General features: G+C 40.0%; 48 protein-coding genes, 1 tRNA gene and 2 pseudogenes (1 of these 51 running past the window's edge). 29 read left to right on the top strand and 22 right to left on the bottom strand.

What is annotated here, in order from left to right:
* Positions 1-124: 124 nt before the first annotated feature.
* Positions 125-748 carry a hypothetical protein gene (locus FTU62_RS10055; RefSeq protein WP_180102580.1) on the bottom strand — a complete coding sequence of 208 codons (624 nt, stop codon included), beginning with the start codon at positions 746-748 and terminating at the stop codon, positions 125-127.
* A gap of 78 nt (positions 749-826) precedes the next feature.
* The gene (metH, locus tag FTU62_RS10060; protein WP_180102581.1) at positions 827-4,516 is read right to left on the bottom strand and encodes a methionine synthase; all 3,690 of its coding nucleotides are present in this window, start codon (positions 4,514-4,516) and stop codon (positions 827-829) included.
* Positions 4,517-4,996: 480 nt separating this feature from the next.
* On the opposite strand from metH, the gene FTU62_RS10065 reads away from it, so the two are divergent.
* Entirely contained in the window at positions 4,997-6,616 is a 1,620-nt protein-coding gene (locus tag FTU62_RS10065) for an inorganic phosphate transporter (protein ID WP_180102582.1), read from the top strand.
* Between the two features lie 164 nt (positions 6,617-6,780).
* Here FTU62_RS10065 and FTU62_RS10070 read toward each other — a convergent pair whose 3' ends face one another.
* The 3 genes from FTU62_RS10070 to FTU62_RS10080 form a co-directional block, all read right to left on the bottom strand.
* Positions 6,781-8,331, bottom strand: a complete 1,551-nt coding sequence (locus FTU62_RS10070; protein WP_180102583.1) for a hypothetical protein — start codon at positions 8,329-8,331, stop codon at positions 6,781-6,783.
* A 219-nt stretch (positions 8,332-8,550) separates the two neighbouring features.
* Positions 8,551-8,730: a hypothetical protein gene (locus tag FTU62_RS10075; protein WP_180102584.1), complete on the bottom strand. Its 180-nt coding sequence runs from the start codon at positions 8,728-8,730 to the stop codon at positions 8,551-8,553.
* A 245-nt stretch (positions 8,731-8,975) separates the two neighbouring features.
* Positions 8,976-9,593: a rhomboid family intramembrane serine protease gene (locus tag FTU62_RS10080; protein ID WP_111884441.1), complete on the bottom strand. Its 618-nt coding sequence runs from the start codon at positions 9,591-9,593 to the stop codon at positions 8,976-8,978.
* A gap of 158 nt (positions 9,594-9,751) precedes the next feature.
* On the opposite strand from FTU62_RS10080, the gene nfuA reads away from it, so the two are divergent.
* Positions 9,752-10,390, top strand: a complete 639-nt coding sequence (gene nfuA, locus FTU62_RS10085; protein ID WP_078189947.1) for a Fe-S biogenesis protein NfuA — start codon at positions 9,752-9,754, stop codon at positions 10,388-10,390.
* Positions 10,391-10,620: 230 nt separating this feature from the next.
* The gene (locus tag FTU62_RS10090) at positions 10,621-12,816 is read left to right on the top strand and encodes a TonB-dependent siderophore receptor (protein WP_180102585.1); all 2,196 of its coding nucleotides are present in this window, start codon (positions 10,621-10,623) and stop codon (positions 12,814-12,816) included.
* 37 nt (positions 12,817-12,853) lie between these two features.
* On the opposite strand, the gene FTU62_RS10095 is transcribed toward FTU62_RS10090, so the two are convergent.
* Positions 12,854-13,861, bottom strand: coding sequence for a hypothetical protein (locus tag FTU62_RS10095; protein WP_111884439.1), 1,008 nt, complete (start codon positions 13,859-13,861; stop codon positions 12,854-12,856).
* 46 nt (positions 13,862-13,907) lie between these two features.
* Complete coding sequence (locus FTU62_RS10100; RefSeq protein ID WP_373886359.1) at positions 13,908-14,948, bottom strand: alpha/beta fold hydrolase; 1,041 nt, start codon at positions 14,946-14,948, stop codon at positions 13,908-13,910.
* 334 nt (positions 14,949-15,282) lie between these two features.
* Here FTU62_RS10100 and FTU62_RS10105 point away from each other — a divergent pair, with 334 nt between their 5' ends.
* Positions 15,283-15,897, top strand: coding sequence for a carbonic anhydrase (locus FTU62_RS10105; protein WP_180102587.1), 615 nt, complete (start codon positions 15,283-15,285; stop codon positions 15,895-15,897).
* An 83-nt stretch (positions 15,898-15,980) separates the two neighbouring features.
* On the opposite strand, the gene FTU62_RS10110 is transcribed toward FTU62_RS10105, so the two are convergent.
* Positions 15,981-16,610 (bottom strand): arylesterase, encoded by a 630-nt coding sequence (locus FTU62_RS10110; protein WP_078189940.1) that lies wholly within the window; start codon positions 16,608-16,610, stop codon positions 15,981-15,983.
* A gap of 11 nt (positions 16,611-16,621) precedes the next feature.
* On the opposite strand from FTU62_RS10110, the gene FTU62_RS10115 reads away from it, so the two are divergent.
* From FTU62_RS10115 to FTU62_RS17610, 3 genes and pseudogenes are all read left to right on the top strand, one after another.
* Positions 16,622-17,353: an ABC transporter ATP-binding protein gene (locus tag FTU62_RS10115; protein ID WP_180102588.1), complete on the top strand. Its 732-nt coding sequence runs from the start codon at positions 16,622-16,624 to the stop codon at positions 17,351-17,353.
* Positions 17,350-19,413: pseudogene (locus FTU62_RS10120) on the top strand (ABC transporter permease); the annotation flags it as partial. The gene FTU62_RS10115 and the pseudogene FTU62_RS10120, both read left to right, overlap by 4 nt.
* Before the next feature lie 78 nt (positions 19,414-19,491).
* Positions 19,492-19,851 (top strand): annotated as a pseudogene (locus FTU62_RS17610) (FtsX-like permease family protein); the annotation flags it as partial.
* Positions 19,852-19,980: 129 nt separating this feature from the next.
* On the opposite strand, the gene FTU62_RS10125 reads toward FTU62_RS17610, so the two are convergent.
* Positions 19,981-20,805, bottom strand: a complete 825-nt coding sequence (locus FTU62_RS10125) for a rhomboid family intramembrane serine protease (protein WP_180102590.1) — start codon at positions 20,803-20,805, stop codon at positions 19,981-19,983.
* Positions 20,806-20,882: 77 nt separating this feature from the next.
* On the opposite strand from FTU62_RS10125, the gene mtgA reads away from it, so the two are divergent.
* Both mtgA and ppk1 read left to right on the top strand, forming a co-directional pair.
* Positions 20,883-21,560 carry a monofunctional biosynthetic peptidoglycan transglycosylase gene (gene mtgA / locus FTU62_RS10130; RefSeq protein ID WP_180102591.1) on the top strand — a complete coding sequence of 226 codons (678 nt, stop codon included), beginning with the start codon at positions 20,883-20,885 and terminating at the stop codon, positions 21,558-21,560.
* Positions 21,561-21,706: 146 nt separating this feature from the next.
* Positions 21,707-23,788 (top strand): polyphosphate kinase 1, encoded by a 2,082-nt coding sequence (gene ppk1 / locus FTU62_RS10135; protein WP_111884435.1) that lies wholly within the window; start codon positions 21,707-21,709, stop codon positions 23,786-23,788.
* Between the two features lie 84 nt (positions 23,789-23,872).
* Here the strand turns inward: ppk1 and FTU62_RS10140 are convergent, their stop codons facing one another.
* The 5 genes from FTU62_RS10140 to rubA all read right to left on the bottom strand — a co-directional run bounded on the left by FTU62_RS10140 (position 23,873) and on the right by rubA (position 28,576).
* Positions 23,873-24,484: a response regulator transcription factor gene (locus tag FTU62_RS10140; RefSeq protein ID WP_180102592.1), complete on the bottom strand. Its 612-nt coding sequence runs from the start codon at positions 24,482-24,484 to the stop codon at positions 23,873-23,875.
* 757 nt (positions 24,485-25,241) lie between these two features.
* The gene (oxyR, locus tag FTU62_RS10145) at positions 25,242-26,147 is read right to left on the bottom strand and encodes a LysR family transcriptional regulator OxyR (protein ID WP_180035348.1); all 906 of its coding nucleotides are present in this window, start codon (positions 26,145-26,147) and stop codon (positions 25,242-25,244) included.
* A gap of 11 nt (positions 26,148-26,158) precedes the next feature.
* Positions 26,159-27,097 carry an alpha/beta fold hydrolase gene (locus FTU62_RS10150; protein ID WP_218948613.1) on the bottom strand — a complete coding sequence of 313 codons (939 nt, stop codon included), beginning with the start codon at positions 27,095-27,097 and terminating at the stop codon, positions 26,159-26,161.
* Between the two features lie 58 nt (positions 27,098-27,155).
* Positions 27,156-28,334 (bottom strand): NAD(P)/FAD-dependent oxidoreductase, encoded by a 1,179-nt coding sequence (locus FTU62_RS10155; protein WP_180024096.1) that lies wholly within the window; start codon positions 28,332-28,334, stop codon positions 27,156-27,158.
* 77 nt (positions 28,335-28,411) lie between these two features.
* The gene (rubA, locus tag FTU62_RS10160; protein WP_005179369.1) at positions 28,412-28,576 is read right to left on the bottom strand and encodes a rubredoxin RubA; all 165 of its coding nucleotides are present in this window, start codon (positions 28,574-28,576) and stop codon (positions 28,412-28,414) included.
* Between the two features lie 527 nt (positions 28,577-29,103).
* On the opposite strand from rubA, the gene FTU62_RS10165 reads away from it, so the two are divergent.
* On the top strand, positions 29,104-29,649 hold the full coding sequence (locus tag FTU62_RS10165) for an adenine phosphoribosyltransferase (protein ID WP_078189930.1): 546 nt from the start codon (positions 29,104-29,106) through the stop codon (positions 29,647-29,649).
* An 81-nt stretch (positions 29,650-29,730) separates the two neighbouring features.
* Here FTU62_RS10165 and FTU62_RS10170 read toward each other — a convergent pair whose 3' ends face one another.
* The gene (locus FTU62_RS10170) at positions 29,731-30,237 is read right to left on the bottom strand and encodes a YqiA/YcfP family alpha/beta fold hydrolase (protein ID WP_078193013.1); all 507 of its coding nucleotides are present in this window, start codon (positions 30,235-30,237) and stop codon (positions 29,731-29,733) included.
* Positions 30,238-30,699: 462 nt separating this feature from the next.
* Here FTU62_RS10170 and lysS point away from each other — a divergent pair, with 462 nt between their 5' ends.
* Positions 30,700-32,226 (top strand): lysine--tRNA ligase, encoded by a 1,527-nt coding sequence (lysS, locus tag FTU62_RS10175; protein ID WP_180102593.1) that lies wholly within the window; start codon positions 30,700-30,702, stop codon positions 32,224-32,226.
* 169 nt (positions 32,227-32,395) lie between these two features.
* Positions 32,396-33,847, top strand: a complete 1,452-nt coding sequence (locus tag FTU62_RS10180; RefSeq protein ID WP_180102594.1) for a capsule assembly Wzi family protein — start codon at positions 32,396-32,398, stop codon at positions 33,845-33,847.
* Between the two features lie 353 nt (positions 33,848-34,200).
* Here FTU62_RS10180 and trpS read toward each other — a convergent pair whose 3' ends face one another.
* Positions 34,201-35,214: a tryptophan--tRNA ligase gene (gene trpS / locus FTU62_RS10185; RefSeq protein ID WP_180003897.1), complete on the bottom strand. Its 1,014-nt coding sequence runs from the start codon at positions 35,212-35,214 to the stop codon at positions 34,201-34,203.
* 202 nt (positions 35,215-35,416) lie between these two features.
* Here trpS and FTU62_RS10190 point away from each other — a divergent pair, with 202 nt between their 5' ends.
* Together FTU62_RS10190 and FTU62_RS10195 are read left to right on the top strand one after the other, a co-directional pair.
* Positions 35,417-36,343 carry a DUF808 domain-containing protein gene (locus FTU62_RS10190; RefSeq protein WP_111884427.1) on the top strand — a complete coding sequence of 309 codons (927 nt, stop codon included), beginning with the start codon at positions 35,417-35,419 and terminating at the stop codon, positions 36,341-36,343.
* Positions 36,344-36,389: 46 nt separating this feature from the next.
* Complete coding sequence (locus tag FTU62_RS10195; protein WP_180007459.1) at positions 36,390-37,295, top strand: neutral zinc metallopeptidase; 906 nt, start codon at positions 36,390-36,392, stop codon at positions 37,293-37,295.
* Between the two features lie 55 nt (positions 37,296-37,350).
* Here FTU62_RS10195 and FTU62_RS10200 read toward each other — a convergent pair whose 3' ends face one another.
* Positions 37,351-37,908 (bottom strand): hypothetical protein, encoded by a 558-nt coding sequence (locus FTU62_RS10200; RefSeq protein WP_180102595.1) that lies wholly within the window; start codon positions 37,906-37,908, stop codon positions 37,351-37,353.
* A gap of 219 nt (positions 37,909-38,127) precedes the next feature.
* Between FTU62_RS10200 and FTU62_RS10205 the strand changes: the two genes are divergently transcribed.
* The 6 genes from FTU62_RS10205 (at position 38,128) to FTU62_RS10230 (ending at position 41,407) form a co-directional block, all read left to right on the top strand.
* Entirely contained in the window at positions 38,128-39,627 is a 1,500-nt protein-coding gene (locus FTU62_RS10205; RefSeq protein ID WP_180024104.1) for a sodium:proton antiporter, read from the top strand.
* Between the two features lie 395 nt (positions 39,628-40,022).
* Positions 40,023-40,205 (top strand): BapA prefix-like domain-containing protein, encoded by a 183-nt coding sequence (locus FTU62_RS17615; protein ID WP_373886362.1) that lies wholly within the window; start codon positions 40,023-40,025, stop codon positions 40,203-40,205.
* Positions 40,180-40,377, top strand: coding sequence for a hypothetical protein (locus tag FTU62_RS10215; RefSeq protein ID WP_180102596.1), 198 nt, complete (start codon positions 40,180-40,182; stop codon positions 40,375-40,377). The genes FTU62_RS17615 and FTU62_RS10215 overlap by 26 nt, the downstream gene beginning before the upstream one ends.
* Before the next feature lie 27 nt (positions 40,378-40,404).
* Positions 40,405-40,626, top strand: a complete 222-nt coding sequence (locus tag FTU62_RS10220; protein ID WP_180102597.1) for an Ig-like domain-containing protein — start codon at positions 40,405-40,407, stop codon at positions 40,624-40,626.
* A 30-nt stretch (positions 40,627-40,656) separates the two neighbouring features.
* A complete protein-coding gene (locus tag FTU62_RS10225; RefSeq protein WP_180102598.1) occupies positions 40,657-41,016 on the top strand; it encodes a type I secretion C-terminal target domain-containing protein in 360 nt (119 codons plus the stop codon).
* A 73-nt stretch (positions 41,017-41,089) separates the two neighbouring features.
* Positions 41,090-41,407: an MGMT family protein gene (locus tag FTU62_RS10230; protein WP_180011029.1), complete on the top strand. Its 318-nt coding sequence runs from the start codon at positions 41,090-41,092 to the stop codon at positions 41,405-41,407.
* A 105-nt stretch (positions 41,408-41,512) separates the two neighbouring features.
* Here FTU62_RS10230 and FTU62_RS10235 read toward each other — a convergent pair whose 3' ends face one another.
* Both FTU62_RS10235 and FTU62_RS10240 read right to left on the bottom strand, forming a co-directional pair.
* Positions 41,513-41,953 (bottom strand): universal stress protein, encoded by a 441-nt coding sequence (locus tag FTU62_RS10235; RefSeq protein ID WP_180102599.1) that lies wholly within the window; start codon positions 41,951-41,953, stop codon positions 41,513-41,515.
* A gap of 293 nt (positions 41,954-42,246) precedes the next feature.
* A complete protein-coding gene (locus tag FTU62_RS10240; RefSeq protein ID WP_078193001.1) occupies positions 42,247-42,663 on the bottom strand; it encodes a hypothetical protein in 417 nt (138 codons plus the stop codon).
* Positions 42,664-42,830: 167 nt separating this feature from the next.
* On the opposite strand from FTU62_RS10240, the gene FTU62_RS10245 reads away from it, so the two are divergent.
* Positions 42,831-42,907 (top strand) — tRNA-Met (locus FTU62_RS10245).
* Between the two features lie 267 nt (positions 42,908-43,174).
* Here FTU62_RS10245 and FTU62_RS10250 read toward each other — a convergent pair.
* Both FTU62_RS10250 and FTU62_RS10255 read right to left on the bottom strand, forming a co-directional pair.
* A complete protein-coding gene (locus tag FTU62_RS10250; protein ID WP_180102600.1) occupies positions 43,175-44,800 on the bottom strand; it encodes an NAD+ synthase in 1,626 nt (541 codons plus the stop codon).
* A gap of 375 nt (positions 44,801-45,175) precedes the next feature.
* A complete protein-coding gene (locus FTU62_RS10255; protein WP_180063458.1) occupies positions 45,176-45,688 on the bottom strand; it encodes a hypothetical protein in 513 nt (170 codons plus the stop codon).
* A 30-nt stretch (positions 45,689-45,718) separates the two neighbouring features.
* On the opposite strand from FTU62_RS10255, the gene FTU62_RS10260 reads away from it, so the two are divergent.
* The 5 genes from FTU62_RS10260 (at position 45,719) to FTU62_RS10280 (ending at position 52,455) form a co-directional block, all read left to right on the top strand.
* Entirely contained in the window at positions 45,719-47,176 is a 1,458-nt protein-coding gene (locus tag FTU62_RS10260; RefSeq protein ID WP_373886360.1) for an AAA family ATPase, read from the top strand.
* 129 nt (positions 47,177-47,305) lie between these two features.
* Positions 47,306-48,745: a VWA domain-containing protein gene (locus FTU62_RS10265; RefSeq protein WP_180102601.1), complete on the top strand. Its 1,440-nt coding sequence runs from the start codon at positions 47,306-47,308 to the stop codon at positions 48,743-48,745.
* Between the two features lie 237 nt (positions 48,746-48,982).
* Entirely contained in the window at positions 48,983-49,939 is a 957-nt protein-coding gene (locus tag FTU62_RS10270) for a metal-dependent hydrolase (RefSeq protein ID WP_078192996.1), read from the top strand.
* 12 nt (positions 49,940-49,951) lie between these two features.
* Complete coding sequence (locus FTU62_RS10275) at positions 49,952-50,818, top strand: SDR family NAD(P)-dependent oxidoreductase (protein ID WP_180102602.1); 867 nt, start codon at positions 49,952-49,954, stop codon at positions 50,816-50,818.
* Positions 50,815-52,455 carry a flavin-containing monooxygenase gene (locus FTU62_RS10280; protein ID WP_373886361.1) on the top strand — a complete coding sequence of 547 codons (1,641 nt, stop codon included), beginning with the start codon at positions 50,815-50,817 and terminating at the stop codon, positions 52,453-52,455. The genes FTU62_RS10275 and FTU62_RS10280 overlap by 4 nt, the downstream gene beginning before the upstream one ends.
* 334 nt (positions 52,456-52,789) lie before the next feature.
* Here FTU62_RS10280 and gltA read toward each other — a convergent pair whose 3' ends face one another.
* The gene (gene gltA, locus FTU62_RS10285; RefSeq protein ID WP_078189909.1) at positions 52,790-54,067 is read right to left on the bottom strand and encodes a citrate synthase; all 1,278 of its coding nucleotides are present in this window, start codon (positions 54,065-54,067) and stop codon (positions 52,790-52,792) included.
* A gap of 1,027 nt (positions 54,068-55,094) precedes the next feature.
* On the opposite strand from gltA, the gene sdhC reads away from it, so the two are divergent.
* The 3 genes in view from sdhC to sdhA are tightly spaced (at most 12 nt apart) and all read left to right on the top strand, a layout consistent with a single transcriptional unit that may run on beyond the window.
* On the top strand, positions 55,095-55,493 hold the full coding sequence (gene sdhC / locus FTU62_RS10290) for a succinate dehydrogenase, cytochrome b556 subunit (RefSeq protein ID WP_078192993.1): 399 nt from the start codon (positions 55,095-55,097) through the stop codon (positions 55,491-55,493).
* Entirely contained in the window at positions 55,493-55,858 is a 366-nt protein-coding gene (gene sdhD / locus FTU62_RS10295) for a succinate dehydrogenase, hydrophobic membrane anchor protein (RefSeq protein ID WP_078192992.1), read from the top strand. The genes sdhC and sdhD overlap by 1 nt, the downstream gene beginning before the upstream one ends.
* A gap of 12 nt (positions 55,859-55,870) precedes the next feature.
* On the top strand, positions 55,871-57,671 hold the 5' portion of the coding sequence (gene sdhA, locus FTU62_RS10300) for a succinate dehydrogenase flavoprotein subunit (protein ID WP_078192991.1). 98 nt of this gene lie beyond the right edge of the window; 1,801 of the gene's 1,899 nt are visible here — the first part of the coding sequence; it begins with the start codon at positions 55,871-55,873; its stop codon lies beyond the right edge, outside the window.

Here is a 57,671-nt window from a genome sequence, read left to right on the forward strand (position 1 = left end):
ACTGTGTTTCAGAAAGCTTCTTTGAATCGATATATTTCATCCGCAGATTATGCATGAATATTTAAAATTCTTCGGTACAAATAATCAGCAAGAGACTGTTCGTTTTTTGATTTATGAAAGAGGCTTATTTTTTCAAATATTGTTCAGAAACTACTCCATTGCAATGTACGAAAAGATTTCGTCGTTCCGTGAGCTCTATAAAAACTGGCCATGATTCCAACCCTGTTGTGAGAGTTAAGTTATATTTACTTTCCATCCAATCAAATTGCTTTGAGTGACTTTCTCTTAATAAATTTTCAACTTCTTGATTTATAATTTTTTCACGGGCTTCTTCAATACTATTTAAAGTACTTAACTCTTCAAAAGAAATTGTTTTTTGTTCAGCCTTAAGTAGTTCAGGTTTATTTTTAAGAATAAAAGTATTTAATTGGCCTAAAAATGAATCATATTCAGAAACAAAAGTTACCAAAAATGATTGTGGTAATATTTCTAACGCTAATTGAGCTTGTTTTCTCTTTTTACTCATACGTCCTATTGAACGAGCATGTTTAAAGCTAATTTCGAAACCAGTATTTCCGTCTTCATGTGTGGTGGGTGTGCCATATTCTTCAATAATCTTATTTAGACTGTCATTTGCATTAATAAGACTTTCAAATGCTGATTTCATCTGAAAAGGGATAATTTCATTTAAAGCTACAATCTTATGTAGATAGTCCTCGAGTATTTTATGAAGATTTATATTTTCCATATTTTTTACGTTCAAATTGTAAGTCTTTAATATTATATAAAAAAATCCCCTCACACGAGGGGATTTTTTTCAAACTAACTATTGAACTGAATCATCCAAATTCGGCGCTAACCAGCGTTTCGCTTCATCCAAAGTCCAGCCTTTACGCTTTGCATAATCCTCAAGCTGATCGCCTGCGATTTTACCCACGTTAAAGTATTGGCTTTCAGGGTTTGCATAGTAGAAACCGCTGACTGATGAAGGTGGCCACATTGCAAAACTAGAAGTCAATTGCGTACCAATCTTATCGGTAGAACCTAACCAATCAAAGAGTGGCGCTTTTTCAGAATGCTCAGGGCAAGCAGGGTAGCCCGGCGCAGGACGGATGCCTACATACTTCTCTTTAATCAATTCTTCATTGCTTAAGGTCTCAGACGCTTGGTTGCCCCAGAACTCTTTACGGATGCGCTCATGCAAATGTTCTGCAAAAGCTTCCGCAAAACGGTCACCCAAAGATTGCGCCAAAATCGCTGAGTAGTCATCGCCTTTGGCTTTGTACTCATTGGCCATTTCTTCTGCACCAAAGATGGATACCGTGAAACCGCCCAAGTAGTCTTCTGCGACACCTTTAGGCGCAATAAAGTCCGCTAATGACAAGTTTGGTTTACCTGTCACTTTATCAGACTGTTGACGAATGTGATGGAAGGTATGCGTAACCGATTGACCATCTTCGCTATACACTTCAACCGAATCCGCTGCTGAACGGTTTGCAGGGTAAATACCAAACACAGCACGAGCATCAAAACGTTTGTTGTCGATGATGTCTTTTAGCATGGTCTGTGCTTGTTCATATAAGTCAGTTGCTGCTTCACCTACAACTTCATCAGTTAAGATAGCAGGGAATTTACCTGCCAAACTCCAAGAAATGAAGAACGGTGTCCAGTCAAAGTATTCAACCAAAGTTTCCAATGGATAATTGGTCAGCGTTTGCGTACCAATAAAGTTTGGCTTCACAGGCGCATTGGCAGCAAAGTCAATTTTTAAGCCATTTTCTACAGATTCAGCATACGTCAGTTTGGCCGCTTTTGGCTGTTTATTGGCAATACGCTCACGGACTTTTTCATATTCAGCACGGGTTTCTGCAACAAACTTCGGTTTCATTTCTTTAGAAAGTAAAGTTGTTGCTACACCCACCGCACGAGATGCATCGGCAACATAAATCACCGCATCATTTGAATATTGCGGATCAATTTTCACTGCCGTATGCGCTTTTGAAGTGGTTGCACCGCCAATCATCAATGGAACATTAAAGCCTTTGCGCTGCATTTCTTTCGCAACAAAAACCATTTCATCCAGTGACGGCGTAATCAGGCCAGATAGACCAATAATGTCGACTTTCTCATCAATGGCAGTTTGCAGAATCTTCTCGCAAGGCACCATCACGCCAAGGTCGATGATGTCATAACCATTACAGCCAAGTACTACGCCCACGATATTTTTACCGATGTCATGTACGTCACCTTTCACGGTTGCCATCAGGACTTTACCCTTAGATTGGCCAGCTGTTTTTTCCGCTTCAATGAATGGGTTGAGCCAAGCTACGGCTTGCTTCATGACACGTGCAGATTTCACGACTTGCGGCAGGAACATTTTGCCTGAACCGAACAAATCACCTACCACGTTCATGCCGTCCATAAGCGGACCTTCAATCACATCGAGTGGACGTTTAGCTTTCAGACGTGCTTCTTCAGTATCTTCATCAATAAAGGTGGTGATACCTTTCACTAAAGCATGCTCAAGGCGCTTTTCTACGGGAAGCTCACGCCATTCCAAGTTTTCCACTTGTTTTTGCGCAGCGCCTTGACCGCGGTATTTTTCAGCAACTTCAAGCAGCTTTTCTGTAGCTTCTTGATGGCTTTCACCTTGGTTTTGGTTCAAGATCACATCTTCAACCGCAGCTTTCAGTTCAGCATCAATATCATCATAAATCGCCATTTGACCTGCGTTGACGATACCCATAGTCATGCCTTGCTGAATGGCATGGTATAAGAACACTGAGTGAATCGCTTCACGTACAGGTTCATTACCACGGAAGGAGAACGATACGTTAGACACACCGCCTGAAATCATCGCATGTGGTAAGTTTTGCTTGATCCAGCCTGTTGCTTCAATAAAGTCCACAGCATAGTTGTTGTGTTCTTCGATACCTGTTGCCACTGCAAACACGTTCGGGTCAAAAATGATGTCTTCAGCAGGGAAGCCCACTTCATTCACCAATACATCATAAGAGCGTTTACAGATTTCTTTTTTACGTGCAGCAGTATCTGCCTGACCTTGTTCATCAAATGCCATCACAATCACAGCTGCACCGTACTGACGGCACAAACGTGCTTTGTGTACAAACTCGTCATAACCTTCTTTCAAAGAAATCGAGTTAACAACCGCTTTACCTTGTACACATTTTAAGCCTGCTTCAATGATTTCCCATTTAGATGAGTCAATCATGATCGGCACACGTGAAATTTCAGGTTCAGAGGCTACAAGATTCAGGAAATGCACCATTGCGCCTTCTGAATCCAGCATGCCTTCATCCATGTTGATATCGATAATCTGAGCACCGGCTTCAACTTGCTGCTGTGCAACTTCTAAAGCTTCGGCAAAGTTTTCTTCACGGATTAAACGTAGGAATTTTTTAGAACCTGTCACGTTGGTACGTTCACCGACGTTTACAAACAGCGAATCTTCTGTAATGTTGAACGGCTCTAAACCGCTGAGACGGCAAGCGGGTTTGGTTTCTGGCACTTGGCGCGGCGCAATGTCTTTTACGGCATTGGCAATAGCGCGGATATGATCCGGCGTTGTACCGCAGCAACCGCCCGTGATGTTAATCAGGCCGCTTTCTGCAAATTCTTTAATAAATGCAGCTGTTTGTTCGGGGGTTTCATCATAACCGCCGAAGGCATTTGGTAAGCCAGCGTTCGGATGGGCTGAAACAAAAGTATCGGCAACGTCAGCAATGGTTTTTACATGCGGACGCATGGCATCTGCACCTAGGGCACAGTTAAAGCCAATCGACAATAAGTCACCATGACGCACAGAGTTCCAGAACGCTTCAGCAGTTTGGCCAGTTAAAGTTCGGCCAGAGGCATCGGTAATGGTGCCTGAAATCATCAATGGCAATTCGTAGCCAATTTGGTTGAAGACTTCTTTCACTGCAAAAATGGCAGCTTTACAGTTTAAAGTATCGAATACAGTTTCGATGAGCAGAATGTCGGCACCGCCTTCAATCAGGGCATGCGCAGCTTGAATATAGTTTTCTTTAAGCTCATCAAAAGTAATATTACGAAATGCTGGGTCATTTACATTTGGCGAGATCGAGCAAGTACGTGAAGTCGGGCCAAGCACACCTGCTACAAAACGCGGTTTTTCAGGCGTTGAGTATTTTTCACAAGCTGCTTTGGCAATACGCGCTGCTTCACGGTTGATCTCTGATACCAAATCTTCCATGTGGTAGTCAGACATTGAAACTTTTGTGCCGTTAAAGCTGTTGGTTTCAATGATGTCTGCGCCAGCATCGAGGTAGGCTTCATGAATGCCTTGAATGATTTGCGGCTGAGTCAACACCAATAGGTCATTATTGCCTTTGAGGTCAGATGCCCAATCTGCAAAACGCTCACCACGGTAGTCAGCTTCTTCGAGTTTATGACGCTGAATCATGGTGCCCATTGCACCGTCGATAATCAGAATCCGTTGAGCGAGCAGCTCTTTTAGGGTGGCAAGCGTGGACATAAATAACCCCAATCCGATGGAATATAAAATCGGCAAATATATTAACAGAATTCATTGCAGTTTTATTGATATTCAATGATCTTCACAGCGCGCAATTATTAGCTTGTTGAATTAATGAGCAATATTGCAACTTGATAATTTCATATTCCAATTTCATATAAATGTATGGAAAGCTTCATGAATTTGTCATATTGCTCAGGCAAGATTAAAAAAACATCCATTAGGGCTATGCAAAATGACAAAAAAACATGACAGATGAAATATAAGTTGAAATATTGGGTTTCAAAGAAAATAAAGTTTAAATACGCAGATTAAATAACTGATTTACTTTATGAAAGTAGAGTAGGGAAGTCGGTTTTTAACACTTAAAAAAAACAAATAAAGCATGAAAAATTGCTTTATATGACACCGCTTTGTCATATAATTGTCATAATTAAATTGAACAATATGGGGATTTTAAAATCCTCTATTCCTGCCTGCATGAATTCTAAACAAACTCCCGTAGATTCAGCGCACACGTCGACTCCTCAAAAGTCCACGAATGTTCATGTGCCTACACCGAAATTCTTTATGCCGGTATTTTTAACGGTGATTATTTCAACGTTGATTTATATTGGTTTTCAGGTGACTGCCGATTTAGCGCATGTTCCGCCTTTAAGTCTTTATTCAATGATTTTATTGGGCACAGCCTTATTCATCGCACTTGGCTTTGAATTTGTAAATGGTTTCCATGACACTGCAAATGCAGTAGCAACAGTGATTTATACCAACGCCTTGTCAGCACCGGTTGCGGTAATGTGGGCGGGTTTCTGTAACTTCCTAGGCGTAATGGTTGCCAGTGGTGCAGTCGCTTACGGCATTATTGCTTTATTACCTGTTGAATTGATTATGAACGTTGGTTCAGGTGCAGGTTTTGCCATGGTTTTCGCAATGCTGATCGCAGCGATTTTGTGGAATTTAGGGACTTGGTTCTTAGGCATCCCAGCGTCTAGTTCGCATACTTTGATTGGTTCTATTCTTGGCGTTGGCATCATGAACTACCTGTTAAATGCAGGCGGTGGTGCGAGCGGTGTAGATATGGAGCAGGTGCTTAAAGTCGGTAAGGCGTTATTGTTCTCTCCACTGATTGGTTTCGCATTTGCAGCCCTAGTTTTCTTGTTGGTGAAGCGTATTTTCCGCAAACAGCTAGAATTGTTTCAGCCACCAGAAGGCAATAAGCCGCCACCACCACTGATTCGTGCAATTTTGATCTTTACCTGTACAGGTGTAAGTTTTGCGCACGGTTCAAATGATGGTCAAAAAGGTATGGGGTTGATCATGCTGATTTTGATCGGATGTGTGCCATTGGCTTATTCATTGAATAAGAACTTAGATAATCAACATATTCAATCTTTCCATCAGTTATCTGCTCAAACTGCGACTGCGATCTACGCAGAGCATAAGGATATTCCTGATGCAAAGGCACGTGATGTACTCACCAAATACATTCAAACCAAAGAAGTCAGCCCAGAAGTTGTGCCAGCTTTGGCAAGTTTGACCGATCATTTAGGTGAGCGTGTTGCACAGTATGGCGACTTAAAAGATATTCCTGAACAAGAAGTATCTTCGATTCGTAATGATATGTACCTCAGTACCACTGCTTTTAAACGTCTAGATAAAGCTGAACAACTACCAGCAATGGCAGAAGCTGAACAAAAAACTGTGAAGGAATATCGTAGTCACTTAGACTCCTTCTTACAGTACATTCCAACATGGGTAAAAGTCGCTGTTGCATTGGCACTGGGTCTTGGAACCATGGTGGGTTGGAAACGTATTGTCGTGACTGTAGGTGAGCGTATTGGTAAAAACCACATGACCTATGGTCAGGGTATGTCTGCCGAGCTTGTTGCTATGTCAACGATTGCTGCTGCGGATGGTTTTGGTATGCCAGTATCGACTACACACGTACTTAACTCTGCGGTTGCAGGTACCATGGTTGCGAATAAGTCAGGTTTGAACTTTGCAACAGTGAAGACCATTCTATCGGCTTGGGTCTTCACTTTACCTGCAACGATCTGTCTATCAGGTTGCTTGTACTGGTTATTCTTGAAAGTGTTCTAAGTAACTCAAATTCCAGATATAAAAAACGCTGCTTCGGCAGCGTTTTTTTTTGGCTTTATCTCAGACATCACCGATTTTAATGGGATGACTGAGAGCTGAATTAGAACAATCAAACTAGCGAGTTGAAGCTTTGCAAAGTTCAACACTTATTTGAACCAATGCCGTTACGCTTTTTTAAACAGTCCCAATACTTTTTTCACGGGTAATTTCTCTTCAGCAAAACCATATAGCGCTGCAAAAGGTAAGGCAGTACGCGCCAAATAAGCCACACGCCATAAGCCACCATGGTTGGCACCATGCATCATGAGTTCTAATGGATGGTCTAGCGCCGTTTCAGGGTTAGCAACCGATTGAGGGTTTCTCAAGTCGTGAATCCATAAAGCCGCCATGAGTGCATTGGTGGTTTCAGGTTGGAAGGATTCCACATCAAATAAACTCGCACCATTAAATGCGGCCTTTAATAATGGATTCTTCGTTACTGAGCGAGTCGTGGTGGATGGCGCAATATTGATACTAACCCGCTGACCATTTTGACGTGCGACAGTTGCGCGCCATTGTTGGATACGTTTTGCGAGTGCGTAGTTTGGACCTTGTTCCACCACCAAACAGTCAGCAATACCATAGGATTTTCCATTGTCTGCTGTGGTGGTTTGCTCATTATTTTGCTTAAAGAAATGCTGACCTGTGACTTTGGCAATGCTTTGCGTCAATAGCTTTTGTGCAGACGCACGGTTTTGGAATTTGGCTTGCGCTGCCGTAACAATCTCTTCTGGAACCGCATAGACATCGGTCGGAGTACACATAAACATCAAGCTGGTGTCGGCTTTTTGCTGGCTGACATAGGCCATGATGCTGTCCATGGCCATTGCAACACGAACATGCTTTTCACCATCTAAATAGGCAATTGCAGCTAGATCTAGTTGATGTTCACTTTGTGCAAGCCATTGTGCAATTTCAGGAATGTGTGTCAGTAAATTGGCACCCAATTTGTGTTTTAGTTCTTGAATGGGTGTGTCTTCATGCACAGCGTCGAGACTTGGTGCATATAAAGTGGCATTACCGGCTTGAACCGTACTTAAGATTCGATCCCAAACACGTTCATTATTCAGGTCAATTGCCACAATATTGGCTTTCCATTTTGCTAACCACGTCAGAGGGCCAGCTTCGGAGGCAGCACCCAAAAGCACCATTGTCCGATCTGACAAATCGAACCATTCTGGGTGTGCAATGGCTTCACGTAATGCGTCGGCATGACTTGCTTCAATAATGCCAGCATCTTGCCATTTTTGAATCTGAGCCTGTAAAGCCTCACCTTGAAGTTTTTGACCATGATAGGGCACATACCACTCAGGCGCTGCGTCACTTTCACCTTTTAATTTCACGGTATGCAGCGGATGTGCAGTCAAAGCTACTGCATCTTTGAGCGTATACTTTTCTTGATTACGATAAAACTCAAAGACGTGATGCGCTTTATTTAAACCTTGCTCAGCAATGTTGATCGCAGCTTCAGATGATTGAATTCCTTGTTCAACCAAGGCTTTAAAATATTCAGGATATTTTTTACGCCAGTTTTTTTCTTGTTTTGCACGTACAGAAGAGTGATGGTCAACTGCAGCTATGGCTTCAGCGATAATTTCACGACCAGTTTTAGATGTACTCGGCTTTTGGTTTGAAGCCGAAATGGGAAATTGAAGACCTTCAGTTGAACTCGACATGCAAAATATCTCAGCTAATTTTGTCATTAATATACAGATGTATACATTATCTATGCCAAATTAAAAAATAGGGTGGCATAAAGTGCCAGATTTATATGATTTGTCATGTGCTTTTGTGAACTTTCGTAGAATATACAGCTTCAAATTTTATTGCCGGAATTGAAAAAGCCTTCGGTTTGAAGGCTTGAAAGAAGAGGGCATTAAATCAGTAACGGCAAATCAACAACGGCCTTTTTTAGCCTGTCCGGGCGGGCAAAAGTCGCCATGTCGATCTGGGTACTTATAAGGATAGTGATTACGATCTGGGTCGACCACGATACTGCCTTCACGGGTGTGAACGTCACAAGCACTCAACACGCAGGTCAACAGCAAACTTGAGAACATCAGGACTATTTTCATTGGAATTTTCCCTTTTTTATTCTGTGTCATTTCAGTTTAAATCAGGGCAAGGATAGATAGCGTTTCAATCTGCTGTGAAATTGTATAGCTCGATATTCAAAGTGCGGTGTTGTAGATGTGGGAAATTGGCTAAAGAAAAGATCAAAGGACATGCGGCTTAACGCAGCACAATAAAAAAGCCTAAACTGAAACGGTTTAGGCTGTCATTTTACTGGTTACATCAGGCTGATTTTTTAAACTTAATGTTAGAAAGGAACGTTTAATAACTGACTTAAGAAATGTGGAATGAGCTTCGGTTCAAGAATAATCGTCATGATTACACCATACGCTGCGCCCCAAAGGTGTGCGCTGTGGTTAATGTTGCTGTTGCCACGTTTACCTGACCAGATACTGTAAGCAACATATAGCACGGCAAAAATAATCGCAGGAACAGGAATAAAGAATACAAAAATCAGTTTCCACGGTTCAAATAAAATATACGCAAAAAGTACCGCAGACACCGCCCCAGACGCCCCTAAACTTGCCCAATGGGTATCATGCTTATGTTTTAAATAACTCGGAATAATCGCAGCGATCAAACCGCCTAAATAAAACAATACAAAGCCCATGTCGAAGAAATATTGGCGATAAAAACTTTCAATCACGCTACCAAAGAAAAATAAGGTAATCATGTTGAACAATAGGTGCGCGCCATCTGCATGAATAAAACCATGGCTAATAAATCGGTCATATTCGCCACGACTGAGGGCTGGCGGCCAAAATAACAAACGATTCATCACTTTCTGATTTGAAAATGCAATCAGTGAAATCACCACCGTAATCAGGATAATGGTCACGGTGTGGTTAAAGGGTAGGCCCAACATATATGACTATTCTACTTGTTAAAATTTATGCTCAATAATGCCATTAAATCTGCCTAAAGCGTGAACTTTCAGAATAATTCCGACAATTTTAGTTGATTTTTTTCTAATGCCCCGCATCTTAAGTTAAAATAGCGACTTCAGCTTGAGGAAATATTGTAATGTCGACTGAGAACAACAGCACAGCAGTTGCTGAAGAAATTCCAAACCTATTGATCACTCCAAATGCCCAAGAGTATTTGAAAGATCTTTTGGATAAACAAAATACACCGGGCATTGGTGTACGTGTTTTTGTGGAAAATCCGGGTACGCCACGTGCTGAATGTTGTATGGCTTACAGTGCACCAGAAGAAGTTGTGCCTACAGACTATAAACAAGACTATCCAGATTTCCCTGCATTTATTGACACACCGTCTATTCCATATCTTTTGGATGCGGTGATTGACTATAACAAAGACCGTTTTGGTGGTCAGTTAACATTCCGTGCACCAAACTCAAAAGTGCCACGTGTGGGTCCAGATGCCTCTGTAGAAGAGCGTATCACTTATGTTCTACAGTCAGAAATTAACCCTGGCCTTGCAGGTCATGGTGGTAACTGTGCACTGGTAGAAGTGGTTGAAGATGCAGAACATGGTTTAACTGCAGTGCTTAAATTCGGTGGTGGTTGTCAAGGTTGTTCTTCAATCGATTTAACCTTGAAACAAGGTGTTGAAACAACATTGAAGCAGCATGTACCTGAGTTAATGCGTGTTGTTGACCAAACGGATCACAGTAATACTGAAGGTGCTTATTTCAAATAAGTTCAGTATTTTTATAAAAAAGCCGCAACCTTGCGGCTTTTTTATTGTCTAAATCAAAAAAACGAAGATTTTCAGATATTTCTAGGTTTTTTACATCAAAATGATAAGCTATATCACAAATATAAATGAGAATGATTATTAAAATTAATTGCAATATTGTTTGTGTTGGTTACAATGTGCAACACATTATTCTAGATTTCTCCATAAATACGTTTATTTGGAAGCACTCAATGACCAAACAACTATTAAAATCAACGCTTACACTTTCAATACTCTGTGCCTTGGTAAGTTTGACGCATGCAGAAGATGTGCACACTGAAGTACCAGATGAATCCGTAACGAAGATGGAAACCATTGTTGTTACTGCAGCAGAACAAGTTAAACAATCATTAGGTGCTTCAAAAATTACGGCAGAAGATTTAGAAAAAATGCCGGTTGTGAATGATATTTCAGAATATGTGCGCCGTATGCCGGGTGTAAATTTGACTGGTAACAGTGCCACAGGCCAGCGAGGGAATAACCGTCAGATTGATATCCGTGGAATGGGGCCTGAAAACACGTTGATCTTAATTGATGGCAAGCCTGTAAATTCGAGAAACTCAGTACGTTATGGCTGGCGCGGTGAGCGTGATACACGTGGCGATTCGAACTGGGTACCTGCAGATGCCATTGAATCGATTGAAGTGCTGCGTGGTCCAGCAGCAGCGCGTTATGGTTCAGGTGCGATGGGTGGTGTGGTCAATATTAAAACCAAGAAAGTGACCAATGAAGTGCATGGCTCTGTGGAAGTTTTTACCAATCAGCCCGAAGATGCTAAAGAGGGCGCAAGTCACCGTGAGAGCTTTAACTTAAGCGGGCCAATTCTTAAAGATGTTCTTTCATATCGTTTATACGGTAGTTATAACAAAACCGATTCAGATGCTGCGGATATTAATGCATTAATGGACAATGGCGCGCGTATGGCGGGTCGAGAAGGCGTTGAAAATAAAGATATCGCAGGGCGCTTGGCTTGGCAGTTGAATGATCAACAAATCTTAATGTTTGATGCAAGTGTTGGCCGCCAAGGCAACCGTTTTGCAGGCGACAGTCAAAACAGTGTATTTGATCCAGCCGATCCCAACAAAGCACCAATTTTATCGGCTTTAATCGGTGAAGAAACCAATACCATTTATCGTGATAGTTTTGCATTAACTCATGAAGGTACGTGGGGTTGGGGTGACAGTAAACTCATAGCGCAATATGACAAAACCAAAAATAAGCGCTTACCTGAAGGTACAGGCGGTAGTACAGAGGGTCAGATTAATAATCTTGAAAATAAACAAACGTCACATCTAGAAACCGTTCGTCTTAATGCAGAAGCCAATCTGCCGTTCCAATGGTATGTTCCACAGGTATTAACTTTAGGCACTGAGTGGGTCGAAGATGACTTTACCGATACGGTTAATACACAAGCTGGCGCAGGCGGTTTTGGTGATGCGCTGACTTCAGGTGACCGTTCACACATGGATTCACGGATTGCATCGGCTTATATTGAAAATAATATGAACTTGGGCGAAAGCACCGATGTCGTTTTGGCACTACGCTATGATAATCATAGTAAATCGGGTGATAGCTGGAGTCCAAGTCTCAATATTACGCAAAAGCTTGGCGACTATTGGACATTAAAAGGTGGTGTGGCTAAGGCGTATAAAGCACCTAATATGTACCAAAATGCGGAAGGTTATCTGTTAAGTACTCGCGGTAATGGCTGTCCGATTGGGCTGAGCCAATGTCTATTACAAGGTAATGGCGATCTCAAACCTGAAACTTCAGTGAATAAAGAATTAGGTGTACAGTTTGAAAAAGACATCGTAAATGCAAGCTTTGCATGGTTTCGTAATGATTATAAAAATAAGATCGTTGCTGGGGATACACGTCTAGAAGAACTAGAAGTAAATGGAACAACATATAATGTACTGCGTTGGATGAATACGCCAGAAGCCTTGGTTGAAGGTGTTGAAGGAAGTATTTCTTTGGACTGGGGTGATATCACGTGGACTAATAACGTCACCTATATGATCAACTCTGAAGATAAACGTACTGGCAATCCACTGTCAGTGATTCCAAATTACACAATAAACTCTATTTTGAACTACAACATCACGGATCGATTAGACAGTAACTTTGTCTATACCCAATATGGTCGTCAAAAACCACGTCAATATGCAGAAACCAGTCTTGAAAGCAAAAATGGCTTGGCGATGGATAGCGTGAAAAGTTATGGCATTGCAGGCATTAACTTTGGTTATAAATTTAATGCGGCTTTAAGTGCTCGTATCGGTGTGAATAACCTATTTGATGAGCAAAAACTGCGTGATAAAACGGTCAACCAAACATATAACGAGCCGGGTCGTGCTTACTATGCTAGTTTGAAATACCAATTCTAAGTAGTTCCAAAAGAAAAGCCGCTTAACGCGGCTTTTTTTATGTTGGGATATTTAAAATTTTCAGTGCTTCACTTGAGTAGTAGAATTGTTCTAAATAGAGACGTGAACGCTCACGCAAATAACCCGACTCAATCATTTGTTGAACGATAGGATTGAGTAAGTTTCGAAGTTCATGCTGAATCAGTGCTTCATCAATATTTAAATCACGCAGCAATAAATCAAAAGGGCGTTCTGCATTACGCACGTACCAAGCGTATACGCCATCATGCACTTGCTGTTTCATATACTCAGACTGTCGCATAAAGTCCCAAATTTCATGACCCATCGCAACCGTTTGCGGCAAGTCCTGAACTTCAACATAGTTCTTTAATACCGAAACTGGCAGCGCTTTAATTTTATGCCATAAATTGGCTTGAAAGTGGTACAGCTTATGATCATCAAAGTGCTGATTTAACACGGTTTCACTCATTTGACTGAGCTTTAAAATATTCTTTTGCAAGTATTTGCTGACAGCATTATCTAAATTGGTATCTGTGACATTTTCCAGTACCGATTTCCCCATTTTCATAAATCGTGAAACACCGGGTACCGATTTTGCAATCACTGAGTTGTCTAAATAATCTTGTATCGCATGTTGAATCAATTGACTGATCATGGCTGAAAATGCAGGATTGTTGACCATGGTATGAATTAAACGCTGACGATGTCCTTGTTTACTTGCCACATACTGCGCAATTTTATCGATGGTCAATACTGGGATGATTTCGGCAATCGTGGTGCTGTCATTTGCAGGGTGAATCAGTGCAAATTTGATATGTTCAGCAATTTGCTCAATTAGGAATTGACTTGCAGGGGTATTTAAAATTTGTTTCTGCAACAAGGCATTGATTTGATCAAAGCTCCAAATCTGCTGCAAAGATTGTTTACGAAACCATTGATAAAAATGGGTGAATTCAGTGGCTACGGTATCATTGTGTGAAAAGCTCTGATCTAAAAAGTTCAGTTGAGCGTCAATCAACTGCTCAATCATCGGGTTTTTCTGCATACTTTCCCTGAAGTCCCAGTCATGGGTATCTAAAAATGGCGAATGCTCAGTTTAACTGAATCAGTTTATCTACCAAAGGGTTTTTAAACTTTTGACTTTTCGCAAGGAAAGGTAAGTAATGGTCTGCAACTTGTTGTTGGGCTTCTAAGATTGGCATATGACCGACGTTATTTAAAATCACAGGGGTTTCTGCACGTTTCAGTAAAGACTTGAGTTCGCCAGCCACTTCCACATTAAAGATTTTATCTTGTTTGCCCCAAAGGATCAGGGTTGGTGCTTCCACCGTTCGTGTTAATCGGGCAAAAGTTTCAGGGGTGTAGATTCGATTGAGCGTGACGACTTGATCGATCATTTTACTGGTGAAGGGCGCACGCGCAATTAAGATATTCTCCTGCGCTTCTTTAAGCTGTGTCGGAACATTGGGCGGATTTTGCATGAGTTTATGCATGACATCATCTAAATCACCCGGTTTTGAAACGATTAAATTTTTAAGTTTATACGGGTCGCGGGTGTAACTGGTATTGGCCTGTTTATAAATGCCCGCGCTGTTGAGTAAAAATAAACTTTGGGTATCAAAAGGATATTGAGAGGCATATACCGTGGCAATGGAACCACCCAATGAGTGACCTGCAACATTCAGTTTATCTTCAATATGTATTTTAAGGACAAACTGGCGTAGTTGTTCCGTGACATTCGGCACTGAGACATCAAAATCGACCGGCACATGTGTATCGCCATTGGCCGGAAGGTCGGGGATGATCACGTGATAGTTCGGTGTTAAATAATGCGCAACACGATTCCAATTATCACGTGTGCCGCCTAAACCATGAATCAGCAAGATGGTCGGTTTAGAGCGTTGACCGCCTTCGCTATAACTCCAATTCACATTGCCGACTTGAACACTATGTGTGACTAAACCTGCCGCTTTACGCTCTTGGCTCAAATAATTTTGCACGATAGAGGGTACGGCAAAGTTTTTGCTGATGGGAGACGGATTTGCAGCCAAAGTGTTGTTGGCAGTAAACGTCATACAGCAAATTGTTGCTAGCTTGAAAAAGCCAAAAACGCGTGAATGATGTCCTTTCATTGACGTTTACCCCAGTTAAATCGAATCGATATATTTTTTAGATCATTTATATGACTATTATCAGAATGGGCTGAAATAGTAAAAGCGTATATTTATGAAATATATTGTAAATTAAAAATGACCTTTGTCATCCATTGCTTTTTTGACGTGGTTAAACTTGCGTTTTAATAATGTGAACCATTACAGAAAAAATAATTTTTTTTGATGAATGTGGAGTAGCATTTTCTATCAAGTTACATCGTCGTAGAAAAAATTCACAGCAATTGTTTTTGCAAGTGACAATCGATTCGACTGGGATTAAAATATTGCAACTTCGGATAAGGGTAATTAGAACATGCTAGCAGCAGCAGAAGCTTTAGATCGTTTAAAGAAAGGGAATCAACGTTTTGTAAACGGTGAAACGAATCACCCGAAGCTTTTGACGCATCAACAACGTGCTGAAATGGCCGAAAGCCAAGAACCTTTTGCGATTATTTTAGGGTGTTCAGACTCACGTGTTCCTGCTGAAATGGTATTTGACCAAGGCTTAGGCGATTTATTCGTGATTCGTGTTGCAGGTAATATTGTGGCACCGTCTCAAGTCGGTAGCGTGGAATTTGCAGCAGAAAGTTTTGGATGTCCTGTGGTCATTGTATTGGGTCATACACACTGTGGCGCGATTCATTCTACTATTGAAGCTTTAACTAACCCTGAGACACCGCCATCAGCAAATTTGATGTCGATTGTGAACCGCGTTCGTCCATCTGTAGAAATACTTATGCAAACTGAATTGAAAGATGACCTTGAAAAACTTTCAATGCATGCAGTACGTTCAAACGTTTTTGCCTCAGTAAATCAACTGCGTCATGGTTCAGCAGTCCTTGAAAACTTAATTGCGCAAGGCAAATTAAAAGTGGTGGGCGCTGAGTATTCACTCGAAACGGGTGAAGTAAGCTTCTACGATTTCTAAGCAAACTACAGTAAATACAAGATTTAAAAAAAGGCGCTCAAATGAAGCGCCTTTTTTAACGAATCCATTTTCACCCACTAAATTTATAAGCTTGCTTTGATCAATGGATATGCATTGTTCAGCAAAATCGGTTGCGCTTTGGCATTCGGGTGAATCTGATCTTGTTGCATTAAGTTTTTATGTCCCGCAACCCCTTGCATAAAGAAAGGCAATAATTTGACTTTGTACTGTTGGCTCAACACTTGATAGTTATTTTCAAAAGCTTGGCTATATGCCTTGCCATAATTCGGTGGAATTTTCATTCCAAATAAAATCACTTTCGATTTAGCCTGTTGGCTTTTTTGAATCAGCTGCGCTAAGTTTTTTTGAATTTGTGCAGGGGGCTGTCCGCGTAAACCATCATTACCACCTAACTCAATCACCACAAGGTCTGGACGATGGGTCTGCAATAGTTTGGGGAGTCGTGCCAAAGCACCACTGGTGGTTTCACCGCTGACACTTGCATTGACCACTTTATGTTGTTTCGGATACTGTTGGTCTAGACGTTTTTGTAATAAATGGACCCAACCTTGCTGCACTGAAACACCGTAACCTGCACTTAAGCTATCGCCCAAAATCATAATGGTTTTGGCAGAGAGCAGCATCGGGCAGAACATCAGTGCAATAGCCAGCAAGTAACTCAATAGACGATTATTTTGAATGCGATTTTGCATATAGGGAAGATATGACCCAACTCACGACAGATGTTGACATCATGCCACAGGCGATTATTTCTGCACAGCAATTGACACAAAAGATACAACTTCCACAAAAACAGTTATCGATCTTTGAACACCTCGATCTTGAAATCTTTGCCGGGGAACAAGTTGCGATTACCGGTCGCTCTGGTTCAGGTAAATCCACCTTGTTGGGGATTTTGGCGACCTTAGATCAAGCCAGTTCTGGACAGTTACAGGTCTGTGGTCAGGACATTCATTTATTAAATGAAGAACAGCGTGCTCAAGTCCGTTTGGCCCATATTGGTTTCGTCTTTCAGTCCTTCCAGTTGTTACCACACTTAACGGCACTGGAAAATGTCATGCTGCCACTCCGGTTACAAGCAAATTTTCAGGTCAAAGCTGCCGAAGAAAAAGCATTAAAACTGTTAGCAAAGGTCGGACTAGAACGACAAGCGCATCAAGCCCCTAAAGTTTTATCGGGTGGTGAGCAGCAACGGGTTGCGATTGCCCGTGCTTTGGTGAGTGAACCCGATCTGATCTTTGCAGATGAACCAACAGGTAATTTAGACAGTGCAACGGCACAGGAAATTGAACAACTGTTATTTCAGTTAAATCGTGAAATGGGAACCACTTTGGTATTGGTGACGCATGATGCCGATTTGGCCCGTCAATGTCAGCGCCACTTTGAATTGGTCAATGGTCAATTGATTGAGCATCGAACAGGAGATGCTGCATGAATCTTTTGGCATTGTTTCGACCACTCTTACAGCTGAGTTTTAAAACCACGGGTGTGTATTTATTATTGATCGCACTGACCTTGGCGATCAGTGCCACCACTGCTTTAAAGTTTAGCAATGTACAAATTCAAAATGCAGTAGCGCTACAAGCTGCTGAAATGTTGGCAGCAGACTTGGTGCTGACAGCCAATGAACCAATTCCACAAGAGTGGCAACAACAAGCCAAAGCACAGCAATTAAAACAATCGAATGTCACGCTATTTAGCAGCATGGCGCACACTGATCAGCAATTTGTCATGGTCAATGTCAAAGCCGTTGATGCTGCATTTCCATTACGAGGTGAACTCGAAACAGAACCGAAACTAAACCGTTCTATACAAGCAGGTGAGGTCTGGTTAAGTCCTCGTGCCATGGATTTATTGGGTGTAAAGGTTGGAGATCAGATCAATATTGCCGATGCTGCTTTTCAAGTCAGTGCCAAAATCATTCATGATACCAATCAAGAGCTTGGCTTCAGTGGTTTTTCACCGACAGTTATGATTGCGCAGTCTGAGGTGGCGAGAACCAATGCCATTCAAGTCGGGAGTCGGATTGAATATCGCCTGTTAATGGCAGGAGATGCACAAAATACCCAGCGCTTTGAAAAACTGTATAAGCAGAAATTTGGCGATCAAAGCGAAAGTGGTGCTGCTAACTCAGATCATACGCAGGTTCAAGATGCGGCTCAAAGCAGTTTGAAATTGAGAAATGCCAGTGAAGGCAATACTCGCTTAATGAAGCCGATTGCCAATCTTGAAACGTTTTTACAACTGGCGAATATTTTAACCATTCTACTTTGTGGTATCGCCATCGCATTAACCAGTCAGCGCTATGTCCAACAAAATCAGGATGCCATTGCACTGATGCGCTGTATTGGGTCGACCAAACAGCAAATATTAAGTGCTTATTTGGCTTTACTGTTGGTAGTACTCGGGCTTTCAATCCTGTTTGGAAGTTTGATTGGTCTGGGATTGGGTTATGGCTTATTGCAACTGATGCTACAGCTGATTCCAAATTTACAATTAGAGTTTTCAGCCCTGTCTATGCTGCTTGGCCCACTTCCCATTGCAATATTCACCAGTGCGATTGTGCTATTAGGATTTGTTCTTCCGAGTCTTTGGCAATTATTAGGGACGCCGCCAGCACGGGTGATACGACAACAAGAGCGTTCTGTACGTTCCATGCTTTGGATGCTCAGTTTCGGCACGCTCAGTTTGGTGGTGTTTTGTGTGGTTTTAACTGAAAATTTACAACTCACCCTGTGGCTGATTTGCGCCATCATCTTCCTGTGTATCGGCCTATATATGATGGTCTGGCTCAGTTTGAAAGCCTTGAAAAGTTGGGGGAGGAAAATCTCAGCATATATACGTACACCGTATCAAACGGCATTTCAAATTACTGCATTGGCATTAGGTCTAAGCCTGATTACGGTTTTAGCGGTATTACGTACAGATTTGCTGGAACGTTGGCAACAACAATTACCACAAGGGACACCTAACCAATTTGTCTATGGATTACCGCCATTTGAGTTGCAGGATTTTAATCAACAACTCAAGCAGCATGGTTGGCAAGGGACGCCGATGTACCCGAATATTCGTGGGCGTTTAGTTGCCAAAAATGATCTCCCTTTTTCGGATGCCTTAATTAAAAGCAATAATTCATTACGCCGTGAATTAAATCTTACGCAGGCTGCAACTTTTCCAAAAGATAATCAAATCATCGCGGGCAGTCAGCACTTTCAACAGGTTAACGAAGTATCGGTAGAGGTGAAAACCGCACAAGAACTGGGTATTCAAATTGGAGATCGACTGAGTTTTAGCCTTCCTGAAGGGATTTTACAAGCCAAGGTAATTAACCTTCGCAGTGTGGAGTGGGAAAGCTTTAGTCCAAACTTTTTCTTTATTTTTTCTCCCCAAACCATGGATGAAAATGCTGGCAGTTACTTGGGGAGCTTCTATGTTCCACCGCAAGATAAAAATCAGTTAATTGGTCTAATTCAGCAGTTTTCGAATACCGTGTTTATTGATGTCAGTCTAATTCTGGATGAGATCAAACGCATCGTCAGTGTATTGGTTCAGATTATTACTATCTTGGCGCTGTTGGTCAGTATTTCAGGTATTTTGGTCTTGGTTGCATGTTTGAACTTATTTATGGATGAACGTAAAAAAGAAGTGGCATTATTGCGTTCCTTCGGCAGTTCCAAGCAAAAGTTAAAGTCGATGCTCAGTTTGGAAGTCGGTTTGATGGGGCTAATTTCAGGTGTTGTGGCGTGTATTTTTGCCGAAGTGATCAGTGCGATTGTCAGTTATAAAATGGAACTGGTCATCCAGCTACATGCAGAAATGTGGTTGATCCTCCCACTGGTAATGACCTTAGTTTGTACTTTGATCGGACGTTATCGCTTAAGTTATCTTTGCGACATCCCACCCTTAGAAAGCTTGCGTGAATTAAATAGTTAAGGGGGGGAGATGGTTAACAGCCGAGCAAGTTAAGAGTGGAGCAAGAACCTAGTGCGTAGTTTGGATTTAGACAAGATTTGACGTGTTTTCAACATGTCTGTGTTATAGCCACAGGGTTCATTCCACTGTTTAACGTGCTGCGAGAGATTGCTTCATCAGCAGGATAAAGTGTTCCCAAAGCGGTAAAATCGGTTGGATTAATTGTTGGCAATGCAGATAAAACAGGTAGCATCCGACTGCTGCGGCGATTAGACCGATCATTTGAATGATTAGGGATTGATGTAATTTTTGTCCCACATACCAAATGAAAGCCAATGCAGCGCCCATCAACATACCGCCAATATGCGCGGCATTGTTAATCCCACTAATCATAAAGCCCATCGCGAGGTTAATGCCCATCACCATTAATAAAGTTTTTTTATCCAGATAAAATTGTTGGTTAGGTAACATGGGGAGCAGCGAAATAATCGTCAGCGCGGCACCCAGTCCCATCACTGCGCCCGATGCGCCTGCACCAATACTCGGAAAAAGCTGCTGATTGGCTGCACCTTCGGCCAATAATGCATAGCTGTCTTGAATGGTTAAATACCCACTCAACAAACTTCCCATCAGTCCGGCTAAAACATACAGGCCAAGGAAGTAGAAACGACCTAACATTTGCTCGGCAACACTGCCAAAAATATACAAAGCCCACATATTCAACATCAGGTGAATCAGGCCAAAATGAAAAAACATACTGCTGAATAAGCGGATGGGTTCCTCTAAAAAGGTTAAAGGTGCATAATCAGCACCCCAACGCAAAGCATCCAGTGTGTCGGGTTGGCTAACGTTCATTCCATGCAACACTTGCCAGCCAAAGAGTCCAACATTGATGGTAATTAAGAGTGCCGTGATCCACCACAGTTGGATTTGCAGCTTATGGGTTGATACAGCAGGAGGGCTGAGTTCAGACATGCTATTCTTGTACTGTGTCAAAATATTTAAAATAAGCTTAACATGAAAAAACAGAATTTCTGGAGTAACACACTGACATGAAAGCCTTTATTGTTCGTACATTGTTAATTCTTGTCAGTCTTGTGCTTTTGGTGCAGCTTTGGATCTTTGGTAGTCTGGTGTGGTGGCGTACACATCCTGTGGAATCGACAATGATGATGCGTTTAGATTATTGGTCTGAGCCATCAAAACCGATTAAACACGAATGGCGTGATTACGACCAAATCAGTGATTATGTCAAACATGCTGTTGTTGCCGCGGAAGATGGCAAGTTTTTACAACACAAAGGTTTTGATTGGGAAGGCATGCAAAATGCCTTAGAACGTAATAAAAATAAAGGCAAAGTAGTCGCAGGTGGGTCTACCATTTCTCAGCAATTGGCAAAAAACTTATTTTTATATAATAAGCGTTCATTTATCCGAAAAGGACAGGAAGCCGTTGCAACATGGATGATGGAACGCATGTGGACGAAGCAGCGCATTTTAGAGGTATATCTCAACTCGGTTGAGTTTGGGGACAACATTTACGGCGTAGAAGCTGCAACACAGCACTATTTTGGTAAAAGTTCACGGAGTTTGAGTCGAGAACAAGCAGCGTTTATTGCGGCTATTTTACCTAATCCAAAATATTATGATGAAAATCGACACGATCGTAAGCTAAATTATCGTAAGCGCATGATCCAAAAATATATGCGTTATAGCCATATCCCAGATTAATAACAATCGACACACCCGTCAAATGGCATGGTAGCGATTTGAATTACAACAAAAAGCTCATCTTTATGGGCTTTTTTTATGAAATTGTCACAAATTTGAAGCATACTAAACTGAGTACAGCACACATTTTTTAATATGGGTTTGAAATGAATACCGCAGCTGAAGTCGCGCAAGTACCTACTGAATATACTTATAATGATCGTTATATTAATCGAGAGTTATCGATTCTCGACTTTCATCTGCGTGTGCTCGAACAAGCGGTTGATCCGATACATCCATTACTTGAACGCATGAATTTCTTGCTGATCTTTTCACGTAACTTAGACGAATTTTTTGAAATTCGTGTTGCGGGAATGATGGAACAGCTAGACTTAGGCAATGAAAGCCGTAGTCCAGATGGCTTAACACCAAAACAAGTATTAGATGAAATTTCTGCGACAGCGCATGCGGCAATTGAGCGCCAGTATCGTATTTTAAATCAAGAAATTTTACCTAAACTGCGTGAGGAAGATATTTGCTTCTTACGCCGTGGTGAGTTAACCCCTGCACAATCGGCTTGGGTAAAAAAGTATTTCCAAGAACAAGTTGCACCAGTTTTAACCCCAATTAGTTTAGATCCTGCACATCCATTCCCTCGCTTGGTGAATAAGTCACTGAACTTTATTGTGACTTTAGAAGGGAAGGATGCGTTTGGTCGTCAGATTGACTTAGCCGTTGTACCTGCACCACGTTCGCTGCCACGTGTCGTTCGACTCCCTGATGAGTTAACCGGTGGCAAAGAGCATCATGTGATGCTATCGGCAATTATTCATGAACATGTCTCTGATTTGTTCCCCGGCATGACGGCGACGGGTTGCTACCAATTCCGCGTGACGCGTAATGCCGATTTGGCTTTAAATGAAGATGTTGAAGATTTGGCTAAAGCCCTCAAAGGTGAGTTGAATTCACGTCGTTTTGGTCGCGCCGTTCGCTTGGAAGTGACAGAAAATTGTCCGCAGCATATTTATGAATATTTGCTTGATGAGTTCGATTTAGAAGAAGAGCAACTCTATAAAGTAGATGGACCAGTTAACCTTGCACGTTTACTGTCAAACTTTAAACGTCCACATCTACGTTATGACGCGCATATTCCTGTTATACCGAAAGTACTCAAAAAATCTGAAAACATTTTTAGTGCGATGCAAAAGCAAGATATTTTGCTGCACCATCCCTTTGAATCATTCGCACCGGTAATTAATTTACTGCGTGAAGCTGCACGTGATCCACAAGTTTTGGCCATTAAACAAACGCTTTATCGAAGTGGCGCAGATTCGGAGATTGTGCAAGTTTTAGCGGAAGCAGCACGTAATGGCAAAGAAGTCACCGCTGTAATTGAGCTTCGAGCACGATTTGATGAAGAATCAAACATTGCTGTGGCTAATGTATTACAAGAAGCAGGCGCAGTTGTCGTGTATGGCATCGTGGGCTATAAAACTCATGCCAAAATGATTTTGGTGGTACGCCGCGAAAACAATAAATTGGTGCGATATGTGCATTTAGGTACGGGCAACTATCATGCGGGAAATGCGCGTATCTACACGGATTACGGTCTATTAACCACAGATAAAGAACTCTGTGAAGATGTACATCGTATTTTCCAAGAATTGACCGGTATGGGTAAAATGGCGAAGCTAAAAAAACTGCTGCATGCGCCATTTACCTTACATACTCAACTCATCAATTATATTGATAATGAAATTACTAATGCTAAAGCGGGCAAGTCTGCGCAAATTATAGTCAAGGTTAATGCATTAACAGAAGTTCAGTTGATCAATAAACTGTACGAAGCGTCACAAGCAGGTGTACAGATTGATTTAATTATTCGTTCTATTTGTTGTTTGCGTCCAGGTTTACCGGGGCTGTCTGAAAATATTCGCGTGCGTTCTATTGTTGGGCGTTTTTTAGAGCATACTCGAGTGTATTATTTCAGTAATAATGGTGATTCACGTATTTTCTGTTCAAGTGCAGACTGGATGGATCGTAATTTATTTAATCGCGTGGAAGCCTGTTTCCCAATTGAAGATCCAGCGTTGAAAAAGCGTATTTATCAATTAGGTTTAGTGAATTACTTAAAAGATAATCAGCAAGCTTGGTTGCTCCAAAGTGATGGGCGTTGGATTCGTACGCATGTTCAAGAGGGTGAGGAAGCACACAATTCACAGCATGTGCTTATAGAAGCATTTAAATAAATGCGTTAGAAAAGTAAGAGGGAGCAGTGCTCCCTTTATTTTTTTAATTTATAAGTTTTTTTGAATCATTTATCTGAACTAAATTTAGCTGTAGCTACTAATTTTTCGGTAGATATTTTTAACAAAACCATCAATTTGATACGTTGAAAGTTTTAACTCACGGACCATCTGCTCTTGAGTCGCGCTATGGCTGACCATATCTAAAATTTGGTATTCAGCTGGATTCAGACTGAGCTGTTTAGGTGCTGCATTTTGCGGACTAAAAGTTTCACTCAATAAAAATTTAGCAAAACTTGGATGCAATGCAGCGCCACCTCTTAAAATAGTTTTCAGTTGGTTGTAGGTATCTTCCATCGGTTGTTGAATCAACATATAGGCGGTTGCACCTAACTGAATGGCATGTAAGGTTAAATCTGTAGATTGTTCATTGACTAAAATGATGAGATTACTCGAAGGATAGATCTTTTTGATTTTATGGATGAAAGCGATATCAGACTGCTGAGTGATCACAAAAAAAATTAAATTGGGTAATTGATTGAAAATTTGTTGTTCTGCATCTGCTAAGCTTTCTGAAAATGTGATGAGATCTTCAGGATAACCGAGGTTTCCTAAGATGTTAAACAGCACTGTTTTTGAAGTCATTGATTGATGATCAATGATCAAAACGGGCACTGGTAATAAAAATTCACTCATCATACATTTCGCTCATTTATTATTTTTAATCAAATTGCATTTCCATAATGTGCATGAAAGTGAATTAGAAAAATATACCTAGAAGTAGTGATTTATATATCAAAGTATAATTAAGTTATTGTGATATAATGGAATTTAAGTAATGTATGGTTTTTTGTGTTTTTCATTATATTGAATGCAAAGATTTATAGGTTTTTCGTTTTTATTTTTAGAATATTGATTAAATAATCATCAGATTTAGATTCGAATTGAAAATAATAATTGAAATATGAAAGCTGTATTTTAATAACTGATAAATTGAACTGTTTATGTTGTGAGTTAATATTGATTTATTGCTTAGTTATTTTAAATATAAATATTAATAAATTTTCAAAATAATGTGATTTATTTCTCATCTATGTTTATTTTATAGCACAAAAATACTATTATAAAAAAAGCCCTTTGAAAATGAATCAGACATACTTTATCTAAAATACCTGAAACTAGTGATTTTAACGAAAGTTATATTTTACTAAGATGTATTTATCTTCTTACTTATCTGGCTAGTGTGAAGATATTGTCGAGGCGATGAATTGAGATATACATCAAGTCATATATTACCTTATCAGGCTACCTATTTGGGTTAGCCTTTTCTTTTTTCAGATACTGTATTTTTTCATTTTAAATTTTAATTCATCTCAACATTATTACTTCTGCATTATTCATTTCCGCCAAATAAAAAAGAGAGCACAGGGCTCTCTTTAATTTTTACACTGATTAATTAGTGTAGATTGTTAGTGATTTTCTGCAAGATTTGAAGCAATACATCAAATTCACTTTGAAGCGGTGTACTCTTACGTGTTACCAATGCCAATGTGCGTGTAGGACTTGCTTCAATTTCTTTCACAGCCAAATCTTCATTGGCTTTGATCATATTGGTATGAACTGCAATTTCAGGCAATAAGGTAAAGCCTAAATCTGCGGAAACCATTTCAACCAAAGTTGGCAATGAGCTTGCTTTTAAACGATGGTCATTTTTACGTTCACCAATCGGACAAGCACTCAAAGCATGATCACGTAAGCAATGGCCTTCTTCAAGCAACATTAAACGAGATAAATCTAGGTCGTCTAAAGATTTCGCTTGAGCTGCATTTTGGTCAGCTTTGTTGTACACCAAGAACAATTTTTCTTTGTTCACTTCAGCCACTTTTAGACTGCGAGTATCGAAAGGTAGCGCAAGTAAAACAATATCTAAATTGCCATGCTCTAATTTCTCAACAATTTTTTCACTTTGCGCTTCATGCAAGTGGAGTTGAATTTTAGGCAACTGCTTATGCACTTCATCAAGTAAAGGTGCAAGAAGGAAAGGCGCAATGGTCGGAATAACACCTAAATGCAAATCACCGGTTAAAGGCTCACTCATTTCACGACTTAAACGCATTAGGTCTTGCGCATCTGCCAATAGAACTCGGGCTCGACCGACAACTTGTTCGCCAAGTGGAGTTAAACGCACGTTTTGACGGTCGCGTTCTACCAAAACGCCACCTAATAAACGCTCAAGCTCCATGATCCCGCCAGACAAAGTAGACTGGGTGACAAAAGAACGACGCGCAGCTTCAGTAAAGTGTAGCGTTTCTGACAGTGTTACTAGATATGACAGCTGTCTTAAGGATGGTAATGCAGCCATAGTGTCCTAATTTATGATTTAAAGTGATCAGCAAACAAACCGCTAAGATATGGAATAAAATGCGGTGGGATATCATGCCCCATTCCATCAATTAATTCAAATTTAGCACCTGAAATAGCCTTTGCAACGGCCTTACCATGGCTTGGCGGCAGCAAACGGTCACGAGCTCCATGAACCACAATGGTTTTATGCTGAATTTGTTTATCCAACTGCAGCAGGGAACCTGTACATAATATTGCTAAAAACTGTTGAAGTACACCCGCTGGGTAATAACTCCGCTTATAGAGTTTACGTGCAGTTTGTATCGCTTCAAGCTGATTAATATAGCCTGGAGAGCCTATAATATTAAAAACTTTCAGGCTATGGTTAATAATGCCATCTTCATCGTTAGATTCAGGTTTTTCAATTAGACTAAATAATTGCTTTGGAAATGGCGGTGGAAGTAAGGGGTGGATGTTACTGGTAAACAGTAAGCTTAAGTTGTGCACTTTATCTGGATAGCGTGCCGCCACGATTTGAGCAATCATACCGCCCATCGAAGCGCCTAAAATATGGACTTTATCAAGTCCCATACGATCAATTAACAGTGCAACATCGTCTGCCATATCATATAGATCATAAGGCGCACCTTGATTCTCTAGACCTAAGGCAAAACGTCCCATCAGTTTAAAGGTGTTAAGGCGTGGGCCTGGGTTACGAATTTTACTCGACAGACCAATATCACGATTATCAAAGCGAATAACTCGGTAACCTTGATCTATTAGGGACTTACAAAAGAAATCGGGCCAATACAACATTTGTGCGCCGAGTCCCATAATCAGTAGGATTGCAGGATCTTCAGGATGACCACCCACCTCGACATGAAGTTCAATGCCATTGCCTAACTCTACGCGAGTTTCATGCATAAAAGAGGCATAAGGTGAAATATTAAACTGAAGGGCACTATTCATTGTTATTTTCCTTTAAAAAGGACGTCTAATATTATCAGGACGTCCTTGTATTTAAACCTTAAACTGAAGCAGGAATCAAGTCCGGAACCTGCTTAGTCAAAGTTAAGCGTTGCTTCCCAGCAGTTGCACCGAGCAGTACAAATCCACGTAATACGCCATCTTGATCGATCGCACGGGCAATCATGCCATCTTCAAGCTCTTCTGTTTCCCATTGGGTTTCTACATCAATTGGCGCAGGAAGGACAGTTAAAGGTGCAGCAGGTGTTTTAACAGCTACAGGCATGGCAGGATAATGCACTGCGGTATGTTCGCCATTGAGGGTTTTTGCCAAAGCACGCGCTTGTTGCATGATTGGCATCACGTATGGCAGAAGGGTACCATTGACTTCAGCACAGTCACCGACAGCATAGATATCTGCCAAGTTGGTTTCTAAGCCTTTATTGGTTAATACGCCACGACTGGTGTGAATGCCGGCTTGTTTTGCCAAGTTAATTTCAGGCTGTAGACCAATCGCAGACAACACAACATCTGCCACTAAGCTTTGACCATTTGCAAGGCTCACTTGATAGTCACCATTTTCAATACGTGACACTTTGTCGACTGTCGTACCTAAAACGAATTGAATACCCGTTTCTTCTAAATTGCTTTGGAATTTAGCGGCAACATGAGACGGCAGTAGGCGACCCAAAGGTTGCGGAGCTAAATCGACCACCGATACTTTCGCCCCAGTATTTTGGAGATCATTGGCAAATTCACAGCCAATCAAGCCTGCCCCTAAAATCACCACACGTTTATCTTCACGTGCTGCAAGCTGTTTACGGAAAGCTTTGTAGTGATCTAAATTGTTGACGACGTGAATGTCTTCACTGCCATCACCCGAAATAGCTAAGCGAATTGGATTTGCGCCGACTGCTAAAACAAGTTTTGAATATAGTTGTGTTTGAGTTCCATTTTGGCTTTCAATAGTAAGCTCATGTTTTGCTGCATCAATGGATTTAACCCAACTCTTATTGATGATTTGCATATTGAGTTGAGCCGACATTTTTTCGGCATCCCCTAGAGGGATTTGCTCAGGAGTTTTATTACCAACGAGCGCATTGGATAATGTCGGTTTAGCGTAGTTAATGGCATCATCCGCACAGATCATAATAAGTTCTAGTTCAGTATTTAACTTTCGAAATTCACGTGCAACGGCATATCCCGCCATACCAGAACCAATAATGACAATAGGGTGCATACTCAACTCCAAACACATTTCATATTTTTTAAAGACAAAAAAAAGACCATAACGATGATGGCCTTAGATTCTATTTATTAGATTTCAACCATTTCAAAATCTACTTTTGAGACGCCACAGTCTGGGCAAGTCCAATCATCTGGGATATCTTCCCATTTCGTTCCTGCCACGATACCGTCTTGTGGCCAGCCTTCTGCTTCGTCATAAATCCATCCACAAACGATGCACTGATACTTTTTCATTCCATTCTCCAAAAACTGACACAAAATTAAGTCAGTAAATACTTCATAACTGTATAAGTTTATACCTTAAGGTTAATTAGCCTTATACAGTAGACTCTTATGTTAAATTTTTACGCAGTTCTAACGATAAAGTAAAGTGGCTAAGAGTTTAATGAGTGAAATTAAAAGCAGAATGGCAGTGAGGGACAATAAATATCATCAAAACCCCAGATCTGGGAAAAATTGTCTGACAATATTTATGCCTATTGAAAGCTATATTGGAATTCATTTCCGTGAATTGGGTTCTAAATACCGCTTTTTCTATCTTCATAGACTAAAGTCTTGCAGAAAAAATCTCTAAAATCTTTTATTTTATGATTAGGAAAATATATATTTGATATTTTTTAAATAAATACAATATTAATAATCAATAACTTATGTAAATTTACTGTATCTTAAATATGCATTTTGGTCGGGGGTTAGCTGTTCTTTTCTCTCAAATCGCGTTAAAATTCACACATTCCTTCCTTAATTTATTTTCTCCTATTATGAGTAATTCTACTGCTGCGGCATTGTGGTCTAACATTCGTACTGTCCAAGATTTCCCAAAACCAGGAATTTGTTTCTTTGACCTTACGCCGTTATTTATGAATAACATCGAATCGTTAACTGATGCCCTAATTGCAAGTATTCCAGCTGAGCAATTGGCAGAAGTAGATAGCTTTATTGCAGTTGAAGCGCGTGGTTTTGTTTTGGCAAGCTTACTTGCCCAGCGTACGGGTAAAGGTTTGGTGTTGGTACGTAAAGCCGGAAAATTACCACCACCTGTTGTCGGTGTTGGTTATAGCCTTGAATACGGTTTAGATCGTCTTGAAATGTCAGCTGAAATCGAATCACAAAAAGTAATTATTGTGGATGACGTATTGGCGACGGGCGGTACGCTTCGTGCAGTGAAACAATTGGCTGAAAAATGTAAACACCAAGTTTTAGGCGCAAGCATTTTCTTAGATTTGCCTGACTTGCATAAAGATTTAGGTTTAAATATCTGGTCTGTTTTAGATGATAAAACACGTCCTGAAGCAGATGCTGCCTAAGCGTCAGGTTTAAAATGTAAAAAGCCTTGTCTACGACAAGGCTTTTTTATGTCTGATAAAAACGACGTTGCTGCTTATGATTTATTTTTTTAAGTAATTTAATTCGAGATGTTGGATTAAATCATTAATATTTTCAGGGCATTGTAGACGATGATGTCCACCATCCATCACTTGAACTTGCATATAGTCTTCGAGTTGTTGTTCTGCTTCATACATATCTAAGATTTCATCGCCACGTTCGATATATGCAATTTGTGGAATATCGTGATCCAAATCCATTTCATTAATTGCAGGGTAGTCGTCACGAAAGTCTGGATGCAGACTCGGGTTAGCAATCACACAAGGAATGCGATGAAACAGCGACATTTTCAAAGCCCAGTATGCCCCGAGACTATGACCGACGATGATATCGGGCTTAATGGTTTCAATACTCTCGTGGTAAAAGTCCGCAACAGTTTGAAAATTTAAGTTGCGATAGTCCACTTCAATGCAGAATTTTTGTTTTGCATTGATGGCATGGAACTTCGTAGATTCACGGGAAGAATCCAATCCATGTAAAAACAGAATTTTCGATAAGCAGGAAGTCATTGTTTTTCTACACACTGTTTTCAAACATTTTTGGATGTGTTGAATATTTTATTTTTCAACAATTTTATGGCTTCATTGTAGAGAGAATTGTCAAAAAGAGAATTTAGCTTTTGGTCTAATTTCTAGGCATTTAAAAGACTTTAGTCTTAAAGAAAATAGATTAAAAGGTTGAATTAAGCTATTGATATTTATTTTAATGTATTGATAGTTATAAGTATTTTTTAAAGCTTTTAGTTATCATTTGATATCGTTAAAATGTAGGTTTTCGAGCTTGAGTATTTAATTTTTATCTACTGCATATTTGTAAGGTATGTTTTATGTCTACCTGAAGGTATAACGATTAAAACATCTTACTTCGATAAATTTCTACTTATTGAAAAAATGCGCACATTGCTTACTGCTCAATTCAAAGGAAATCTGCTATGCTATGCAACTTCCGTTTTTTAACTATTTGAGACAGAGATGACGCAACATAACGCTCAATCGACTTCTGAACAAGCCATTTCCGAAAACGATTTAATTGCACAGCGTCATGCCAAGTTAGAGCACATCAAAGAGCACGCCAAGGAAACAGGTGTTAGCCCGTGGCCTAACACATTTAAGCGTGAACACTATGCACAAGACCTACAAGATCAATTCGCTGAAAAATCAAAAGAAGAAATTGAAGCAGGCGAAAAGGTTTATGTAAAAGTTGCTGGTCGTGTGATGTTGAACCGTGGTTCATTCATCGTAATCCAAGATATGACTGGTCGTATCCAGCTTTATGTACCACGTAAAGAGTTGGATGCTGATGTTCTTGCAACTATTAAAGCACTCGATTTGGGCGATATTATTGCCATTGAAGGTTATATTGGTCGTTCTGGTAAAGGTGACCTTTATGTTCATATTGAACATTTTGAGCTTTTAACCAAATCACTCCGTCCACTTCCAGACAAATTCCATGGTTTGACTGATACTGAAGTTAAATACCGTAAGCGTTATTTAGACCTCATCATGAACGAAGAAACACGTAAAACTTTTGAAATTCGTGCAAAAGTGGTGTCAGGTATTCGTTCATATTTGAGCAATGAGCGTTTCATGGAAGTTGAAACACCAATGATGCATGTGATTCCGGGTGGTGCATCTGCGCGTCCATTCGAAACTCACCACAACGCATTAGATATGCCTTTATTTTTACGTATTGCGCCTGAGCTTTACTTAAAACGTTTGGTCGTTGGTGGTTTTGAGCGCGTGTTCGAAATTAACCGTAACTTCCGTAACGAGGGTGTATCAACACGTCATAACCCAGAATTCACCATGATTGAATTTTACCAAGCGTATGCAGACTACAAAGACTTGATGGCTTTGACAGAAAATATGCTTGAAAAATTGGCCATTGACATATTAGGTTCGACTGATGTGCCTTATGGTGATGAAGTGTATAGCTTCAAAGGTCCATTCAAGAAAATTTCGATGTTTGATGCGATTCTTGAACACAACCCAACGTTCACTGCTGAAAATGTATCTGATCGTGAGTTCCTTGCAAACTTTATTAAAAAAGAACTGAAAGAGCAAGTAAAACCTGGTTTTGGTTTAGGCAAACTTCAAACCATCGTATTTGAAGAAACTGTTGAAACAGAACTTCGTCAACCGACATTCATCACAGAATACCCAGCGGAAACTTCACCATTGGCACGTCGTAATGATGAAAATCCACATATTACCGATCGTTTTGAATTCTTCATCGGTGGTCGTGAGTTGGCAAATGGTTTCTCAGAGTTAAATGATCCGATTGACCAAGCTGAACGTTTCCAAGCCCAAGTTGCCGAAAAAGATGCAGGTGATGATGAAGCAATGCATTACGATGCAGACTTCATTGAAGCATTGGAATACGGCTTACCTCCTACAGCGGGTGAGGGTATTGGTATTGACCGTTTGGTGATGTTATTTGCGAATGCTGCAAGTATTCGTGAAGTGATCTTATTCCCACATATGCGTCATAAAAACTAATTTAGTTTTTGAAATAAAAATCCCGCTTAATGCGGGTTTTTTATTTTGTATTTTTATTGAACATCTTTACCGAAATGATGAAAAAAATAAAAGGAGATACAGTTTCACCCTTGAATAAATGAGTTGAAAAATCTAAGGTGGGCTGTGAATTAAACTTGAGAAAAAGAGCATGTATTTAAGAAAGTCACTCTATGCTGCTGTACTGTTTGGATTATCAGTTCCTGTTTTTGCTCAGGGGATTGTATTAAATAATGAAGAGTTACGCGCAGATTTGAATTGGTTGAATCAGCAAGGCGTTATTCAAATTAGTACCTCAACATGGCCAATGAGTGGTGATGAAATACAGCGAGCGTTAACTTCTGCAAAAGTGATGACACCTGCACAACAAAAAGTATTACAAAGTATTCAAAATAAATTGACTGCCGAAAATGCATTATTAAAAGCAGAATTGTTTGCAGAGTCAGATAAAAATAATTTACCGCAAAATTTTGGTGATCATCAAAAAGCGGAATATCAAGGTGCACTTGAACTCAACGTTGGTGGTGAAAATTGGGATGGTCGTTTACGTGTAAATGCTGAAGATAAACAGCAAATTAATAATGATCAAGATGTAAATGTGGAAGGCTCATACATTGCCGGGAAGCTTTGGAACCAATGGTTAATTGCAGGTCAGATTCCGACTTATTGGGGGCCTGGTCATGACGGTAGTTTAATCCGTGGTGATGCGAGTCGTCCTGTGTACGGTGTTACTGCACAGCGTGCACAACAGAATGCTTTTGAAACACCATGGCTATCATGGATCGGCCCTTGGCAGTATCAAGCTTTTGCTGGACAGTTAGATGATTATTCTGCTATCCCAGATGCAAAACTCATTGGACTTCGACTAACTGCACAACCTACTCCATATTTGGAATTGGGAGCATCACGTTCTATACAATGGGGTGGCGAAGGTCGTCCCGAAAGTTTTAGTTCACTTTGGGATGCCTTTATTGGTAATAAAGATAATGGTGGAACAGGTAAGGCTGATCCATCAAATCAAGTCGCGGGTTTTGATGCGCGTTTGAATTTACAACCACTTGTGCAAGTTCCAGTTAGTCTTTACGGCCAATATATTGGTGAGGATGAAGCAGGTGGTTTACCGGCAAAAAGCATGTATCTTGCAGGTGTTGATTATTCTTCAAGTGTAAATAATATGCCTTATCAACTGTATACTGAATGGGTTGATACTCGAACTAATGGTGATGCCAAAGGCATTTCATACAATCACTCTATTTACACAGATGGATACTATCAACATGGCTATCCACTTGGTCATGCCTTAGGTGGTGATGCTCAAATGGTTTCAGTGGGTGGGAATATACGTATTGATCCATTAAACCGTCTAAATGGTCGTGTACTTTTTGCAAAAGTTTCTGAAACAGAGCGTGCAGCTTTGAATAACGCAGCATTTCCTGAAAAAGATGAATTGAAAGCTCTAGACTTGACTTGGACACATTATTTACGTCCAGATATGCCTTTAAAAATTAATGGTTGGGTGAGTGACTCGGATTTAAATGGTAATGATGGTGGAGCGTCAATTGGAATTGAACTACCATTAGATAAACGTTTATTTCATTACTAATTTATATTCATTTTTAAAATGATGTATTAATTGAAAAGTCCGCTTATAGCGGACTTTTTGATATTGGTTATTGCTAATTTTCAGACAAAAAAATACGCAATGATTGGGGTGTTCATTGCGTATAACAACGAATCTGTTTTCACAGGTTCGGTAAAGGAGAAATGTTATGAATTTAGGTATTCCTAAAACATAAATAGATAATAGAGTGAACGGTCAGTCATTTCATTGGTGTTCACGTTAAGTGATGTTACCTAACGTTAAAACTAAGGAGATTTTGTGAATACCTTCACAAAAAGTGCCTATAAAAAAGCCTTTCACATTGGAAAGGCTTAATTTTATAGAATTTTTTAAATTTAGAAGTGGAATACACCCAGTCCAGATTTAATTTCGTCTAACGTTTGTTGGGTAATATCACGGCATTTATCGGTACCGGTTTTTAAAATATCCATGATGTAGTCAGGATCTTTTTGCAATTCTAAACGGCGTTCACGGATCGGGCCGATCAGCTCTTTTAGTACACCTTCAAGACGCTTTTTCACAGTACCATCGCCTAAGCCACCACGACGATAGTGTTCTTTTAATTCTGCAACAGCTTCTTTATCTGGATCGAATGCATCAAGGTAAGTAAATACGACGTTACCTTCCACTTGACCCGGATCTTCAATACGTAAATGATTTGGGTCGGTATACATTGCATTAACAGCTTTCTTGATATCTTTATCAGTCGCGTCAAGCACAATAGTATTGCCCAAAGATTTAGACATTTTTGCTTTACCATCAAAACCTGGTAGACGTCCTACATTAGATAGTAAAGCTTTACATTCAGGAATTACGTCACGACCAATTTGACGGTTTAAACGACGAACAATTTCATTGGTTTGTTCAATCATTGGAATTTGGTCTTCGCCGACAGGAACGACAGATGCTTTAAACGCTGTAATATCGGCAGCTTGAGCCACTGGGTAGCATAAGAAACCGGCAGGAATGTCACGCTCAAATCCGCGCATTTGAATCTCAGATTTGATGGTTGGATTACGCTCTAAGCGAGAAACCGTCACAAAGTTCAAATATAACATGGTCAATTCATTCAATGCTGGTAAGCATGATTGAACGCAAATCGTGGTTTTGGTCGGGTCAATTCCTACAGCAAGATAATCGGTTGCGACTTCAATAATATTGCGACGAACTTTTTCGAAGTTATCGGCATTATCAGTTAAGGCTTGAGCATCAGCTAAAAGGAGATGTTGATGATGCGAATCTTGTAAACCTACACGTGAACGTAAAGAACCTACAAAATGACCTAAATGTAATTGTCCAGTCGGACGGTCGCCAGTCAAAATCACTGGACGATTATCTTGAGTACTCATTATCTGTTCCAAAGTGGTAGTTAAAGCTACGGCTGATTTTCAAAGAATGTCCCCATTGTACGGCATTCTATTTTTGATTGTTACTGACACAGCACAATTGACTGAAAAATGGGTGAATATTTTGTTAATTATTAAAAAACTAAATACAATTTTAGCGTTAAATAGAATTAGAATATTAAAAAAAGCCTAAAGGATAAAAATAATGGCGAGTAGCTTATTAATCTTACTTGATGATATTGCAACTGTGCTGGATGACGTTGCTGTCATGAGTAAGATGGCAGCCAAAAAAACAGCGGGTGTCCTTGGAGATGATTTAGCACTGAATGCACAACAAGTCAGTGGTGTCCGTTCGGATCGTGAACTTCCAGTTGTTTGGTCAGTGGCCAAAGGTTCTTTTGTAAATAAATTAATTTTGGTTCCTGCTGCTTTATTGATTAGTGTGGTTGCGCCTTGGTTGATTACACCGCTTTTAATGATTGGTGGTTTGTTCTTATGCTATGAGGGTGTGGAAAAAGTACTGCATAGTTTGCATCATAAAAAAGCCAAAACAGAAGAAGTTGCTCGTGAAGAGATGACTCATATTGAAACAGATTTGGTGACTTTTGAGAAAGAAAAAGTTAAAGGAGCCATCCGTACTGATTTTATTTTATCTGCTGAAATTGTGGTGATTTCATTGGGTACGGTTGCAACTGCGGCATTTGGGACCAAGGTCATGGTGCTTTCGGTGATTGCAATTTTAATGACCGTTGGTGTTTATGGATTTGTTGCGATGATTGTTAAAATTGATGACTTAGGGCTTTATCTTACTCAACAAGCATCACAATTTAAAAAGACCGTTGGACAAGGTTTGTTAGCATTTGCACCTAAGTTGATGAAGACATTGACCATTGTTGGTACGATTGCCATGTTTTTAGTGGGTGGTGGCATCATTACCCATGGTGTGCCTTTGCTACACCATTTTATTGAAGGCTCTGTAGATTATGCAGAACATATTCCTACAGTTGGCAGTATTGTGGGTGCATTAACACCGACTTTAATCAATTTAGTGACAGGTTTTATTGCAGGTTTAATCGTGCTGTGCGTCGTATCTTTAATTCAAAAGGTATGGCCAAAGTCGCAAAAGGATTAATCTGTAAACGCACGGATATCAACTATTTTATATAAGGAAGATCACTATGCGCTGGAAAGGTCGAAGAGTTAGTTCAAACGTAGAAGACCGTCGCGGTGGTGGCGGTGCAAAAGCGGGTGGTATCAGTATTCTCGGTTTGGTTGTGGCATTTGTTGCGTGGAAATTTTTTGGTGTAGATCCGCAGCAAGCTTATCAGGCGACTAAACAAGTGACTTCACAGGGTCAAACGGCTGAAGTTAAAGGTCTGGATAATCCAACGCCTGAACAACAAGAAGCGATGGATTTTGTTGGAACGGTTTTGGCCGATACGGAAGATACATGGACTAAAGTCTTCCAAGAACAGTTAAATGCTCAGTATAAAGCGCCTAAATTGGTTATGTTTAATGGTGTGGTCAATTCAGGTTGTGGTACAGCACAAGCGGCAATGGGGCCGTTTTATTGCCCAGCAGATCAGAAGGTCTATATTGATACTGCATTCTTTAAAGATATGCGTACGCAAATGGGCATCACGGGTGAACAAAATCAAACAGAATTGAGTCGCCAAGATCAGGCGGGAGATTTTGCGCAAGCCTATGTCGTTGCCCATGAAGTTGGACATCATATCCAAACGATTTTAGGCATTTCTGAGCAAGTTCAGCAGGCCCGTGCACAAGCGTCTAAAGCTGAAGGTAATCGTTATTCGGTCATGCAAGAACTACAAGCAGACTGTTTTGCGGGTATTTGGGCGCACCATAATCAACAGCGTACCCAATTTTTAGAGCAGGGTGATGTAGAAGAAGCGATGGACGCTGCACATAAGATTGGTGATGACTATTTACAGAAAAGTGCAACAGGGCAAGTGGTCCCAGATAGCTTCACGCACGGCACTAGTGAACAACGTATGAAATGGTTCCAGACAGGGTTGAAATCAGGCAATATCAATAGCTGTGATACCTTTAATCAAGCCATTTAAAACAAAAAAGAGGATGCAAAACATCCTCTTTTTTCATTGAAAAATAGATTGAAGCTTATTTGTTGAGAAATGATCTAAAGTTTCGAACAATACGATAGCTCACATACAAGGCGGCAAATGCAAATAAAGCTACGCCAAAAACAGTATATTTAAGGCCTGAAATATCGTTTTGATAGAACTGTTTTAATTGGGCATCGCTATAGCGTAATTGTTTTTTTTGTCCAGTGCGGCTATTGGTGAAACTCACATTTTGGATATATTGAAATTGTCCGATTTTCAGTAAATCGAGGTGTTGAATTTGTCGGGTGTGTTGCTGATTAAATTCATCGAGACAAATATCTTGTGCATAGTTTTCACAATTCAGTTTGGCAAGATAACCATTATTCGCCAGCATGATAAATATCGCACGATCGGGTGATTCATTATTGGAGACCAAAACCAATTGTTCTTTGGGTGTTGAATCCAGTGAGATCGTTTTTGCCTGACTAAAATAGTGCTCAGCACGTAAAATTTCCTGTGTCTTACTATAGCAAGTGAGGATCAGGGCCGCCGTAATGATAAAGATCACCGCAGCAAAAAAGAGTCGAAAAACAGTTTTAATAGTCTGATGCATAGGAGAAATCATGTAGATGATGAAAATGCATAAAATCTATGCAGGCTTGCTATGTTAAATGATCTTGATAAAAGATGTGAAAAAAACTGAATTGATACACGGAATTTAGATAAAATTCGTTAGAATATTTTATTTTTAAATACTAAATAATTTGGTATTTATTTTCAAAATACCTATATCTCACTCTGTAGGCGACACAGCACCAAAATTGGGAACGAAATGGGAAATTATTTTTTTCTACAGGTTTTTACCGTTATTTTTGCACTTTCGATTGCAACCACGATTTTTAATAAACGTATTTTGGGCTTTCCACAAGCCATAGGTGTTCCCATTGTTTCTGCAATTTTTGTCTTTATTTTGCAATGGGGCGCAAGCCTGCTCAATGGCAATCAATTTGTGACGATTAATTTGCACAATATTGAAGAGGCCGTTCGTCATATCGACTTTTATGACTTTTTAATTAATGGCGTGATTTGTTTTATTTTGACCTCATCTGCCTTGAAATTTAAAGTTTCAGATTTACGTTTGCATTGGAAGCCGATCAGTATTTTAGCCAGTATTGCCTTGGTGCTTTGTGCGGTGTTTTTTGGTGTTGCTTTATATGGTTATCAGTTCTTAATTGGTCATCATGTTGATTTATTGGTGTTGTTATTATTAGGCGCTGCTTTAGGTGCAACTGACCCAATTGGGGTTAAAGGTGTATTAAGTTCTGTACGTGCGCCACATCATTTGATGGTGAAATTAGAAGGCGAATCGCTCTTTAATGATGCCATGTGTATTGCCGTGTTTATGACCTTACTCAATGTTTTGCAAGGTGAACATTTTACCGTCATTGGTACGCTTGAAACACTGTTATATGAAATTGTTGTCGCAGTCATCATTGGTTGGGCATTTGGTTTAGGAATATTACGTTTACTCCGTGGTAAACATGAAATGGAATCCTTGATTTTAACCACAGCGTTGTTGGCAAGTGGTTCTTATCTAGTCGCTTTATTCGCACATGCATCTGCACCAATCGCATGTGTTATTGGTGGTTTGATCGTTGGGAATAAATGGAAAGAAATTCTTCAAGAGCGAGAAATCAGGGAAGTGAATCATTTCTGGCATACCGTGGAAGGAATCATCAATTCCTTTTTATTTACCCTGATCGGTCTTGAGTTATTTATCTTAGATTTAAGTATCAGCTTGATTTTAGGCGGTATGGTGGCGTTTATTATTTTGCATGCATCGCGCTTTGCAGCAAACTATTTATCTTTCGCATTTTTCCCGAGTTTCCGCAAAAAAAGCTATAACGGTAGTCTTGCGATTTTATCCTGGGGTGGGGTTCGTGGCGGTATTTCATTGGCCCTAATCCTTGCTGTTGCCAATATTCCTGAACTCAGTGAATACAGTAGTATTTTGATTGGATATACATTTATTGCGGTATTAATGTCGGGCCTCGTGTGTGGCTTAGGTTTACCTGCTGTGATGAATGCTTTTTATTACAATCCGAATGAAGAAACCAAAGGCTTCAAAGGTTGGTACCAAAGAATGTGCCATAAAATGAATAAAAAGGGCTTCCAATATATTGTGGGTGAAGATATTCATGGTAATGAAACCATTACGGTTTATAACCCAGAAGCGTTAATAGATACCAAAGCGGATGATGGTGTTGCTGCTGTACATAACCCAGAAAAAGTGCAAGAAGTTCGTCGTTTGGAGAACCCTGAAAACTTCTAAAACTGTTTTGTTTGACTTAAAAAAGGAAATGCTTGAGCATTTCCTTTTTTTATTTATAGTTATGTTTCATCATGGTACATCAAAATGGGGGGAAATTATGACTGGTCATTCATTGGTGTTATTGTGACTTACATCACATAAATAAGTGTTTGTTATTACTTACATAAAGATGGATCTAAAATCTAAATGTATTGATAAAAATATTAAAATATTCAAACAATTATGCAAAAAAATACACAAAGCATGATATAACGCACACAATTAAAAAAATTGGTTTTAATGATTTGTAATTAAAGAAATTATTAATCACCAATAACTCATTACAAAACCAAAAAAACATAAAAACGGCCCTAATGTAAATAAATGAGGTTTTACCTATGTCGTAAATTTCTGTCATTTCTAAAGAAAGTCATAAAGTTTTGTATCAAGTTGAATCCAATCAAGTTGGGCTTATCAAAAATTCTGTCATCGTACTCAAAATCCGGAAAGAGGATGTTACTTCAATTACAAAGAATGGTGCTGACGTAATAATCACCTTAAAAAAATGGGGAAGTGATTACTGTACAAAACTATTTTAGTGAGGCGACACCAGATATTAGTTTGGTATTTGAGGATGAAGACGGCACATTGTATTGGGCCAAATTTACAACAGTCAACGGTGATATTGCGGATGTTATTCAGTACCAACCTTTAGATGAAATTAAACTGCTGCTTTATAACGATTCATTGACGGATGTAATTTTACCCTGAATTGCGGGAGCAGATGGTGCTGGTTTATTGGGTGCAGCTATTGTTGGTGAATCTGATTATTCTGGTGGTTCTAAGAATACGACTAAACCTGACGCGCCTAAAGATGTGGTGATCACCGATGATGGTGAGCATGTCACAGGTGAAGGTGAGCCGGTTACAACGGTAGAAGTAAAAGATCAAGATGGCAAAGTCATTGGCGCAGGCACAGTGGATTTATCAGGGAATTTTGATGTTGAATTTAAAAATTAATTAACCAATGGTGAAACCATTGAAGCCACTGTGACAGATAAAGTAGGCAATGATCAATTCACCACTAAAGCGGGCATTGATACGGTTATTTATAAAGTATTGGATCAAGCAGATGCAACGGGTGGCAATGGACATGATACTTGGAATGACTTTAATGCGTCTGAAGGCGATAAAGTGAATATCAAAGCCTTGTTACAAGGTCAAAATGTCAATCAGTCGAATATTGATCAGTTTGTTTCGGTGAAAGCGGATGGCAAGGGCAACACTGTGATCAGCATTGATCGTGATGGAACAGGGTCTAAATTTGGCGATAAAGTTGAATTACTCACTTTGAAAAATACCGATGTGACTTTACAAGATCTAATCGATCACAACCAATTACTGTACTAATCTGTCAAAATTAAGTATTAATCAAAGAGGACCTTCGGGTTCTCTTTTTTTTATGCGGTTCAAAGGATATCAAATGAAGCAGAGTGATGAGTTGGCAACGCAAATTTTGTCGGTCATTCAATTGATACCGCAAGCAAAGATTGCGACTTATGGACAAATTGCCAAATTAGCGGGTTTACCGAAGCATGCACGACTGGTTGGCTATGTACTCAAGCATCTAGATACAACATCAACGATCCCATGGCATCGGGTGGTGAATGCTCAGGGAAAAATCAGCACGCAGCGTTGCAATGAAAAAGGTGAAAATATCCAGCAATTGAAATTGGCAGCTGAAAATGTCTTTGTGGTGAATGGACGCATCTCATTGAAACAATATCAATGGTTACCCTAAAAAATCCTTGCCTTAAACTTAGCGTTTTTTATATTGATGACGCAGTCAATAAAAAAGCCCTCTAGGATCAGAAGGCTTTTTATTTCACGCTATAAATCTAATGACTTATTTGCGCACAACCAAAACAGGAATGTCTGAAGCACCCAGTACACTTTGAGCTACACTGCCCAAGAAGAATTTTTTGATCCCTGTACGGCCATGTGAACCAATGATAATCAAGTCCGAATGTGTTTCTTCTGCAGCTTTAACCAGTTCAGTATGCACCACTTGACCTTCAAGTAAGCGAGTTTCAACAGTGACACCTTCAGTTGAAAATTTCGCTTTTGCTTCTTCAAGTGTATTTAAAATCGATGCACGAGCACGTTCAATTAAATCATTGGTTTGTGCTGCTGAAATATACTCTGCAGCAATATATGGATCGAGCGTCAGTACTTGAACCACAGTAATTTTACTGCCAAAAGTTTTTGCAAACTCGACAGCTTTAGCCACCGCAGCATAAGAAGTTTCTGAACCGTCCACTGGAACTAAAATATTATTTAAAGCCATCTTATTTCTCCTTATCTGATCAATTGAATTTGGATGGAAAAACCTGAAAATAAGCGCTATTTACATTGATCATAGTTTCATCATACGCTTTTTTATTTAGGAATAAAACCAAGTAAATTCATAAGGATATTGCGAAATTTGCAATAAAAATATTGCAAAAATATAGACTTGTTTTCACCTCGCTTAGCGATAGCAAAAATGTTCAATAATGTAAGCAGCTATGTCTAGATTGTAAGACAATTTGGTGCTGAAAAAATTGAGCCTAGATAATTCATCCATCAGTGGACATGGTTTCAATCACACCGTTTCTCTTGCTCTGTCAGGGTAATATGCAACGCTTGTTGCTCAAGCAAGCTTAATTTATGCAACGCATCTTCAGGGAAAATCTGTTTTTGCAGGCGTTGAATTTGTCGCGCTGATAAATGCTGATTGGCACAATACATCGCAGCTTCATTAGCGCGCGCAACACTGACTAATTTCTCCTGATCATTGAAGTCGAGACGAATGATTGATTGCTGTGCTCGGCTAAGTTGAGCCATGCTGCGCTTTTGTTGCATGCTCAATAAAGGCTGTTTATTAATCCAAGTCGCCACATCACGTCGCACACCATTATAGTCAACAAAAATAGGTGAGACGATTTGGCAGCCCGTTAAGGTCATGACGGCAAGGCTGAGGGTCAGACAGGCTTTTTTTATCGAATTGAATTGCATGATAAAACTCTAATTTTTAATCAAAAAATATAGTAAATAGGGCTAAAAATAGCATAATTTGCTTAAATAGTAACATCTTGAACTTTGCTTGTTTAAACTCTGAACAATTGCAAACAAAAATGCTTGACGATAATGTATGAAATCTAGATAATGCCACCACAGTTTACGGCTATGTAGCTCAGTTGGTTAGAGCACCGCACTCATAATGCGGGGGTCACAAGTTCAAGTCTCGTCATAGCCACCATTTTTATAGACCAAGCTCTCAGCTTGGTCTCTTTTTTTGTGCCTTGAAAAAGTCAAATAGATTCAGATAATTACAGCACTAATAAAATGATCTATTTACGATGTTTATGTGGAAATAAAAGACAACTCAAATCTTTAACTGCATTATTTTATGACCTGACTTTTGAAATATACTTCTCAATTATTTTTTATTTTTACTGCTGCGTATTTTACGCCTATAAAAAAGCCCAGTTCTATAACTGGGCTTTTTTTAATTTAAATCGAGTAATTAGATACCCGGTTTCCAACCATTCACGATCGGGTAGCGACGTTCACGGCTAAATGCACGTGAGCTGATACGTGGACCGATCGCGCCTTGGCGACGTTTGTATTCGTTTAGATCAACCAAACGGATGACTTTTTTCACGATTTCAGCATCAAAACCTTTGGCAATGATGTCATCTTGACTCATGTCTTCTTCGATATACGCATACAAGATGGCATCTAATACTTCGTATTCAGGTAATGAGTCTTGGTCTTTCTGATCTGGACGAAGTTCCGCAGAAGGTGGACGAGTAATTACACGTTCAGGAATCACCGGTGTTTCTGAAATGCTGTTACGGTATTTTGCTAGTTCAAATACAATCGTTTTATAGACGTCTTTCAGAACGGCAAAGCCACCGACCATGTCACCGTACAATGTACAGTAACCAACAGATAATTCAGACTTGTTCCCTGTAGAAAGGACTAAATTGCCAAACTTGTTCGATAAGGCCATTAGCAACGTACCACGAGAACGCGCTTGTAGGTTTTCTTCAGTCGCATCAGTCGGTGCAGCGCCAAAGAAAGGGAATAAGGTTTGCATAAAGCCATTCACAATTGGATTGATTTCGGCAATACCAAAAGTTACGCCCATATTCTTGGCTTGTTCAGCCGCATCTTCAACACTGATTTGTGCAGTATAAGTATATAGCATCATGACCGCTTGAACTTTATCTGCACCAATCGCATCGGCAGCAATCGCTAAAGTTAATGCTGAGTCAATACCACCAGATAGACCTAAAATCACGCCAGGGAAGCCTGAACGTTGTACGTAGTCACGGGTTGCGATCACAAGGCTTTGGTAGATTTCAGCCATGGTATTTAATACAGGCGTGATTGCACCTGTTTTAAAGGCTTTTTGTTCAGCATCGTATTCTGCGATATATAGATCTTCAACAAAACTCGGTGCTTGCAACGCAACTTCACCTGAATTGTTCATCACAAAGCTTGTGCCATCAAAGACAAGGTCGTCTTGACCGCCCACTTGGTTACAGTAAACCAGATTGATGTTCAATTGTTTGGTCAATGCAGCCATGGTTTCAATGCGATGCTGTGGTTTACCAACTTCATAAGGTGAAGCATTTAGAACCAAAGCAGTTTCAACATTTAACTGAGCAAGCTGTTGAACAGTTGGTAATGCCCAAACATCTTCGCAAATCAACACACCAAACTTATGACCTAAATATTCAAAGACAAGGTGTTGATGACCCTCACTGAAATAACGTTTTTCATCAAAAACGCTATAGTTTGGAAGATTTTGTTTATTGTAAATCCCGAGAACTTGACCATTTTTCATGACAGCAGCAGAGTTATAGCGCTGACCATCTTCAGTTTGATTTACAAAACCAAAGACTAAAACGATGTCCTTAATGCTTGCTAATTGTTCAAAAGCTTGCTGTGTACGTTTATTTAAACTTGGACGTAATAATAAATCTTCAGCAGGATAACCAACTGTAGAAAGTTCCGGAAAAACAATAATATCTGCGTTCTGTTCTTTTGCAGCATTGGCTTGTTGAAGCATTTTTACTGCGTTTGATTCTAGATTACCAATATGCGGAGAGAACTGAGCAAGTGCAATTTTAAAACTATTCATTCCAACTAAATCCTATTCCTATAGGTGAATACACTTAACACACTGATTTGTATTATTGTGATTATTCAGCGAGTGTATTTAGATACGAAAAATACTGCCGAAAGGCGAAAACAAAACACCATCATCGTATGATAATTCACTTGTTTTGATGCAAAGCAAAAAAATAAGGTGAACCTATTTTATCTGAATTTAAGCGAGATACTAGAGGTATTCATAGCTTTTAAAAGCCTAGCTGAGCTTATGTGCCATAAAGTAAATATTAATGCTGTTTTTTTGTACTTAAAATAGCGTCAATGACCAAGCACTAGTGTGAAATAGAATGATCAGGTGATATTCAATTTTATCTATAAATATTCGCTACAGAGCATGGACACTTTACAGCTCAATTTGATGAACAAGTTCTGGATATAAAATAATATTTTTAATTCGCTTTAAATAGATGTCACGAGCAATGTCACCTTGTTGCTCAATGTTGTAGTCAAAAAATGCCTTGTGTGGTTTGAGGGTATAGCGGTAAGGATTATATTTTTTAAAACTGAAGAAATACGCCATCTGTAACACAGCGCCTCGACCCAAAACATTGATCTGCTGCTGGTATTGATAAACATGGGCCATCTCATGAATAAACAGGGCACGATATCCTAAAGACGCTTTGGCATAGTCCGCTTTAAACAGTAAATTTCGTGCATGGATATACCCCTGAGGCGCCATGACCACATGCGCCGATTGCCAAGGCAAAAAAGGGTGATTCATCACTTTCACTTGCTCATATTGAATCAAATCCCCAAACACACTCCGACACATGGATATTTCACCTGCCGTGAGAGATCGATATTTAAAACCTTCAAGTTTTAATAGTCGGATGAGCGTGTGAAAGAAAGGCAACATGATGAAAGGTGTCTAAAGCTCTAAAGGGATGTGCAGTTTTACTATAACCTGAAAATACAATATCACGCTGTTGCGCTGTATTTAAAGAGCGATATTTTTGCATCTGCTACAGCGAAAAATCGGTTAGGGCGTTACAATTTAGCTTTCGGTCAAACAGATAGTCAGATGCAAGCACGGATCAATACTTTAATTTCTGAAATCAGCAAAAATATGTATGAACGTGAGCAGATTATTGCTTTGAGTTTGTTGGCTGGTGTTGCGGGCATGAATACCTTTTTATATGGTTTGCCTGGCACTGCAAAAAGTTTGATTTCACGTCGAATCGCCTCAGCTTTTGAAGTCCATGACTACTTTGAATATTTGATGAATCGTTTCAGTACGCCGGAAGAAATTTTTGGACCGGTATCGATCAAAGCCTTAAAAGAAGATCAATACATTCGTAAAACAGAACATTATTTACCACGAGCAGATTTTGCTTTTTTAGATGAAATTTGGAAAGCCAGCCCTGCGATTTTAAATACTTTACTGACCTTGGTGAATGAACGGAGTTTTAAAAATGGTGATATTGTCCAAAAAGTTCCATTGAATGTTTTGGTCAGCGCATCGAATGAAATTCCCGAACCGAATCAAGGTTTAGATGCCTTGTATGATCGTTTTATTTTGCGTTTAGAAGTGCCACCGATTGCTGTTGCAGAAAACTTTCATGCACTGTTACAGGCCAAGCCGAGTCAAGTCAGTGTTGAAGTCGATGCGACCTTAAAAATAAAAAAAGCGGAGTTGCAAGATTGGCGGGAACAGATTTATCAGGTGGAATTACCCGACTCGATTTTAAATCTGTTTGATCAACTTAAAAATCGACTCAATCATAACTTTGAAGATCATGTGGTCTATGTCTCTGACCGTCGTTGGCAGCGTGTGGCTTATTTAGTCAAAGCCTGTGCTTTTTTAAATGATCGTCCATCGGTGATTTTGAGTGATCTATTAATTTTAAAACATTGTTTATGGAATCAGCCTGAAGACATTGGTTTTGTTTCACAGCAGATAGATGAAGTATTGGCTGAAAATGGCTTAAATTATGGGTTGCAGTTCGAACAGCATGTGGCAGAGAAGGATGCACTTGAACAGCGGGTGCTCAATCATTTTTATTATACCGATGATGTCTATGAGAGTTATTTAATTCATGGCACTGACTACTTACGTGCAGTGACCAATCTAGATCGACACTATAAAGATAAAGTGTTGTATCTCGAACTGGATAAAATGGATACGAAAAAGGACTTCTTTGCCTTAGATGATACCGGTGAAGAAGTGCGTGGCATCGTGTGTAATTTTAATGGTTCAAGAGTGTGTACGTTAAAAGGTGGCTATTACGGCTTAGAAGAAGTGGTGACGCCGTACATAAAACATACCAAAGGTAGTCCGCGCAGCTCTCTTTCAGCTCAAAGCACTGTTTCAAACAGAATTGGATCTGTTGACGGAACGCTTTAATAGTCAAAAACATCAGTTTAAATCGGTCTTTGTCACTGAACAGGATATTCAATATTTGATTCAATCTATTGAGCAGCAATTGGTGAGATATCAGTTGCAGTTGCGAGATTGTGAGCGTTTGGAACAGTTATGTCGCAATTAAAACTGACACGACATCAAACTCAATCGGCAGTCGATGAATTAAGTTCGCAACTTTATGATGAATTAAAACAATCCAGCTTAAAACATTGGTTGGATGATCATAAAGTTGCAAAAAAGCTCGATCAAAAAATTCAGGAATGGGCCTTTCAGGCAAAGTCGAGTTTAGATCAGCAGCATCCCTATGCAACGGCCCAGCAGCAATTGGAACATTGGCTTGCGATAAAGCATTGGGAACAGGGCGATTTTGTTCAATTCCACACTGAATATGCCGCCTTCATGCAAACCTTGGGGATTCCAGAATTCACTGAAATGTGGCAACAGAGCCAACAGTCGTTGCTGACCGAGCAACAGCGTCAATTACACATTGAGCTATTCAAAGGTAAATGGCAGCGCAAATTGACTGAAGCTATTGCGCATTGGGAGTTTGAGCAGCTCCGTTTACAACGAGATGCCTTTTTAGATGAAATCAAAGATTTTCTTGCGACATTGTCGAAAATGGTCAAGCACCATGACAGTGTCGGGTTTGAAACTGGGATTTTTCTAGACTATTCCAAAGGGCAATTAACTGCGCAAGACTTACAAAACTTTGAGCAATGGGCGAATTATCTCGAGCAAGATCGGGCGCTTAAACGTCTATGTCAAATAATTGGAAGCGCACAGCCGAATATGCCACGTAAGCGGATTTCTGCTCAGTTAGAACAAGAACCACAGCAGCTTATTCACACCCCGATGGCGCAAGAGGAAATTACAGGAATTAAATTGGCACAAGAACTCAGTATGGCTTTACCTAGCGAGTTGGCGCTGTTAGCCGATCCAGACTTGCAGGTTTTATTTGATTTGAAATATTTAGAATCTAACCTGATGAGTTTTAATCGACAAGGTCAGCAACAGGGATGGGTGATCGAAGACCCACGCCATACACAGCGTCGAGTCGGACAAAAAGGCCCGATGATTGTCTGCTTAGATACCAGTGGCTCAATGAATGGACAACCTGAACTGATTTCCAAAGCGATTTGTCTATATTTATCGATTCGAGCGCTAAAAGAAAAGCGAGCGATGTATTTGGTAAATTTCTCGACCAATTTAACCGCGCTGAATTTACAACATAATAGTGCTTTGGATGATGTCATTCACTTTTTAGGGCAGTCATTTCATGGGGGAACAGATATTATCCCTGCGATGAATCATGCCGTGGACATGCTGAAACAACCGAATTTTGTACATGCCGATGTGGTAGTGATTTCAGACTTTATTATGGGTCAACTGACTGAAGAACTCATGCAAGAGATCACACATTTTAAGCAGCAGGGCAATGGATTCTATGCTGTGGCGATTGGTAATTTTAAACTAGATCATTTAGATGACAGCCTGTTTGATCATCAATGGGTGTATCAATCTGCGACCGGTGAAGTGCAAAAAATCCAATAATCATTACTCACTCAAAATACGCCATGACCTTTAATGACAAGCTTTTGAGCCATACAACACCGATGTTTTATAGATTGTCTGACAAAGAAAATATTTGAGCATTTTTGCAAATCTAGAGGTCGGTTTTGCTAATGGCCTAGTGATCTATCTCACTTAATTTGATCCTCAATCTATGTGTTTTTACTTTAATCGACATGAAGTCAATGAACGGTAAACACCCAAATTGAGAGCAAAACCATGAGCGCTTTTCAACCGATAAAAAAAACGTTAGCACGCGTATTTGCAGGCCCTGTCTTTGACCCAACAAAACAGTCTGCCGTTGTTCCTATTCGTCATATGAAATTTGATTTTGAACCAGAAAAAATTGATCCAAAATTTTATATGAATGCAGAATTGGCCAGTGCCTATTTTGCATCTTTATCTATTTTCTTAACCCGTGGCGAAGATTTGGTGATTGATACTGCTCGATATCATCGCGACTTTATTCAAGATCCTGTATTAAGACAACGTGTCACGTCGTTGATTGGGCAAGAGGCCATTCATTCACGTATGCATGAAGAAATGAATGAAGCGTATCGCGCAAGAAATCTGCCTGTGCAATTTTTTAGAAAGTTAGAACACTACGTCTTTGCCTATGGTTTTGAACGTATGCCACAGCCAATGAAGTTATCCTTAATGGCAGCAATTGAGCATTTCACCGCAGTGCTTGCGGAATACATGATGAATCATGAAGAAATCTTTTTTAATTCAATAGATGAAAAGCAGCGCGCTATTTGGATGTGGCATATGTTGGAAGAGTCTGAACACAAAGACATTGCCTATGATGTTTATCAAGAATTATCAGGTAATTATGCTTTACGTATTGCTGGCTTTTTCCCTGCATTAATTACCATTTTGGGTTTGATTTCAATTGGTGCATCGATTGTCCCTTTCTACAGAAAGCCATCAAATTTGATTAGCCTAAGCTACTGGAAAGATGTTCCGCGCAGTTTCCAACTGATTTTTGGGTTAAAAGATGGTGTTTATGGCAGCAGCCTCGGGCATATTTTTGACTATCTACGACCAAGTTTTCACCCAAATGATCATGACACTTCTGCATTTCTTGAATATTACAAAAAGCGTTTGCTGAACCCTGTTGATGGTGTGTTGACACCTTATTTTGTCAAAGAATTTACCCCAGCATTAAAACGATAAAAGGACAAAACCATGGGTCTATTTGGAAAAAAGAACAAGCCAAGTGAGAATGCCTATGCGGTGGTCACTGGTGCAGGCAGTGGTATTGGGCGAAGTTTCGCTTTGGAGTTGGCTCGTCGTGGCGGAACAGTGGTCTGTGCCGATATTCATTTAGAGGCAGCGCAAGAAACGGTGGATCAAATTCAATCCATGAACTCATCAAATGCTTATGCGGTGCAGTGTGATGTAGGTAAGGCTGAAGAAGTTAAAGCACTGTCAGAGCAAGCTGAGCAGTTGATGGGGCATGCTGTGACATTGGTGATCAACAATGCAGGCGTCGGGCTGGGTGGTAAATTTGATGAACTGAGTTTAGACGACTGGCAGTGGTGCATGCATGTCAATTTGTGGGGTGTGGTGCATGGCTGCCATTATTTTGTACCCAAGTTGAAACAAAATAAGCAGGGCGGCGCGATTATTAATGTTGCTTCTGCTGCGGCATATACTGCTGCACCAGAAATGACAGCATATAACGTGACGAAGTCGAGTGTGTTGGCATTGTCTGAAACTTTATCGGCAGAGCTCCGATCGGCAAATATCCGTGTGAATGTACTGTGCCCAACCTTGGTGCCGACCAATATCATGAAGAATGGACGCTTGCCCAATCGATATTCAGACTTAGCTGATCAACTGCTGATGAATCATGCATTTACGACGAGCCACGATGTCGTTGATTTGACATTGAATAATTTAGATGCAGGGAAGTTGTATACCATTCCACAACCTGATGCCAAATTATTTTGGTGGTTAAAGCGTCTATCCCCGCAAACCTATACCCGCTTATTGGGGGTGGGTTATCCCTTATTTAACAACTATATTAAAAAATCGGGAGCAAAAGCATGAATATGCCGACACAATTACATGACGAAGATGTAAAAGCATTAGATCAAGAGAAAACTCAAACTAAAAAGTCAACAACGCAAACTAATGCACGTCGTCCTGCATCGTCTTCCGCCAAAGCAAAAAAAGCAGTACAAGACCAATCAGAGTCAGAGCCTAGCCTAGAAAAACCAAGCGTAGAAAATCAAGTGCGTGTCTACGATACCATCGTGATTGGTGCGGGGATATCAGGTTTAGCTGCTGCTCATCAAATGAATGAACGGGGTTATACCGATTATGTGGTTTTAGAAAAAGCTAATCGCGTGGGAGGAACATGGCGCGACAACACCTATCCAGGTTGTGGATGTGATGTTCCTTCGGCGTTGTATTCTTTTTCATTTGCGCCGAGTCATAAATGGAGTCATTTATTTGCCAAGCAACCTGAGATTCTGAACTACTTAGAGGATGTGGCAGAGCAGCATGGGCTTTATCGTAACATTCAGTTCAACTGTGAATTGATTGCAGCGGAATGGAATGAGGAATTAAAGCAATGGCAATTGGAGACGAGCAAAGGTAAGTATGCCGCGAGAACGGTAATTTTTTCAACTGGGCCGATTACTGAACCTCAAATTCCAAAAATTAAAGGTATTGAAAGCTTTGAAGGTGAAATGTTCCATTCTGCGCGATGGAACCATGCCTATGACTTAAAAGATAAACGTATTGCGGTGATTGGTACGGGGGCATCTGCGATTCAGTTTATTCCTCAGATTCAACCTATTGCCAAAAATGTGGTGGTGTTTCAACGTACCGCACCATGGGTATTGCCAAAAGCAGATTTGCCACTGAATGACCGTGCGAAAGGCATCATTACCCGCTTTCCAACAGTACAAGAAACTTGGCGCAAAAGTGTGGCCGGTATATTAAATGGTATTAATTTAGGACTACGTAATCCTTCGCTTTTAGAGCCTGTGAATTATTTGGGTCGTCAGTTGTTAAAAACACAAATTCAAGATGCTGAATTACGTGAAAAAGTTACACCAAACTTTTCTATTGGTTGTAAGCGTCTTTTATTTGCCAATAACTATTATCCTGCTTTGCAGCAAGCCAATGTCGAACTTGTACCACATGGTTTAGTTGAAATAGAAGGTAATACTGTTATTGCTGCGAATGGTGAACGTCATGAAGTCGATGTCATTATTTGGGGCACAGGTTTTGAAGTTTCTCATCCGCCGATTGGGCAACGTGTAAAAAATGCCAAAGGGGAGTTATTGTCAGAACTTTGGAAAAACAGTTCTCCTGAAGCGTTTTTGGGTACCAGTATCGCGCAAGTACCTAATGCCTTCTTGGTGCTTGGGCCAAATATTTTGGTTTATGACTCATTTATTGGGATTGCAGAAGCACAGGTTGGGTATATCGTCGATGCCTTGGTAAAAATGAAACAAGAGAAGATACAACGGCTTGAAATTAAGCCAAATGTATTGGCCTATCACAATGCAAAAGTACAGACGCATTTACAGACTACGGTCTTTAATAGTGGTGGTTGTAAGAGTTATTACTTAGATGCCAATGGGCGCAATTTTGCAGCTTGGCCATGGTCACTGAAACAGTTAAAGCAGCGTCTTAAACAGGTAGACTTGGCAGACTATGAGACGGTTGCTTAGAAAATATTGTTTATTAAAAGTTGCCTAACTCAATAAGCCAAAATAAAGCATCATCAATATTTAAACCTTTTGTTTACAGCCTAATTTCTACGTGGAATTAGGCTTTTTTTATGACGCTATCTGATGAAACAGTGTGAGATTCTCTAGAAAATGGCGATTTTAAATACACTCAGCAATATACACCATACTTTATAGCTTGTGAGGCATCGTTTTATCTAATGATTGAGTTGGAAAATTCAGTCAGATGGGTCTGTTCAATAGCGCAAAATAAATCTAGCTGCATAAAAAAACCGCCCCAAAAGGACGGTTTTTAGATTCGCACAATTCTTTCGAATTAACGACCTTGGATATCGCGTTGAGTTTCGCCAGTGTAAAGCTGACGAGGACGACCGATTTTGTAAGGTGCGCTGTGCATTTCTAACCAGTGGCTGATCCAACCAACAGTACGTGCAAGAGCGAAGATTACGGTAAACATTTCTGTTGGGATACCAATCGCTTTAAGGATGATACCTGAGTAGAAGTCTACGTTAGGGTATAGGTTACGTTTGATGAAGTATTCGTCAGAAAGCGCAATACGTTCAAGTTCCATAGCCAAAGCAAGTTGTGGATCGTTGATACCAAGTGCAGTTAACACTTCGTCACAAGTTTCTTTCATTACTTTCGCACGTGGATCGAAGTTTTTGTAAACTCGGTGACCGAAGCCCATAAGTTTAACTTCTTTAGTTTTCACTTTTTCCATGAACGGAGCAACGTTTTCTACAGTGCCGATTTCGTCAAGCATCTTAAGAACAGCTTCGTTCGCGCCGCCGTGAGCAGGTCCCCATAGAGCCGCGATACCCGCAGCGATACATGCGTATGGGTTAGCGCCAGTAGAACCAGCAAGACGTACTGTAGAAGTAGACGCGTTTTGTTCGTGGTCAGCATGAAGCGTGAAGATACGGTCCATTGCTTTAGCAAGAATAGGGTCAACTTTGTAATCACGGTCTGCAGGAGTAGCAAACATCATGTACAAGAAGTTTTCTGCGTAGCTTAAGTCGTTACGTGGGTAAACGAATGGTTGGCCTACAGTATATTTGTAAGTCCAAGCAGCTAAAGTAGGAACTTTAGCGATTAAGCGAATAGCAGTGATTTCGCGGTGGTCAATGTTTTCAACATCGAAACCGTTGTGATAGAACGCAGAAAGCGCACCAACAACACCACACATGATCGCCATAGGGTGAGCGTCACGACGGAAACCATTGAAGAAACGGCCAACTTGATCGTGAACCATAGTGTGGTTACGAACTTTAGCATCGAATTCTTGTTTTTGTTCAGCAGTAGGAAGCTCGCCGTTCAAAAGAAGGTAGCAAGTTTCTAAGTAGTCTGCTTTAGTAGCAAGCTGGTCGATTGGGTAGCCACGGTGTAGAAGAACACCTTTACCGCCGTCAATGAAAGTGATTTTAGATTCACAAGCAGCCGTTGAGACAAAACCAGGATCAAAAGTAAAGTGACCTGCGGCCAACACATCTTTAACGTCAATTACATCTGGGCCTAGAGTGCCACTGTAAATTGGTAAGTCAATTTCTTTGCCATCAAGCTGTAAAACGGCTTTTTTGCCAGTTGCTTCAGACATTCAATAGATCTCCTGTCCTGGTGAATGTTTTATCTGACTCAGTACTAATCTTTTAATGCGAGAATCAGACAGATCAAAAATTTGCTCTAAGATTAGAGGGAACTGAAATTTTGTCAATTATACTTATGGATATAAATTGAGGATCATTCCTTGAAATGAAGCACAATTCATCCGCTTAAAAAATGAGTAAAATCACAGTGCCGACGCAGTATAATAAGTCAATTTGCAGGGGAGGTGCAGATTAAAAAAAGCCTATTGCCTTAATTGTAAGCAATTTTTAATTCTTAAAAACTCTGAAACAAATATGAATTACAAGACCGCTATTTCATTAAATTATTATAATTTTCGTAACTTACACACATCTGTGGCTCTAAATTGCTTTTTTCTTATTCATAATTAAAACGACTTAATCGTACTTAAAAAAAAGTTCGTTTGGTTAAAAAATAGTTAATTAAACGCCTTTAAAAGATCAATAAATGAACATTTTTGTCATTGGAAAGGTAAAAAATGGAGTTTTATTAAACAGATTTGCTGTTGCTGAGATTTTTATGCACAGACTAAGTACTTATTTCGTTTCATGATCTTTCAGTTTTATCATTTGAGAAAATGGTGCACATTTATTTTTATGATTATGGCTTGGTGAATGTGCTGGAAGATTTTAAAATGTAGTGGGAAAAGAAAGATTTAGATTTGTTCATCTTTAGTCTAAAAGTTTAAATCGCCATATACACACAAAAACAATAAGTGAAACTTACATTTAACCGATTAAAACCAATAACATAGTATGATTTTCTTAGATAAATAAGGTATTTGTTTTTAGAAAAGTTATTGTTAATGATTCTTATTTAAGGATATTTTGCAAAATTCCTAATTGTCTTCGTTTGTGTTTTGAAAGTTCACGTTTTATAATTCCCTGTCGTTTATAAGATCAGACAGCTGCAGAGTTTATTATATTGTAATGTCTGACTATGCTAGCTTTCCTACGAATTAATTCCAACAAACTCCGGATGGAGTTTTTACTTACAGGATGCCCGCTGTGAAAAGCAACAGACCTGTCAATTTGTCCATGGGTCAAGTTTTAGACGTAAACTTAAAATCCCCTGTGGCTATTGCATCAATTTTACACCGTCTATCAGGTGTTATCGTATTTTTACTCGTACCGGTCCTTCTTTGGATTTTAGACAAATCTTTATCTTCACCTGAAGGTTTTGCGCAAGTTCAAGCTGTGTTTGATAGCTTTATTGTGCGTTTTGTCGTATGGGTATTTGTAGCCGGCTTAATTTATCACCTTATCGGTGGTATCAAGCATCTATTTGCAGATCTTGGCGTTGCTGAAGAACTTCAAAGTGGTCGTATCGCAGCTACTATTTCATTGATCTTGTCTGCAATCGGTATTGTTGCAGCATTTGTATGGATTGTTCTCTAATGAAAAGTGCTACAGGTTTAACAGGATCAGGTTCTCGCGATTGGTTTATCCAGCGTGTAAGTGCCGTTGTATTGGCTGTTTATACTATTGTTGTACTGGGCTGGATCCTTTGCAATAGCGGATTCACTTTTGAGCAATGGTATGGCTTTATGATGACAACACCAATGAAGATTATGTCTTTATTGTCTGTCTTATCTCTTGTTGCGCATGCTTGGATTGGTATGTGGCAAGTATTCACTGACTATGTGACTACTCGTCAAATGGGTCCTTCAGCAAACGGTCTGCGTTTAGTGCTGACTTCTGCAGTGATTGTTGCAGTATTTGCATACGCGATCTGGGCGATCCAGATTTTTTGGGCAAATTGATAGGAAAATATCATGGGCGCTATAACCCCTAAAGAAGATTACACAAATATTCCACACCTAACTTTCGATGCAGTCATCGTTGGTGGTGGTGGTTCAGGTATGCGTGCTTCTTACCAACTTGCTCAAGCTGGTTTGAAAGTTGCTGTACTGACTAAAGTATTCCCAACTCGTTCACACACTGTTGCAGCGCAGGGTGGTATTGGTGCATCTCTTGGTAACATGCAAGAAGATAACTGGCACTACCACTTCTACGATACAGTTAAAGGTTCTGACTGGTTAGGTGACCAAGACGCAATTGAGTTTATGACTCGTGAAGCGCCTCAAGTTGTATATGAGCTTGAACACCTAGGTATGCCATTTGACCGTAACGCTGACGGTACAATTTACCAACGTCCGTTTGGTGGTCATGCTGCGAACTATGGTGAAAAACCAGTTCCACGTGCATGTGCTGCTGCCGACCGTACAGGTCACGCTCTTCTTCATACGCTTTATCAAAGCAACGTGAAAATGGGTACTCAATTCTTCGTTGAATGGATCGCACTTGATTTGATCCGTAATGAAGAGGGTGATGTGCTTGGTGTGACAGCAATTGACCAAGAAACAGGTAAAATTGCAGTATTCCAAGGTAAAGCAACATTGTTCGCTACTGGTGGTGCTGGTCGTGTTTACCGTGCATCTACTAACGCTTATATTAATACTGGTGACGGTCTTGGTATGGCAGCTCGTGCAGGTATTCCATTACAAGATATGGAATTCTGGCAATTCCACCCAACAGGTGTTGCGGGCGCAGGCGTATTGTTGACAGAAGGTTGTCGTGGTGAAGGTGCGATCCTTCGTAACGATGCTGGTGAGCCTTTCATGGAGCGTTATGCTCCGACACTGAAAGACTTGGCACCTCGTGACTTTGTATCACGTTCTATGGACCAAGAAATTAAAGAAGGTCGTGGCTGTGGTCCTAAGAAAGACTACATCTTGCTTGATATGACGCATCTTGGTGCTGAAACAATCATGAAACGTCTTCCATCTGTATTTGAGATTGGTAAGAAATTCGCGAACGTTGACATCACTAAAGAGCCAATTCCTGTAGTACCTACAATCCATTACCAAATGGGTGGTATTCCTACAAATATTCATGGTCAAGTGGTTGTTCCTGTATCTCGTGAAACTGAAGCTTTGGTTGCGAACTACAATAAAGAAACTGGTGTGTACTCACACAATGCGGGTGACCGTGATTTCACTAAACCAGTGAAAGGTTTCTATGCAATTGGTGAATGTTCATGTGTATCTGTACACGGTGCTAACCGTCTAGGTACAAACTCATTGCTTGACTTGGTTGTATTTGGTAAAGCTGCTGGTGAACATATTGTTGACTATGTAACTAAACACCACGGTGATGAATATGCACCGCTTCCTACAACTGTTCTTGAAAAAACTTTGAATCGTGTTCGTCATCTTGATGAATCAACTTCTGGTGAAAATGCTCAAGAAGTTGCAGATGCAATCCGTGACATCGTTCAAGATCACGCTGGTGTATTCCGTACATCTGCACTTCTTGAAGAGGGTGTGAAACAGATTCTTGCGCTCGAACCACGTGTACGTAACATTCACTTGAAAGACAAATCTAAAGTATTTAACACAGCGCGTGTTGAAGCTCTAGAAGTTGAAAACCTGTATGAAGTTGCGAAAGCGACACTGATTTCTGCGGCTGCACGTAAAGAATGTCGTGGTGCACATACAGTGGTAGATTTTGAATTACCACCTGATCATGCTGACTACCCATACGGTCGTCGTGATGATGAGTGGATGAAACACA

Source organism: Acinetobacter sp. YH12126 (genome assembly GCF_013418745.1).
Classification (GTDB): domain Bacteria; phylum Pseudomonadota; class Gammaproteobacteria; order Pseudomonadales; family Moraxellaceae; genus Acinetobacter; species Acinetobacter amyesii.

Bases quoted from the DNA above. Each gene is read 5' to 3' on its own strand.
- FTU62_RS10140 (WP_180102592.1), bottom strand. From the start codon at position 24,484: ATGATGAGTGAATTTTTATTACCAGTGCCCGTTTTGATCATTGATCAT.
- gltA (WP_078189909.1), bottom strand. From the start codon at position 54,067: ATGTCTGAAGCAACTGGCAAAAAAGCCGTTTTACAGCTTGATGGCAAA.
- FTU62_RS10070 (WP_180102583.1), bottom strand. From the start codon at position 8,331: ATGTCGAGTTCAACTGAAGGTCTTCAATTTCCCATTTCGGCTTCAAAC.
- FTU62_RS10095 (WP_111884439.1), bottom strand. From the start codon at position 13,861: ATGCAGAAAAACCCGATGATTGAGCAGTTGATTGACGCTCAACTGAAC.
- FTU62_RS10205 (WP_180024104.1), top strand. From the start codon at position 38,128: ATGGGAAATTATTTTTTTCTACAGGTTTTTACCGTTATTTTTGCACTT.
- FTU62_RS10180 (WP_180102594.1), top strand. From the start codon at position 32,396: ATGTATTTAAGAAAGTCACTCTATGCTGCTGTACTGTTTGGATTATCA.
- FTU62_RS10250 (WP_180102600.1), bottom strand. From the start codon at position 44,800: ATGAATAGTTTTAAAATTGCACTTGCTCAGTTCTCTCCGCATATTGGT.
- nfuA (WP_078189947.1), top strand. From the start codon at position 9,752: ATGTCGACTGAGAACAACAGCACAGCAGTTGCTGAAGAAATTCCAAAC.
- metH (WP_180102581.1), bottom strand. From the start codon at position 4,516: ATGTCCACGCTTGCCACCCTAAAAGAGCTGCTCGCTCAACGGATTCTG.
- FTU62_RS10270 (WP_078192996.1), top strand. From the start codon at position 48,983: ATGAGCGCTTTTCAACCGATAAAAAAAACGTTAGCACGCGTATTTGCA.
- FTU62_RS10115 (WP_180102588.1), top strand. From the start codon at position 16,622: ATGACCCAACTCACGACAGATGTTGACATCATGCCACAGGCGATTATT.
- FTU62_RS10125 (WP_180102590.1), bottom strand. From the start codon at position 20,805: ATGTCTGAACTCAGCCCTCCTGCTGTATCAACCCATAAGCTGCAAATC.
- FTU62_RS10100 (WP_373886359.1), bottom strand. From the start codon at position 14,948: ATGAAAGGACATCATTCACGCGTTTTTGGCTTTTTCAAGCTAGCAACA.
- FTU62_RS10265 (WP_180102601.1), top strand. From the start codon at position 47,306: ATGTCGCAATTAAAACTGACACGACATCAAACTCAATCGGCAGTCGAT.
- FTU62_RS10170 (WP_078193013.1), bottom strand. From the start codon at position 30,237: ATGACTTCCTGCTTATCGAAAATTCTGTTTTTACATGGATTGGATTCT.
- FTU62_RS10235 (WP_180102599.1), bottom strand. From the start codon at position 41,953: ATGGCTTTAAATAATATTTTAGTTCCAGTGGACGGTTCAGAAACTTCT.
- FTU62_RS10195 (WP_180007459.1), top strand. From the start codon at position 36,390: ATGCGCTGGAAAGGTCGAAGAGTTAGTTCAAACGTAGAAGACCGTCGC.
- FTU62_RS10110 (WP_078189940.1), bottom strand. From the start codon at position 16,610: ATGCAAAATCGCATTCAAAATAATCGTCTATTGAGTTACTTGCTGGCT.
- rubA (WP_005179369.1), bottom strand. From the start codon at position 28,576: ATGAAAAAGTATCAGTGCATCGTTTGTGGATGGATTTATGACGAAGCA.
- ppk1 (WP_111884435.1), top strand. From the start codon at position 21,707: ATGAATACCGCAGCTGAAGTCGCGCAAGTACCTACTGAATATACTTAT.
- FTU62_RS10150 (WP_218948613.1), bottom strand. From the start codon at position 27,097: ATGAATAGTGCCCTTCAGTTTAATATTTCACCTTATGCCTCTTTTATG.
- FTU62_RS10165 (WP_078189930.1), top strand. From the start codon at position 29,104: ATGAGTAATTCTACTGCTGCGGCATTGTGGTCTAACATTCGTACTGTC.
- FTU62_RS10065 (WP_180102582.1), top strand. From the start codon at position 4,997: ATGAATTCTAAACAAACTCCCGTAGATTCAGCGCACACGTCGACTCCT.
- sdhC (WP_078192993.1), top strand. From the start codon at position 55,095: ATGCCCGCTGTGAAAAGCAACAGACCTGTCAATTTGTCCATGGGTCAA.
- FTU62_RS10275 (WP_180102602.1), top strand. From the start codon at position 49,952: ATGGGTCTATTTGGAAAAAAGAACAAGCCAAGTGAGAATGCCTATGCG.
- FTU62_RS10280 (WP_373886361.1), top strand. From the start codon at position 50,815: ATGAATATGCCGACACAATTACATGACGAAGATGTAAAAGCATTAGAT.
- FTU62_RS10230 (WP_180011029.1), top strand. From the start codon at position 41,090: ATGAAGCAGAGTGATGAGTTGGCAACGCAAATTTTGTCGGTCATTCAA.
- FTU62_RS10190 (WP_111884427.1), top strand. From the start codon at position 35,417: ATGGCGAGTAGCTTATTAATCTTACTTGATGATATTGCAACTGTGCTG.
- trpS (WP_180003897.1), bottom strand. From the start codon at position 35,214: ATGAGTACTCAAGATAATCGTCCAGTGATTTTGACTGGCGACCGTCCG.
- FTU62_RS10075 (WP_180102584.1), bottom strand. From the start codon at position 8,730: ATGAAAATAGTCCTGATGTTCTCAAGTTTGCTGTTGACCTGCGTGTTG.
- FTU62_RS10090 (WP_180102585.1), top strand. From the start codon at position 10,621: ATGACCAAACAACTATTAAAATCAACGCTTACACTTTCAATACTCTGT.
- FTU62_RS10155 (WP_180024096.1), bottom strand. From the start codon at position 28,334: ATGCACCCTATTGTCATTATTGGTTCTGGTATGGCGGGATATGCCGTT.
- FTU62_RS10240 (WP_078193001.1), bottom strand. From the start codon at position 42,663: ATGCAATTCAATTCGATAAAAAAAGCCTGTCTGACCCTCAGCCTTGCC.
- FTU62_RS10055 (WP_180102580.1), bottom strand. From the start codon at position 748: ATGGAAAATATAAATCTTCATAAAATACTCGAGGACTATCTACATAAG.
- lysS (WP_180102593.1), top strand. From the start codon at position 30,700: ATGACGCAACATAACGCTCAATCGACTTCTGAACAAGCCATTTCCGAA.
- oxyR (WP_180035348.1), bottom strand. From the start codon at position 26,147: ATGGCTGCATTACCATCCTTAAGACAGCTGTCATATCTAGTAACACTG.
- FTU62_RS10080 (WP_111884441.1), bottom strand. From the start codon at position 9,593: ATGTTGGGCCTACCCTTTAACCACACCGTGACCATTATCCTGATTACG.
- sdhD (WP_078192992.1), top strand. From the start codon at position 55,493: ATGAAAAGTGCTACAGGTTTAACAGGATCAGGTTCTCGCGATTGGTTT.
- mtgA (WP_180102591.1), top strand. From the start codon at position 20,883: ATGAAAGCCTTTATTGTTCGTACATTGTTAATTCTTGTCAGTCTTGTG.
- FTU62_RS10255 (WP_180063458.1), bottom strand. From the start codon at position 45,688: ATGTTGCCTTTCTTTCACACGCTCATCCGACTATTAAAACTTGAAGGT.
- FTU62_RS10105 (WP_180102587.1), top strand. From the start codon at position 15,283: ATGCTAGCAGCAGCAGAAGCTTTAGATCGTTTAAAGAAAGGGAATCAA.
- FTU62_RS10200 (WP_180102595.1), bottom strand. From the start codon at position 37,908: ATGCATCAGACTATTAAAACTGTTTTTCGACTCTTTTTTGCTGCGGTG.